This window comes from Sulfurihydrogenibium subterraneum DSM 15120 (genome assembly GCF_000619805.1).
GTDB lineage: Bacteria > Aquificota > Aquificia > Aquificales > Hydrogenothermaceae > Sulfurihydrogenibium > Sulfurihydrogenibium subterraneum.
In genome coordinates, this window is sequence record NZ_JHUV01000013.1 from 1 (window position 1) to 57,671 (window position 57,671).

Below are 57,671 nucleotides of genomic sequence, written 5' to 3' on the forward strand. Positions count from 1 at the left end.
GAATAAAAATTCATAACTCAAAACTACATCTGTTTGTACTCGTTGTCTCCCTGAGCTACCAGTCATTGATTTTATAGCTACATCTCTAAAATCTGGTGAAATAGCAAAGTAATATAAAAAATGACTATCTGTTATTCCCTTTTTTCCTCTTAAAACTATAAATTCTGTAGAACCAAATCCTATTTCATTATCTTCTAAAATATCAACATATGCTGTCTTACCGTTCTCCAAACTTGGTGTAATTCTTGCGACTAACGTATCACCGTTCCTAAATTTTGCACCTCCATTATATAATCCTATTTGATAAGTATAAATTTTTTTTGTAAAAGGTTGTAATGCTTCCATTGGTACTTCTTTAGCAAGAGTTCCCTTCTTTAATATTTCAGAAGGATTAACAATAGCTACCTCTCCCAACTTAACCCTTTTCCATCCTTCAGGCAGTTTTTCACTCATAATAGAATTCCGTTCCATCTATCCATATCCATTATCGTGTAAATCTATCCATTTAGATAGTTTTTTGAGTTTTATTGCCGATACTTCCACTAAACCACTTCTTTTATTTTCTTTATCATCTTTATTGCTCTTAGCTCTTTAATAACTTCTTCATGTTAGTAATTATAGGCAAATATGATTAAAAAATCAAGCTACTGTATTCAGCCCTAAAAAAGTTTTATAATATATACACATAAAACTTGGAGGTTTTATTATGGACGCAAGGCAGTATGCAGAAAGTATAGCAAAAAAAGCAAAAAAAACTACAAGACAGCTATCAAGTCTAACAACAGATATAAAAAACAAAGCACTTTTAAAAACCGCTGAGCTTTTAGATAAAAACAGACAATTGATTTTACAAGAAAATCAAAAAGATTTAGAAAATGCAGAAAAAAAAGGATACACAAAAGCCCTTTTAGACAGATTGGCTCTAAATGATAAAAGAATAGACCAGATGATACAAGTTTTAAAAGATGTGGCAGCTCTCCCTGACCCAGTAGGAGAGATAATAAACATGTGGACTCGTCCAAATGGTTTAAAAGTTGGACAGATGAGAGTTCCACTTGGCGTTATACTAATAATTTACGAAGCAAGACCAAACGTGACGATAGAAGCTGCATCTTTGTGTATGAAATCTTCAAATGCAGTAATACTAAAAGGTGGAAGTGAAACGATAAACTCAAACAGGGTGTTGGTAGAGATTATAAAGCAAGCATGCAGAGAAACCTGTTTTCCAGAAGATGCTGTGATGTTTGTTGATACAACAGATAGAAATATAGTAAATGAGCTGTTAAAATTAGAAGGCCTTATAGACGTAGCTATACCAAGAGGTGGAGAGAGCCTTATTAGAGCAGTTGCAGAAAATTCAAGAATTCCAGTTATAAAACATTACAAAGGTGTATGTAATCTTTATATAGACGATGAAGCTGATATGGAAAAAGCATTAAACATAGCATACAACGCAAAAGTACAAAGACCTTCTGTATGTAATGCAATAGAAAACTTAGTTGTAAATAAAAAGATAGCCGATAAATTCCTACCTGAGATAGCTTACTACTACGGAAAAGCTGGAGTAGAGATGAGATGTGATGAGTACAGCTACAACCTGCTTATAAACCATCCAAAAGCAAAAGATACAGAGATACTCCCAGCAAAAGAGGAAGACTATTACGAAGAATTTTTAGACCTTATAATAGCTGTTAAAGTTGTAGAAGATTTAGACGAAGCTATAGATTTTATTGAAAAGTATGGTTCTCACCACTCTGACGCAATCGTTACAGAAAATTACACAAAAGGAATGAAGTTTATCCAGCAGGTAGACAGTGCAGCTGTTTATATAAACGCATCTACAAGATTTACAGACGGAAACGAGTTTGGACTTGGAGCTGAGATGGGAATATCAACGGACAAAATCCACGCCAGAGGTCCAATGGCTCTAAAAGAATTAACAATACCTAAATTTATAATTTTTGGAGATGGACAACTCAGAGAAAACGTAGGCATACCAAAAGATGAAGGAGAGATAAAGATAGATATTCAGGCTTGTAATCTTTAAAAATTGGACAATGTTATAATGTTTTAACACCAATCTACGGAGGTATTTTATGTTTGAACTTTTAACAGAAAAGTTTTCTTCTGTTATTGATAAGTTAAGAAAGGCTAAAAAGATAGATGAAAAAACTTTAGATGAAGCACTTAAAGATATAAGGACAGCCCTATTAGAAGCAGACGTAAACGTTGACGTTGTAAAAAAGTTTATAGCAGATATAAAACAGAAAGTCTTAGGACAGGAGCTTATAAAAGGTCTATCAGCTGGAGAAACCGTAATAAAACTAATTTACGATGAAACGATAAATATATTAGGTGGAGAAGAACCACCTACATTAGCTAAGCCAGATAAACCACCTGTAATAATAATGCTTGTAGGTCTTCAAGGTACAGGTAAAACAACAACAGCAGGTAAACTTGCAAAATACCTAAAATCAAAAGGATATAAAGTAGGAGTAGCATCTACAGACGTAAGAAGACCAGCTGCTGCAAAACAACTCTGCACTTTAGCACAGTCTATAGATATTCCTTGTTTTGTAGATGAACAAGAAAAAGATGCCTTAAGACTTACAGATAAAGTCATAGAAGATGCAAAAAAACAAGGATTTTCTTACATAATCTTAGATACAGCTGGAAGGCTTCACATAGACCAAGAGTTGATGGAAGAGTTAAAACAGATTAAAGAAAAAGTCAAACCTGCAGAAGTCCTATACGTTGCAGATGCAATGCAAGGACAAGAGGCAATTACAACCGCAGAAGAGTTTCATAGAGCTGTTGGTTTAACTGGGGTGATACTTACAAAACTTGACGGTGATGCAAAGGGTGGTATTGCTCTCTCTGTAAGACAAGTCCTTGGAGTACCTATAAAATTTGTGGGAATAGGAGAAAAGATAGAAGATTTAGACCTATTCTATCCAGATAGAATAGCTCAAAGAATACTTGGACTTGGAGACATTCAAACCCTTATAGAAAAAATGCAAGCAGCCATAGATGAAGACAAAGCGAAACAGATGGCAGAAAAAGTTATGAATGCAGAGTTTACCTTAGAAGACTTGAAAGAACAAATAAAAATGATTAGAAATTTAGGACCGATGGAGCAAATATTAAAGATGATTCCAGGAATAGGTAGTCAGTTAAAGAATATAAAAGTAGATGAAAAACAGTTTATAAGAATAGAAGCTATCATAAACTCAATGACACCAGAAGAAAGAAGAAAACCACACATAATAAACGGTAGTAGAAAAAGAAGAATAGCAAAAGGTAGTGGAACAACCATTTTAGACGTAAACAAAGTTTTAAAACAGTATGAAGAGATGAAAAAAATGATGAAAAAGATGAAAAAAATGTCAAAAGGTGGAGGTTTTCCGTTTAGACTGCCTTTTTAAAATTACAGTGATTTGATAAGAAGCAGTTTTCACACTTTGGCTTTTTTTGACAAAACTCTTTACAGTGTTTTACTATAAGTGCGTGAAACTCCTTATAAACTTCCAAGTCTATAGGTAGTTTGGAGGTTATGAACTTTTGTAAATGAGAATAAGATATATTCTCAGGTGTAAGGCCTATCCTATAAAAAAGCCTTTTTGTATAGCTATCTACTACAAAATAAGCTTTATCTAAAGCATAAAGCAATATACTGTCAGCTGTTTCCTGACCTATACCTTTTATTGAAAGCAAGTCTTCTCTACTTATTTTTTCTTTAATTAGAAAAAGTTTAGCCATATCCTTTAAAGTCCTTGTCTTTTGATTGTAAAATCCTGATGGTTTTATAAGATTTTTGAGTTTTTCTATATCTATCTTGGCTATACATTCAAATGTTAGACAGTTTTCTCTTATAATATTTTGTAAAGATTTTTCTACATTGTTCCAAGAAGTGTTTTGAGTCAAAACTGCACCTATAGATATTTCGGCTACTTTATCTTGATTACTGTAAATAGGCCACCAGTTTTGAAAGCCATAAAAATCCAGTAAAAGCTTGTATAGATTAAAAACTTCCATAATATTGCCTTGTATTTGATTTTTATATATTTTATAATGATTATAACAAAAAAGCGGAGGTTTTTTATGGCAGGACACAGTAGATGGCACAACATTAAAAACAAAAAGGCTAAAGCAGATGCTATAAAAGGTAAAATGTTTACAAAAGTTATCAAAGAGATAACTATTGCCGCAAGACTTGGTGGTGGAGACCCTGAAGCAAATCCAAGACTTAGAATGGCTATAGAAAAAGCAAGAGAAGTAAACATGCCTTCTGAAAACATAGAAAGAGCAATAAAGAGAGGAACTGGAGAGTTAGAAGGAGTTAATTACGAAGAGGTAAGGTACGAAGGTTATGGTCCAGAAGGTGTTGCAATTATAGTAGAAGCAACTACAGACAATAGAAATAGAACAACTGCAGAAATAAGACACATTTTTTCTAAATACGGTGGAAACTTAGGTTCATCTGGTTGTGTCTCATTTTTATTTGAAGATAAAGGAGTTATAAACGTTGAAAAATCAAAATACTCAGAGGAAGAAATTTTAGAAAAAGCATTAGAAGCAGGAGCTGAAGACGTTATAACGGAAGATGAAGAATACTACGAAATAAGAACTTCTGTCCAAGATTTTTACAAAGTTAAAGAAAATCTTGAAAAAATGGGAGTAGAGATAGTAAAAGCTGAACTTACAAAAATACCTACAACTACCGTAAAAATAACAAATGAGGAGAGTGCTACAAAACTTATGAAACTATTAGATGCACTTGAAGACAACGATGACGTGCAAAAAGTGTATGCAAACTTTGACATTCCAGAAGAATTACTCCAAAAGATAGAAGGCTAACGTTGAAAGTTATATCAATAGACCCATCAACATCTAAAACAGGCTATGCCATAGCAGAAATTTATGACGATAAAATAGACTTAATAGAGTATGGGAACATAGTTTTAAAAGGAAAACAGCATGGCTTAAAACTGCTGTTTGACACACTCCAAGATAAAATAGAAAATCATGAAGTAGAAGCTGTAATATTAGAGACGCCTTTTTACAGCATAAACGCCCAAACACTTATAAAATTAGGAGAAGTAAGAGGAGTAATCCTACTTTTAGCACAAATTTACAACCTAAAAGTTTTTGAGTACACACCAGCAGAAGTAAAAATATCAGCGACAGGATACGGAAGGTCATCAAAAGAAGAAGTGATTCAAATGATAAACAGAATATTTAACTTAGATATTCAAGACAGTGATATAGCAGACTCTCTGGCAATTCTTTACTGCCATACACTACAGAAGGTAGAAATATGAAAAAAGTATTAATTATTTTTATTAGCATAGTATCTTTTTCATACGGTCAAACCTGTGATGGAATGTTTGCTATATACGACAGCTGTTATGACTCGAATAACTGTGATGAAAGCTACAACGCAGTTTATAACCTTTCACTTTCAGCAGGACTTTCAACTCAAGTATCTGAAAAAATGGCAAAAATATGCAGGTATTCCTGTGAAAACAAAAAAGCAACTGTAAAAAAATTATCTAAAGAAGACTTTCAAAATACATTCTGTCCACACGTTAAAAAAGAGGAAAAGAAACAATGAAAATATTAGTAGCCACAACAAATGAAGGAAAATTAAGAGAAATCAAGTCAATACTTTCAGACTTAGATGTAGAACTTTTATCTCTTAAGGATGTGGATAACATTATAGAAGTAGAAGAAGATAAAGAAACATTTTTAGAAAATGCTATAAAAAAAGCTACTACCTACGCAAGCTTTTATAAAATTCCTGTTATAGCAGAAGATGCAGGATTAGAAGTTGATGCTTTAGAAGGTTATCCAAGCGTTTACTCTGCAAGATTTTACAGTATAGAATACGGTGGAAAGTTAGAAGATGAAAGTCTATCAAAAGATGAGAGAAACAACTTAAAACTTTTAAAACTACTTGAAAACAAAGAAAATAGAAAAGGAAGGTATAAAACTGTAGTTGTGTATTATGATTCTGATAAAGGAATAGGTATATGGACAGAAGGAGTTTGTGAAGGAGAGATAGCTCAAAAACCCCAAGGGTCTGGAGGGTTTGGCTACGACCCTATCTTTATTCCTCAAGGCTACAATCAAACTATGGCACAGCTCCCACCAGAAGAAAAAAACAAGATAAGCCATAGAGGAAAAGCTTTAAGTAAGTTAAAAGAGTTATTAATAAAAACTGGAGTAGTAGAGATTGGATCTAAAAGTTAAGTACAGAGGTCAGGAAAAGATTTTAAATTTTGATAAAGACAAGGTTAAAGCTAAAGACGTACTAAAAGCCCTTGGTTTGTCAAAAGATTTTGCCTTTGTAGTCAAAAACGGTGAGATTGTAGATGAAAATGAGACTATAACTCAAAACGATGAAGTTAGAGTTATAAACGCAATATCTGGAGGAAAAATTAGTTGAGAAAATGTTTTAAATGTAGTCAAAAAGCCCAAGTTTACCTTCCACAACACAGACTCTCTCTATGTAAAGACCACTACTTAGAATGGTTTGACAACAGAGTAGAAAAAACTATCAAAGAATTTAAAATGTTTAAGAAAGAAGACAAAATATTAGTTGCAGTATCAGGAGGTAAAGACAGCCTTTCTCTATGGAAGGCTTTAACAAATTTAGGTTATCAAGCAGACGGATTTTACATAAACCTTGGAATAGGAGAGTACTCTGAAACATCAGAAAAACTTACAACCAAATTTTCAGAAAAAATAGGAAGACCACTTTATAAAATATCGTTAAAACAAGAAATAATGCCTATTCCTGAGATAAAAAAGCATGATTCAAGACCAGCATGTTCAGTATGTGGAATGGTAAAAAGATACTACATGAATAAATTTGCAAAAGATAACGGTTATAAAATAATTGCAACAGGTCATAACCTTGACGATGAAGCAGCCGTCTTATTTTCAAACACTTTAAACTGGAGCATAAAGTACTTAAAAAGACAGTATCCAGTATTACCAGAAGAAGACGGATTTATAAGAAAGGTAAAACCACTGTGTAAAATATCAGAAAAAGAAAGTGCAATGTACGCAGTTTTATCAGGTATAGAGTACATAGAAGAAGAATGCCCGTTTTCAGAAGGAGCTACCTCTATAGACTACAAAGTGTTTTTATCCCAGCTTGAGGAAAAAAGTCCTGGTACAAAACTTCGCTTTTACAGTGAATTTTTAAGAAAGATGTATCCAATACTTCAAAAATCAGAGGAAAAACCAGTGCTTAAACCTTGTAAGATATGCGGAGAGCCATCAATTAACGAGATATGTTCAGTTTGCAACCTTAAACTAAAATTAAAAAAACAGGAGGAAAGAGTTTGAAACTACTTGCCCCTTCCATACTGTCAGCTGACTTTTCAAAGTTAGGACAGCAGATAAAAGAAGTTGAAGAAGCAGGAGCTGACATAATTCATTTAGACATAATGGACGGAAGGTATGTACCAAACATAACTTTTGGAATTCCAGTTGTAGAGTCTATCAGACCTATAACAAACCTTCCATTTGACGCCCACCTTATGATAGTAGAGCCAGAAAAGTACGCTCTTGACTTTATAAAAGCAGGAGTTAATATGATTTCTTTCCATATGGATGCTACTATCCACGCTCACAGACTTGTTGACCTTATAAAGTCTAATGGTGCAAAAGCAGGAGTAGTTTTAAACCCTGCCACACCTGTCAATACCCTTGAAGAGATTATATATTACATAGATTACGTTCTTATAATGTCTGTAAACCCAGGATTTGGAGGGCAAAAATTTATCCCCCAAACAGCAGAAAAAGTAAAAAAACTGATAATGCTTATGGAACAAACTGGAAGAACGGATATACTTATAGAAATAGATGGTGGTGTAAGTAAGGAGAATATAAACTACCTTTCAATGATAGGAGTTAACATATTTGTAGCAGGCAGTGCAGTATTTAAAGGCAACATCAAAGAAAACGTAAAACTCTTAAAGCAAAATATTGGTATATGTATTTAAAAAATGCTAAAGGAGAGAAAAAATTATGGAATACAGAATAAGAACTTGGCCAGATAAAATACTGAAAGAACCTACAAAAGAGGTAGACTTTTTTGATGATAGACTTAAAGAGTACATTAATAAAATGTGGGAGTTTATGTACAAAGAAGAAGGTGTAGGACTTGCAGCAAATCAGATAGGTATTCCATACCAGATACTTGTTATAGATACATCTATCAGAGAAAAGAAAAGCGAAGAAGAGACAGAAAATCCTGTTAAAATGGTTTTAATTAATCCAAAAATAGTAGAAAAAGAAGGGCAGGTAATGTCAACAGAAGGTTGTTTAAGTTTTCCTGGCGTTCAGATAACTATACCAAGGTACAAAAGAGTTAAAGTAGTAGGTAAAAACGAAAAAGGAGAAGACGTTGTAATTGAGAGTAGTGAGTTTTTATCAATAGTACTACAGCACGAGATAGACCACCTAAACGGTATTCCTTTTATAAGCTACCTTTCACCGTTAAAAAGAAAGTTAGTCTTAGACAAATATCTTAAATCTTTAAAAGAATCTGAATATCAAACTGGATAAGGAGGTAATCTTTATGTTTCCAGATTTAATAACTATAGGTGGTTTTACAATACACACTTACGGCGTTTTAACTGCAATTGGACTTTTAGTTGGTTTTTATGTAGGTCTTTACTTTGCAAAAAAAGAAGGCATTTCAGAGAAAAACTATGAAAACCTTTTTATTCTTACAGTAATAGGCGGAATTTTAGGTGCAAGAATTGCTTATATTATAGAGCATAAAGAAGATTTTAACTCTTTTTTAGATTTTTTTGCTATTTGGAATGGAGGGATTGATTGGTTTGGAGGATTTATAGGAGGTTTAATAACAGCTATCACATACATAAAAGTCAAGAAGCTCCCACTTCTTAAGGTTGCAGATGTTGCAGGTGTGTCTATTCCTATAGGACATTTTTTTGGAAGGCTTGGATGTACTTCGGCAGGATGTTGCCACGGAAAACCTGTTCCACCAGATTCTCCTTTTAGAGATATTGCTATTATATTTCCCAACAACCCACATTGTTTAGCTCCTCAAGGCGTTCCCCTTTATCCTACACAGCCAGCAGAAGCAATCGGAAACTTACTTATATTTTTAGTTTTATTTTTTACTTACAGGAAAAAATCTTTTGACGGACAGATTATAGGAATGTATCTAATACTTTACGGAATAGAAAGATTTTTACTTGAGTTTTGGAGAGGTGTTACACCACCACTTCCTTACATAGGACTAACTTGGAACCAGATTATCACTCTAATGATGGTAGCATCAGGAATAGTACTGCTATTTTATCTAAGGTCAAAGCGTGAACCTGTTTGATTTTTTCAAAAAAAAGGTTTTTAACATAGAGCCAGGATTAGATAGAATAACGGAAGCTCTACAAGAGCTGTCTAACCCACATAAAAACTTTAAATCAGTGTTAGTAGCAGGGACAAACGGAAAAGGCTCAACTTGTGCTTATTTAGAAAGTCTTTTTAGACATCATGGTTTAAAAGTAGGACTTTTTACATCTCCACACCTTATACAAGAGAATGAAAGATGGCAGATAAACCGTCAAAACATTCCAAAAGATAAGTTAGATCTTTACATAAAAGATTTATTACCTATTATTCAAAAACATAGCTTAACCTACTTTGAAGCCTCTACTTTACTTGCTTTTAAATATTTTTCTGATGAGAAAGTAGATGTGGCGGTTGTGGAAGTAGGACTTGGTGGAAGGTGGGACTCTACAAATGTTTTAGACCCTTGTGTCTCTGTGATAACAAACGTATCTTTTGACCATATGCATCTATTAGGAGATACGTTAGATAAGATAGCCTTTGAAAAAATAGGAATTACAAGACCAGACAAACCAGCTGTGATAGGAAGAAATCAAAAAGAGATTATAGATTGGCTTGAAAAAAGGCAAGTCAAGGAGTTTTACGTTCAAACAGTTGATTTTAAGCCTATCTTAAAAGAAAATTTTTTGTGGGACTTTGAGTTTAAAGATTTTTATCTAAAAGATATAAAACTGTCTATGATAGGAAAAAGGCAGATAGAAAACGCTTCAACAGCTTTAGCATCTTTTTTAGTTTTTTGCGAGAAAAACAGTATTACACCTGTCAAAGAAAATATCAAACAAGCTTTAAAAAACACATTCTGGCAAGGAAGAATGCAGATACTTTCTGAAAATCCTTTAATCATAGCAGATGGAGGACACAACGAAGAAGGGCTTTTAAAAAGTTTTCAGGAGTTAAAGGAGCTGTTTAAAGATAAAAAAATCATAACAGTTTACTCATTTATGAAAGACAAAGAGACTGAAAAAATGTTTAAAATAATAAAAGAAAATTCGTATAAAACTGTAGCAACTAAGATAAACGTATCAAGAGGAATGGAAAAAGAAGATTTTTACCATATTGGAGAAAAAAACTTTATAGAAAATCCGATGGAAGCTGTAGAGTTTGCAAAAAAATACTCAGATGAAAACAGCCTTATCTTTATAACAGGCTCACTGTATTTAGTAGGAGAAGTGTTAGATGGATGGAATTCTTCTGATAGATAAACCTAAGTTTATAACCTCAAACGATTTAGTAATAAAAGTAAAAAAACATTTAAATGAAAAAGTTGGACATACTGGAATATTAGATTATGCAGCTTCTGGACTTATGGTCTTAACCGTAGGTAAAGCAACAAAATTCACCCAATTTTTTCAAGGACTTGATAAACAGTACATAGCAGAAGGAAAGTTAGGAGAGATAACAGATACTTACGACTCTCAAGGTAAAGTAATCCAGTCAAAACCTGTAAATATTACTCACCAGCAGTTGATAGAAGTAATAAACTCTTTTATAGGAGAATACGACCAACTTCCACCACCTTACAGTGCAAAAAAAATTCAAGGAAAAAGAGCATATCAACTAGCAAAAAAAGGAATAAATCCAGAATTAAAGCCTGTAAGAGTAAAAATATACAACATACAGATATTAGAGATAAACCTTCCTTATTTTAAAATAAAAGTAGATTGCTCATCAGGTACTTACATCAGGTCTTTAATAAAAGATATAGGAGATAAGCTAAATACTGGAGCTTATATGAGTGATTTGATAAGAACAAAGATAGGAGAGTTTAAATTAGAAGATGCTTTAAAACTACAAGAGATTTTAGATAAAAAAGACTTTAAGTTAATACCGTTAAAAGAAGCTCTTTACTTTTTTGAAGAAATACAGTTAACACCACAGTTAGAAAGAGCCTTTAAGCACGGTCAAAAGATAAAACTTGACGCAGATTTAAAAGGAATGTTTAAAGTGGTAAATCAGGAAGGACAGCTCCTTGGACTTGGGAAAATAGAAGAAGGAATATTAAAACCAGAGATTGTTTTGAGTTAGCATTTTCTAACTAACTGTATAACTGATATAATAATGCAAAATTTCTATTTAAGAGGTTTTACTTTTAATGTGGATACTTGGACAGCACGACGAAGGATATAGAAAAACAAGAAAATCGGTTTTAGAGCTTGTAGGAAATACACCATTAGTTAAGCTAAGCCGTTGTCTTCCTGACGATATAAAGAAAAAAAATATCGAAATATATGCAAAACTTGAAAGTTATAACCCTGGAGGGTCTGTTAAAGATCGCCCAGCAACAAGAATGATTTTAGAAGCAATAAATAGTGGAAAATTAACAAAAGATAAAGTAATAATAGATGCAACCTCTGGAAACACAGGAATAGCACTTGCAATGGTAGGAACCGCTTTAGGATACCAAGTAGAACTTGCAATGCCTGCAAACGTAAGTGAAGAAAGAAAAAGAATAATCAAAGCCTTTGGAGCAAAGATACATTTTACAAACCCCCTTGAAAGTACAGATGGAGCAATTATTTATGTTAGAAAACTTGTAGAAAAGTATCCTGATAAATACTACTACATAGACCAGTACAACAACGATGCAAACTGGAAGGCACACTTTGACTCAACAGCTGTTGAAATATGGAATCAAACCGGAGGAAAGATAACCCATTTTGTAGCTGGAATAGGAACAGGTGGAACTGTAATGGGAACAGGTAGAAGATTAAAGATATTTAACCCTGATATTCGAGTGATAGGAGTTCAGCCAGACAGCCCATTCCACGGTATTGAAGGATTAAAGTATATAGAAACCTCTATAAAACCAGGTATATTTGACGAAAACAGATTAGACAGAACAATGTTTATAGGAACAGACATCGCATACCAGAGGGCAAGGGAGTTATCAAGGTTAGAAGGAATTTTTGTAGGACAGTCTTCTGGAGCTGCCTTTGAAGCTGCTATACAAATAGCAAGAGAGATAGAGGAAGGAGTTATAGTATTTATCTGTCCTGATGGTGGAGAAAAATACTTAACAACGGCGCTTTACGACTATGAGTAAAAAAATATCCTGTGTAGTCTTAGCTGGTGGTCAAAGTAAGCGAATGGGAACTGATAAAGCCTTTTTGGCGTATAAAGATAAAACCTTTTTACAGACTATAGTAGAAAAACTATCAAAAAAGTGTGATGAAATAATTTTAAGTGTAAATAAAGACCCTCGAATCTACATAGACCACTTAAAGCCACATAAAGTCAAAGTAGTAAAAGACTTACATCCTTACGAAGGACCATTAAATGCTATACTTTCTGTATCAGAGCATATAAAAAATCCTTATGTATTTATAGCAACTTGTGATACGCCTTTACTTAACGAAAATTTGATAGATATTTATATGTCTATAATAGATGAGTTTGATGCTGTTATTCCACAAGTACACGGTAAATTTCAGCCACTTAACACTCTTTACACTAAAAAAAGCTTATTAAAAGTCAAAAACCTATACCCAGAGATAAAATCTCTTAATCAGTGGATAAAAAACTTAAAAAGGGTTTTAGTTGTTAACGAAGAAGTTATCCAAAACTTTGACCCAGACTTACTTACGTACAAAAGTGTAAACACACCTGAAGACTACGAGAGATTGATTAAGTATGGCCTTTAAAGTTTTCTTCTCTTATATTTATGTTATAATCTATTGAGTTTGGAGGTAAAAAAGATGGAATTTTTAAAAAGAGAAGAGGCTCCTTTAACTGCAACTGATTGGGAAAGGCTTGATAAGATTGTTATAGAAACAGTAAAGAGAAATCTTGTAGGAAGAAGATTTATTGAGTTATCTGGACCCTACGATGCAGGCGTTCAGTTTGTTCCTCAGGATATCATTGAATCTGGAAACAGTGGTGCTTGCGGTTTATTTGGCGAAAGTGATTGTGGAGTTGTAAAAGTAAAAGAAAGAAAATTTTTGCCCTTGCCTATAATATACAAGGATTTTAAAATCCATTGGAGAGATATAGAAACGGCAAAAAAGTTAGGAGTTCCTTTAGACTTTAGCGTTGCAGCCGTTGCAGCTTCTGACGTAGCGTTAACAGAAGATAAACTTATATTCCATGGAGATAAAGAAACAGGTTTTGAAGGTCTTTTGAATGTTAAAGGAAGGAATGTATGTAAAATAAAGGATTGGAGTAAGGAAGGAGAGGCTTTTTCTAATATATTAGAGGCAGTTGTAAAACTAAATGAGTTAGGATTTTACTCTAATTTTGCTTTAGTTTTAAATCCAAAAGACTATGCAAACCTACACAGACTTTACGGAAACAGTGGAGTTTTAGAAATAGAGCACATAAAAAAACTTTTTGATGTAGGAGTATTTACAGCTCCTGTTGTTCCTCAAAACAAAGCGGTTTTAGTTGCAACTGGAATAGAAAATATGGATATTTTTGTATCTCAAGATGTTATAACAGCCTATGTTAATTATGACAGTATGGACCATTACTTTAGAATTTTTGAGATAGTTGCCCTTCGTATAAAAAGACCAGAAAGTATATGTACAATTGAGTAAAAATACTTATTTTATAGGAGGATATATGAAAAAGTTTGTAGCGGTTTTATCGGTTGTTTTTTTTATGGCTTTATCTGTAGCTGTAAAAGCAGCTGACCTTGTTTTCATTGACGTTCAACCTGTGGTAAACAACTCTAAAGCTGGTAAAGATGCTCAGGCTCTTTTAGAAGAAGCAGGGAAAAAAGCTCAAGCAGAAGTTGAAGCAAAACAAAAAACTTTAAAGCAAGACCAGAAATCCCAAGAAGAGTTCCAAGCCTTTGCCATTCAAAAACAGCAGGAAGTTTTAAAAAGAAGAGATGAACTTCTTGGACAGTTTATGAAGTTAGTTCAAGAAAATTTAGAAAGCTTTGCAAAAGAAAAGAATTACTCTCTCATAATAGACAAGCAAGCAGTTTTATACGGAAAACCTGAACTTGACAAAACACAAGAGTTTTTAAACTACTTTGATTCCAAGTACGAAAAAGGTCCAAAAATAAAGTAAACTTAATAAAACATTCATAAAATATTAACACCTCCTCGGTAGAATTAATACAAATACTGTAGGAGGTGTTTAGTATGAAAATCTTAGAAGACCTAAAAATCCAATTTAAAGAAGTAGAGTTTGTATGTAAGTGTGGTAAATTACAAAAAACAGTTATTTTAGTAGGAAATGATTATGGATTTGAAACTGCTGTTTGTGAAAACTGTAAGAGAAGAAACTTTATAGAGTTTGACAACGGACTTGTAAAAGTTAAGTCTCTTTAAAAAGAAGAGAAAACAAAACCATACTTAAAACATTTACTAAAAATCCAACTATGACAGCTTCATACTCCAAACCAATTAGAAAGTTTACGAAAAACCAAGTTAGAAATCCTATAATAATTGAAGCTACTGCTCCTGCCTTGTTTGATTTGCTCCAGTATATTCCCAGTATAAACGGAGAGAACAATGAAACCAATGTGATAATTGAAGAGGTTGCAACAAGCTGATAGATACTCTCTCCAGAAAAAGCTAATAAAAGAGAAATTATACTTATAATTAAAACAGAAGATCTACTTAGAGTTAGTAATGCACTTTCAGAAAATGTTTTGAAAATTTTTGGAAGAATATTATTACTTAAAAGAGCAGATGGAGCCAAAATAGCAGCAGAAGCTGTACTTAAAATAGCTGACATCAATCCTGCAAAGAATATTGTTTTGATGTAATCGTTTGTATATAGAGAAATATAATCAATCAAAGTATTTTTACTTTCAAACCCTAAGCTAAATTTTATTATTAACACTGTAAAAAGAGGAATTAAAGCGACAGTTAAGTACATTAAACCCGCTAAAATAGAGGATTTAAAAGCAACGTCTTCACTCTTAGAAGACATATACCTTTGAAACAATTCCTGTCCTGGAATAGACCCAAGACTAATAGTAATCAAGCCTGCTATATACATTATAATATCTTTGTAGTTAAGCTCTGGAATTAGACTGTAATACGATGGTGGAATTTTTTTAAAAGCGCTAAACCCACCTGCCAAAATTATCACATCAAAAAAAACAAATAAAATACTAAAGATTATCACAATTGTTTGGATAAAATCAGTCAAAGCTATAGCCCACATACCTCCAAGGTATGTCAAAATCAAGACAATGAAAAATCCTATTAAAATGCTTACTTCAAAAGAAAAGTTTGTAATTGCTTTAAAAATAAGTCCAAAGGCAACAAATTGAGCAGCTATCCATCCAAAGTAGGATATTATAAGCATTAAAGTAGCTAAAATCTCAACTTTTTCTCCATACTTTACCCTAAAAAAATCTCCAAACGTAGTAAGTCCCATCCTGTATATAGGTTTTACAATAAGAAAACCTGCTAATATTAAACATAAAGCAGCTCCAAAAGGTTCTTCAATAACTTTAACAAATCCGCCCTTTAAAACTTCATCTGTCGCACCTAAGATAGTTTCAGAACCAAACCAAGTTGCAAAAAGGGCAAATGTAGAGAGAGAAAGAGGCAAAGACTGCCCTGCAAGAAGGTAGTCTCTACCTGTTTTAATTAATTTTTTTGAAAATAAACCAATTCCTATAAGTAAAAGTAAGTATCCAAAAATAAACCAAATCAACCCAGTTTATTTTTCCAAAATTCTATTTGACTTAAAACTTGGTCTTTTGCTGTCCCACCGAAAGACTTTCTCCTATCTGCTACGGTGTAAGGTGATAAAAGATTTAAAACATCTTCTTCAAAGCTACTGCTAAAATTTTTAAGTTCCTGTAAAGTTATACTTTCAAGGTCTCTTCCTTGATTTACAAGGTAAGCTACTATACTACCGACTATGTGGTGAGCCTGCCTGAAAGGTATTCCTTTTTCTACAAGGTAGTTTGCCAAATCTGTAGCTAACGCAAATCCTCCCGCAGCTGACTCTACTTTTTCTTTATTTATTTTAAGACCTTCTACAATTTTTGTTATACCGATTATAGAACCTTTTAAGGTTTTAACTGTATCAAAAACTGGCTCTTTATCTTCTTGCAGGTCTCTGTTGTATGCCAAAGGAAGACCTTTTACAATAGTTAAAAGAGCTACCAAATTACCGTAAACCCTTCCTGTTTTACCACGGATAAGCTCTAAAACGTCAGGATTTTTTTTCTGTGGCATTATTGAAGACCCCGTTGTTAATTTATCTGGAAGCTCTACAAAAGAAAATTCAGAAGAAGAGTATATTATCATATCTTCACAGAATCTTGACATATTTGCCATACATATAGAAGCGTTAGATAAAAACTCAATTGCAAAGTCTCTACTACTTGTGGCATCTATTGAGTTTCTCATTATTTGAGAAAAACCAAGTTCTTTTGCAACAAAATCTCTATCTATGGGAAAATCTACTCCTGCTACAGCTCCACTACCAAGAGGAAGCATGTCAATTCTTTTTAAGTTATCCTCAAATCTTTCCTTGTCCCTTTGGAACATTTCTAAGTATGCTAAAAAATAGTGAGCTACTCTTATAGGTTGTGCTCTTTGAAGGTGTGTATAAGCAGGCATCACTACATCTATATAAGCTTGTGCTTTTTCTAGTAGAGCATTTTGAAGTTGTGTTAAAAGGTTAATGATATCACTTACTTGATCTTTTAAATAAAGTCTAAATGCTGTTACAACTTGGTCATTTCTTGATCTTCCAGTATGAAGTTTTCCTCCTACATCTCCAATTTTTTCAATAAGTGATTTTTCTATGTTCATATGAACGTCTTCAAGCTCTTTTTTCCAAGTAAATCTACCTTCTTTAATCTCATTTTCTATCTGAGTTAAACCTTCTACTATTTTTTCAGCATCCTCTTTTGGTATTATTCCCTGTTTTCCAAGCATTTTTGCGTGGGCTATACTACCCTTTATGTCGTAAAGTGCAAGCTCCTTATCAAAAGAGACACTTTCTGTAAATTCTTCAACAAAAACATCAGTACTTTCCGAAAATCTTCCACCCCAGAGTTTTTTATCAACCATTATTCAAACCTCATAACTTTATGTTAAAATTTTAAGCATTTATTATACGATAATAAATATACAGTATGGTAAGAAAATTGAAAAAAGATTATATAGTTTTATTTATAGGTAATGTTTTTATACTTTGTTTTACTACTTTCCTCCTTTATTTAGATAAAAAAAACAGAGAATCTATTTATATACAAAGTAAAATAAATCAGCTTGCCTCAGAATTAGAAATAGAGGCAGATAAGTTTGATAACATAGCTAATATCTTTTTTTCTACAAAAGTAGAAAACGATTCAATATTGGAAATTTTAAAACAATCAGATTTTTCAAAAAGGTATATTTTGTATACCAAGTTTTACAAAGACTATAAAATTTTGCGTAAATATGGTTTTGAAAGGTTCATGTTTGTTTTACCAGATGGAACTGTTTACCTTAGATTTCATAACTTTAATAAATATGGTGATAAATTATCAGACGTTATAGAATTTTTTAAAGCCAACGATTCATTATCGATTATGGATAAAAGATTTCTAGATAGTTTGGTTTTCTATTTTCCTATATACTACCATAAACAACTTATAGGTTCTATTTATTTAAACGTTCCATTTTATAAAGTTTCTCAAGATTTATCAAAAACTTTTGGTAAAGAGTATATTTTCATAGTAAGCAAAGAATTTATAAATTTAAAAGAAAGTAAAAGTTTTATAGAGAGTGATTTAAGTAAAGACTATTTTATAGAAGGTCAAATTTTAAAAAATATAAAAAATTATGAGTTAATAAATCAATTTAATCAAAAGGCAAAAAATGATATTACCGAAAAACTGTCATCAAAAGAATCTTTTGTTATATTCAAAGAAATAGATGAGAAAATTATATCTGCAACTTTTTATTCTATTAAAAACCTATTACAAAATAAACATGTTGGTTTTATTGTCTCTTATGAAGAAGATAATACCTTTTCTATTTCTGAAAAAACTTTTTTAACAGCGTTGGGATTTTTATTTACTTTATTGATCATTATAAATATATTTATTTTTTATGTACTTAAGCTTAAAAAAGTGGCAGAGGAAAAAGCTATTACCGACAAATTAACAGGCTTATTTAATAGAAATATAATTGATAACCTTGTTGAGATTGAATATGAAAGATCAAAGAGAACTGGTAAACCTATTTCTGTTATTTTATTTGATATTGACCATTTTAAAAAGATTAACGATACTTATGGACATGACAAAGGTGATTATGTTTTAAAGACTGTAGCTCAAATAGCAAGGAAAACCTTAAGAAAATCGGATTACATTATTAGATGGGGAGGAGAAGAATTTTTAATAATTCTTCCAGAAACAGATTTAAAAGGTGCCATCACTGTTGCTGAAAAAATTAGACAAAATGTTGAAAATTTCTATTTTAAAGATATTAGTAAAGTAACTGTAAGTTTAGGTGTAACTCAGATAAAAAAGAATGAAAATTTAGAAAACGCAATAAAAAGAGCAGATCAAGCTCTTTATTTGGCTAAAAATAAAGGCAGAAACAGAGTAGAGTTTATTTACTAAATAAAATACAATCTTACTAAATTTAAAGCAAATTGGGATATATATAATCTAACGTCGTTTCTACTGCCTTTGTAAATTTCTTTGTAAACTTTTGTTTCTTTTCCGTCAGTAAAGCCTATATAGTGAAGGCCTAATGGTTTATCTGGTGTATCTCCTGTAGGTCCTGCTATTCCTGTATCGCTTACAGCAAGACTGCTACCGAAAATTTCTCTAACATTTTCAGCCATCTGTTTTGCAACTGTCCCACTTACAGCGCCGTACTTTTCTATATCTTCTTTGTTAACTTTTAAAATATTTATCTTTGCCTCGTTTGAATAAGAAACCAATCCTCCTAAAACATACTGAGAGCTTCCTTGAACGTTTACAAGTCTTGATACTATAAGACCACCGGTTGAGGATTCTGCAGTTGCAATAGTATATCCTTTTTCTTTAAGAAGTTCACCTACAACTTCTTCCATCTCTATGCTGTCTTCTGCGTATATTATATTTCCAAGCCTTTCTTTTACTTTCTGTTTTATCTGTAAAAACTCTTTTTCATCATTTTCCCATAAGAATATATCTACACCTTTTGGAGAAAAATTATAAGATATGTTTTTTATATCTTCTAACAGATAGTTTAAATCAAGCTCCTTTATTCCAAAAACTCTATAGAGCTGAGTAAATCTCTTTTTATCTTTTAATCCAAGTTTTTCTAAGGCATCGTAAAACATAGGTTCCATTTCAGAGGGAACGCCGGGAAGTGCAACTATAGCCTTTTTTACATCGTCTAAAACTTTTATAAATCCGCAAGCTCTACCGACAGGATTTTCAAGTATAGCCGAGCCGTAAGGGATTTTAGCCATACTTTTTCTCTCTGGGGTTATTTCTACACGGGCTTTTTTATACTCTGTTTTTAATTTAGATAACCACTCTTCGTGATATATAAGTGCAACACCTATGGCGTTTGCTACAGCTTGCCTTGTAATATCATCAGAGGTTGGTCCAAGTCCCCCTGATATAAATACTAGGTCTGACCTATCCAATGCATACTTTATGTAATTAGTAAGACTGTATAGGTCATCAGGAGAGATAATAATACCTACTACGTCAACCCCTTTTTCAAAAAGATTTTTAGCTATAAAAAGACCGTTTTTATCCTGTTTTCTTCCTTGAACAAACTCAGAGCCTGTTATTATTACTATTGCTTTCATCTTTTCACTCTGTATATTTTGTTATTTTTATAACTACATTTTGAGCCCCTGTTTTTACAACGATAGGTTCACTTTCACAGCTTCTTGAACTTTCCATAGGATTTCCTGATTGGGAAGTTTTGACGTATAAAATAACCTCATCTTTAAACTCTTTAAACATGTCTTCAACTAAAACGTCAGCTGGAGTTAGTTTAAAATTATAAGGGAAGCTTGGATTTTTAACTTTTTTAACAGCTAAAGGCTGAGGTGATATTCCTTTTCTTACGATGATAAACATATCTCCTTTACATTTATCTTTTAATTTTTCATCAATTAGTATTTTTCCTGAAATTTTATTTGGGTCTATAAAGTGTGCTTCTGGTGGTAGAGATTGACAGCTAAAAAGTGAAAAAGCTAAAAATATCAAAATGGCATATCTCATAAAAAACCTCTAGTGTTGTTTTATTAAACCAATTATATCATAATTGTATTATGCTAAAATAAAACGATAAAATAGCTTTTAGAGGTGCAGATGAACATAAACGTTGTTGATATTATTTTTATGATACCAGCTTTACTTATGGCTGTAATATTCCACGAAGTAGCTCACGGATTTGTTGCTTATAAACTTGGAGATGATACAGCAAAAAGAGAAGGCAGATTAACTTTAAACCCTATACCTCACATAGACCCTTTGGGTTCTTTACTTATTCCCGGAATACTTATACTTCTTAACTCTCCTATACTTTTTGGATATGCAAAACCTGTACCTATAAACCCTCTTAACTTTAAGATAGATATGAGAAAAGGAATTATAATTACGTCTTTTGCAGGACCGGGTACTAACTTTTTATTAGCCTTTTTATTTGCTGGACTGTATCATTTTATGAAAAATGAAACGTTTTTAACTTACTTTGCTTCTATCTTTGGAACAGCTTCTTTAGAATCTGTAATTATTCCTCTGGCTATATTTTTTAAGTATGCTGTATCCATAAATCTCATTTTAGGTATATTTAACCTTTTACCTATACCGCCTTTAGACGGTGGTAATATTCTCCTTAACTTTTTACCAAGAGAATTACAGGAAAAAATAGAACCTTACGAGCAGTTTGGCTTTTTCTTGATTATTCTTCTTTTAATGACTGGAATAATTGGCTTAATAATACTACCTATATACAGATTTTTCATAACAATTTTAATGTAAAAATCATAGAATTTATTTAATTTTAGCTATAATATAAATTGAGATTTAATTTAAGTTGGAGAGTTAATGAAGACTTTAAGAGATATAAAACCCGGTCAAAGTGGGAGAGTTATAGATATAACAGGTTGTGAGGATATAAAACAAAAGTTGTATGACCTTGGTATTATTCCAGGTGTAAAGGTTGAAGTTATTCAAGATGCTCCCTTTGGTGGTCCTATTAAACTTAAAGTCCATGATTACTGTCTTGCATTAAGAAAAAAAGAAGCTTCTTGTATTTTAGTAGAGGAAGAAAAATGAAAGAGATTGCAGTTGCTTTAGTCGGGAACCCTAACGTAGGAAAGTCGGCTCTTCTTAATGCAATATCAGGGTCAGATATAAAGGTCGGCAACTGGCCAGGTGTAACTGTTGAGAAATTGGAAGCTACATTAACCTACAAGGATTATAAAATCAGATTTATAGACCTTCCTGGCATTTATAGTTTAAGAAATCAATCAGCTGAAGAAAAAATAACGATAGACTTTCTACTAAAAGAAAGACCAGATGTTATATTAAACGTTGTTGATGCTACAAATTTAAGGAGAAACCTATATCTTACTTTTCAGCTGTTAGAACTTGAAATTCCTATGGTTATTTCTTTAAACATATGGGATGAAGCAGTTGAAAAAGGAATAATCATAGATTATGAAAAGATGAGTAAATTGCTGTGCTGTCCTGTAGTTCCAACTTCTGCAAAAAATAAAACAGGTATAAACCAACTTTTAGAAAAGATACTTGAAATCTATGAAAGTAAAAAATTTGTACAGTGTGAACATTTTGAATCTCAAATAGAAGAGTATTTAAAAAAAGTTATAGTTCTTGTTAAAGAGTACAATCCAGTTCTTTTAGACATCTATCCTAAAAGATACTTGGCAATATCTTTACTTGAAGGGTCTTTAAAAGACTCTATCTCTCCTGCTCTAGAAGAAAGTCTTGAAAAAATTAGAAATGAGATTAAGTCTTTGTACAAAAAAGACGTAAAAACGTTTATCGTAGAAGAAAGGTATGGAAACGTTCTAAGTGTTTATCATCAAACAGTTAAAAAACAGCAGGAAGACGTAGTAGATAGTTCTATAACATTGGATAAAATCTTTCTTCATAGATACCTTGGGCTACCGATATTCCTTCTTTTAGTTTGGATAGTTTTTGAGATTACTTTTAAAGTATCTTCTCCTTATGTTGAATGGCTTGATAAAGTGTTAAGTGTTGTATCTGGATGGACTTTGTCTCTTTTAAGCAGTATAAACACAAACGACCTTTTAAAATCTTTTATAGCAGAAGGTGTATTAGGTGGCGTTGGATTTGTTTTAACATTTATTCCTGTTTTGTTTACTCTTTATGTTATGATAGCGATACTTGAAGGTAGTGGCTACATTGCAAGAGCTGCTTTTTTAATGGATAGATTTTTCAGCAGTATAGGGCTAAGTGGAAAGTCTTTTATCCCTCTTTTACTTGGTTTTGGTTGTAATGTCCCAGCTGTTTATGCTACAAAAACGATAGAAAACACAAGGGAAAAAATACTTACTACTTTAATGATTCCGTTTATGTCCTGCGGTGCAAGGCTTACAGTTTTTGCTTTTTTTGTATCTGTATTTTTTAAAAACCATGGTGGACTTGTAATATTCTCTCTTTATTTGATAGGTATAATAACAGCTGTTATAGTTGCCCTACTTCTAAATAAATTTCACTTTAAAACTCAGTCTGAATTTTTCATTATGGAGCTTCCTCCTTACAGGCTTCCAACATTTCGATATATTTTAAAAAATGCTTGGATTAGAGTAAAAAGTTTTATAGTAGAAGCTGGAACGTTTATATTTGCTATGTCTGTTTTAATATGGTTTTTAACAAACATTCCTTACGGTGCAAAAAAAGATGAGACGATACTGGCAAAGGTGTCTCAAAAAGTTGCAGTTATATTTGAGCCTCTTGGATTTGGAACGTGGGAAGCTACAGCTTCTTTGTTTTCTGGATTTGTTGCCAAGGAAGTTGTGCTGTCAACGATGGGAAACATATACGTAGGAGAAAAAATTGAGGAAGAAACTAAAGAGCTATCTTTTCAAGAAGGAGTAAAAGAAATAGTTGTTGAGTTTGTAGATGCGAACATAAATCTTTTGAAAAACTTCATGGCTGTTTTTGGTTTTGTAAAGGTAGAGAGTGAAGAGGAATTTAATAAAAGTCTTGCTGATAGTATAAGAAGTGCGTTTACTCCTGCTTCAGCTTACTCGTTTTTAGTATTTCTACTTTTATACACTCCTTGTCTTGCAACTGTATTTGCAATAAAGCAGGAGCTTAACAGTTATAAATGGATGTTTATATCTATCGCTATAAATTTTAGCTCTGCGTGGATAATGTCTTTTATAGTTTATAGAATTTTAACTTTTTATAACTTCTAACAGTTGCTCTTGAACTGCTTTTAAAAGGGTCGTATCTGTTATTTTTTCTTTATTCTTTGTCCTTACATAAAAAGAGTCTCTTGCCCTAAGTCCCTGTGTAGAAGCTTTAACCATATGGACGTATATATCAAAAGAAGCAAAAACTCTTATAATGTCAAAAAGTAGTCCTATTCTGTCTTCTGCTGATACGTCAAAAATAGTGTATCCTTCTGACATTTCATTGTCTATTTTGACAAAGATAGGTGGTGGGACAGTACTTGCTTTAAATCCTTTTGGTCTTTTTACTGTTATCTTTTCAAAGTAAGAAGGTTCTTTCATAACATTTTCTAAAATCTCAACAAATCTATTAAATCTACTTTCATCTACAGCTTCAAGACTTGATGTAGAGATTTGCAGGTCTACAAGGTAAACTCCATCGTTTCTCTCAAAACTGTAAGCTGTAAGTATGTTTATTCCAAGGTAAGACAAAATACCTGTAATTATTAGCAGTGGATTATCAATATCTCTAACTGCTATTACAATATTAGAATAGCCAGCTCCTGTATTTTTTTCAAAATCTACGCTAAATTTATCGTCTGAAGATAAAAGTTTGTCTTCTAACTTAACATGTTTAACTATGTCATCGATTGGGGTTGAGATTATGTAGTAATCTGACAATCTGTTTATGTGCTTTTGTGCTTTCTCTTTTCCTAACTCTAATATTAGTATTTCTAAAATTTTATCTTTTTTTTCTTCTACTTTCTTTTCTATAGACTCTAAACTTCCTTCTGTTAAAAACTGAATGGATTTAGTATATAACTCTATTAGTAATGCAAATTTCCAATCGTTCCAAGCTCCTGGTCCTACTGCGTTTGCATCACAGTAAGTTAAAACTGTAAGCATATTTAAAAGTTCTTTGTTTTTTATAAGTTTTACAAACTCTGTTATTACTTTTGGCTCGTGAAGATTTCTTCTTTGGGAGATGTGTGCCATATCAAGATGATGCCTTACTAAAAAAGATACAGTCTCTATATCAGAAGGAGGATATCCAAACCTTTCTAATATATCTCTACTTAAAACCGATCCAAGTTCACTGTGGTCTGTTTTATGCCCTTTTCCTATATCGTGTAAGAATACAGCCCATATAAGAAGGTCTTTTCTTTCTATCTCTTTGTATATCTCATAAATCTGTTTCTTTTGAGGGCTGTCTATTCTTTGAAGATTTTCTAACTCTTCTAATGCTTTTATTGCGTGGGCATCTGTTGTGTACTTGTGGTAATGGTCGTACTGAAAGTGGCATCTTTGATATCCAAACTCTGGAATAATGTCATCTAAGACATAAAAGTCTTGCATCTTTTTAAGAGTTCTTGGAAGATTTGAGATATTGGAAAAAATTTCTCTTATTAATGCTTCTTCTTCCTCTGTTAAAACTTTATTTTTTAAAACTCTTTCATTTTTTCTTAAAAGATACTCAAGGGTTGAAGAGAAGTTTAATCCATAATTTTTGTAGTATTTAAAGGCTTTTAAAATGTTTACTGGGTCTCTTTCAAACTTTTTTGGGTCTAATACGTCTATCTCTTTTGACGTTCTTATAAAGACGTTGTCTATTGGTATGTACTCTTCGTAAGGATTTTCTTGTTCAATAAGGTTTTTTAGTATTCTGTTGGTTATGTTATTTATAGATTTAGCATTTAGGTAATAAAGTCTCATCATTCTTTCAACACTTTCTCTGAGTTCTTCGAAATCTGCGTTAGGGCTTGCATATCCTAATTTTTTAGCTACTTCTTCTTGTAGTGGGAATGTAAGGACATCGCATTTTTTATTACATAAAAGGTGCATCTGGTTTCTTATTTTAAGAAGGTAATCATAGGCGTTCATAAGCTCTATGTACTCTTCTTCAAGTATTATCTGTTTTTCTACAAAGTATTTATAATCGTTAACATCGTCTAAAACTTTTGCTATCCAGTATACTTCGTGAAAGTCTCTTAAGCCACCTTCACCTTCTTTAACGTGGGGTTCCATCATGTATATACTACTTCCTGTGTTTTGATATCTGATTTTTCTTGATTTTAAAGTTGCTTCTATATAAGCTCTTCTTCTTGATTTAATTAGTTTTTTAAATCTGTCTGTTAATGTTTTAAAAATTTCTTCGTTTCCGCATAAAAATCTTCCTTGAAGTAAAGCGGTTGCAACTGTTAAGTCTTCTTTTGATAGGTCTAAAAATGTTTTTATGTTTCTAGGAGAAAATCCAATGTCAACTTTTAAATCAAGTAAACAGTAGTAAAAGTTTTCTATGCCTGCTTTTAGCTTTGATATATCTTCGTGAGTATATACGATAGATATGTCTATATCTGATTTAAAACACAGCTCCCTTCTTCCGTATCCACCCAAAACAATTATAGCTATATTTTCTAAATCTGGAAAAGATATTTTTGCAAACTCTTTAATAGTTTCATCTGTAAGGTCAGAGAGCTGTCTGACTATCTCTAAACCACTTTCCCCTGCATAATGTTTTAGGATAAGTTCTTTCTTTTTTTCGTTGTAGTTACTAAGTATCCTTTTCTTTGTGTCTAAATCTAAAACTTCTACCATTTTTAAAAACCTCTTAAACTAATTTTATCACAGTGGTATAATTTTTTTATGAGATTTTATACGTTTGATAACATTTTAATAGCTTTTACAGAAAAACAAGATTTAAATCAGAGAGAGGAAAAAAACCGTTTACCTTTAAAGAATCATCTTAATGTAGATACTATACACATACCAAACCAGAAACACTCAAATAAAGTTGTAAAGATAGAAGAAGACTTAACTCAGGAATGTGATGGTATTTACACAGACAAAAAAAATACAGCTATAGGTGTTCTTACTGCAGACTGTATTCCGATAGTGCTGTTTAACAGTAAAGAGTTAGCAGTTATACACGCAGGGTGGAGAGGACTTTTTGATGGTATTATAGAAAATGGTTTTAGTCTTTTTAAAGATAAAAACGTTAAGGCATTTATTGGTGCCTGTATTAGAGGTTGTTGTTATGAAGTTGATAAACAGTTTGTAAACGATTTGAATATATCCGATAAATTTTATAAAATATACAACGATAAACCTTACTTAGATTTAGTTGCTGTAGCTATAAGTATACTGAAAAAACTCTCTGTAAAAGATATTTACGATATTGGAGAGTGTACAAAGTGTAGTGGGAAGTTTTTCTCCTACAGAAACGGAGATTTTGAAAGTAGAATACTTACAGCTGCTGTTATTAAGGAGTGAAAATGGGCTTAAAAGATTTTATCGACAAAATAAAAGGAAGAAGAAAGTTAAAAATAGAAGAAGGGTCTTGGATTAAGTGTGAAAAGTGTAAAACACTTCTTTACATAGAAGACCTTCTTAAAAATCTAAAAATATGTCCCCACTGTGGTTATACATTTAGAATGTCTGCAAAAGAAAGAGTAGACTCTCTCTTAGATAAAGTTTATTCCTACGACATTTTCTCTAAGATAAAGCCTGTTGATATACTTAACTTTAAAGATACAAAAAGGTACAAAGACAGGATTAAAGAATATCAAGAAAAAACAGGATTAAACGATGCAATAATAATTGCAAACGGTCTTATTTACGATAGAGAGGTAGTGATAGCCTCTATGGATTTTAACTTTATGGGTGGAAGTATGGGAAGTGTTGTAGGGGCAAAGTTTGTAAGAGGTGTTGAGTTTGCAATAGAAAAAAAGATTCCTTTTATATTAGTTGCAGCTTCTGGTGGAGCAAGAATGCAAGAAAGCATACTCTCCCTTATGCAGATGGCAAAAACAGCTATAGCTATTGACAGACTAAACAAAGCTGGAATACTTTACGTATCAGTCTTAACAGACCCAACTATGGGCGGTGTTTCTGCAAGTTTTGCATTTTTAGGAGACATTATAATAGCAGAGCCAGAAAGTTTAATAGGATTTGCAGGTCCGAGAGTTATAGAGCAAACAATAAGACAGCAACTACCAGAAGGCTTCCAAAGAGCAGAGTTTTTACTTGAAAAAGGACAGATTGATATGGTTGTAGATAGAAAAAACTTGAAAAAAACAATATACACACTGATAAAACACACCCATGGATAAACCAGTAATAGCAATAGTAGGAGCTCACAACAGCGGAAAGACTACTTTTATAGAGAAAGTGGTAAACATTCTGTCAGAAGAAGGCTTCAACGTCTGCTATATAAAACACGACCCAAAAGGGAAGGCAAAAACAGACACAGAAGGAAAAGACAGTTATAAAGTATATCAAGCTGGAGCAAAGCAAGTTATAGTAGCATCTCCTGATAAAGTATCATCTTTTGTAAGACTGCAAGATTATACACTTTTTGACTTTATAAAAAACTTCACGACCCAAAGCGTAGATATTATAATAGTAGAAGGATTTAAAACTGTAAAAGGTATCGACAAGTTTGAAGTGATACGAAAAGAAGAAAATAGACAGTTGATGATAAATAAGGAAGATGGATTGATTGGTGTTATAACAGACTACTACCAGTACGAGACAGTGTTTGATATTAATAACCCACAAGAATTTGTAATTTTTTTAAAAAATAACTACTTAAAGAGGTAGGAAAATGCAACTACATATAATATTTGCAGGAAGAGTTCATGGTGTAGGATTTAGAAAATTTGTAAAAAAAGTAGCAGACCAAATGAACGTAAAAGGTTTTGTAAGAAATCTTCCTGATGGAACAGTTGAAGTTTTAGCTGAAGCTGACGAAGAGACTTTAAAAAACTTTTTCCAAGCCATAGAAAATGGACCACCTTTAGCAAGTGTTAATGGTATCAGATACGAATTTTTAGAAAAAGAAGGAGGATTTGATGAGTTTAAAATCGAGTATTAAAATAGGTTTAGTATCAGCCTTAGTTCCTATTATAGCTATGGCTGAAGTTTATAAAGTTAAAAAAGGCGATACTTTAGAAAAAATAGCAAAAAAATATAACATAAGTGTTGAGGAAATTAAAAAAGCTAATAATCTTAAAGACGAAAAAAAATTAAAAGAAGGTATGAAGTTAAACATACCTGTAAAAACTTCTAAAGAAGAGAAGAAGAAAAAACACGAGGTAGCAGAAGAAACTTACACAGTTAAAAAAGGTGATACCCTTGAAACAATAGCCAAAAAGTACGGGTTAACGGTAAAAGAGATTATGGATTACAACAGTATGAAAGACGAAAAAATATTCGCAGGTGATGAGCTTAAAATACCTGTAAAAAGGTCAGCTAAGAAAAAAGAAGAAGAGGCAACGCCTCAAATAGACTACTCTAAATGTGAAGTATACACCTTAAAAAAAGGTGGAACGTTAAAACATGTATCAAAAAAAACAGGTGTAGATTTATCTATACTTGAAAAATTAAATGATATACCATCAAACCAATGGTTAAAAGCAGGAAGTAAAGTATGTATAGCACCTAAAAAAGAAAAAGTAGAAGAAAAAGTATCTAAAACAGAAGATTTAGAAAACTGTACAATCATTTACAATCCTACAAAGAAAACGTCATTGGATGAGATAGCAAGAAAGTTCCATACATCTTCAAGAAAACTTAGGAATATTAATAATTTACCATCAAGTGTAAAATATGTAGAAACAGGACAAAAAATCTGCGTCGCACGAGAAGACATCCTTTCTTCAAAAAACATAGTAGTAGAGGATAAGCATGAAACTATAAAAGAAGAGACAAGAGTCAAAGAAGAAACTCAAACAAAAGAAGTACCCCTACCTAAAAAAGTTGAACCTAAAGTTGCTAACGGTAATAATTTAGGTGTTAAATTAGATTGGCCTGTAAAAGGAAAAGTTGTTGCACCTTTCCAAAATGATGATCAAGTAAGACATCTAGGAATAGATATTCAAACAGATTGTGCAGCTCCTGTAAAAGCGTCTGAAGATGGTAAAGTGATATATGCAGGAGATGGAATAAAAGCATTTGGTAATTTAGTTGTAATAAGACATAACAATGGACTAACGACAGTTTACGGATACTTAGACAGTATTAACGTAAAAGAAGGAAGAGTTGTAAGTAAAGGAGAGATGATTGGAACTGCAGGAAAGTTGAAAAATTCAGACAACTGCGGTATCTACTTTGAAGTTAGAAAAAATGTAACACCTTTAGACCCAATGACAGTTTTAGAATAACTTATAAAGGAGTGATAGAATGCCTGAAGAATTTCCACGAATTAAAAGACTTCCACAGTACGTATTTGCTGTAGTAAACGATTTAAAAGCAAGACTAAGGAAAGAAGGAGAAGATATTATAGACCTTGGTATGGGAAATCCGGATTTACCACCAGCACCTCACATAATAGAAAAGCTGTGTGAATCTGCAAAAAAGAAAACAACCCACAGATACTCAATGTCTCAAGGAATACCAAGGCTTAGAAAAGCGATAACAGATTTTTATAAAAAAAGATATGACGTAGACCTTGACCCAGAAAAAGAAGTGATAATGACGATAGGTTCCAAGGAAGGCTTGGCTCACTTGATGCTTGCAATGCTTGAACCGGGAGACATTGCAATGGTTCCAAGTCCAAGATACCCTATTCACTACTACGCACCAGTAATAGCAGGAGCAAGTGTTTTAACCGTACCACTACCTTTAGAAGGTTCTGATAGTGAAAAACAAGAACAGTTTTTAAAAAATATTTATGAAACTTATGAAGACTCTTACCCTGAGGCAAAAGTCCTTATCCTCAACTTTCCTAACAATCCTACAACTATGACTGTAGATTTGGAGTTTTTTAAAGAGATAGTGGCTTTTGCTAAAAAGAAAAATCTCTGGATAATCCACGACCTTGCTTACGGAGACCTGTGTTATGATGGCTATAAAGCACCAAGTATTCTACAAGTAGAAGGAGCCAAAGATGTTGCAGTTGAAACGTACTCTATGACGAAAGGTTTTTCAATGGCAGGATGGAGGGTTGCTTTTGTCTTAGGAAATGAAACACTTGTGTATAACCTTAAAAGACTTAAAAGCTACCTTGATTACGGAACGTTTACACCTATTCAAGTAGCAAGTATAATAGCCTTAGAAGGGGATTACTCTGTTGTAGAAAAGGCAAGGGATACTTACTCTAAGAGGTTGGATATTTTAGTAGATGGGCTAAATAAAGCTGGGTGGCCTGTAGAAAAACCTAAAGCAACTATGTTCTTATGGGCAAAAATTCCAGAAAAATTTAGACATTTAGGCTCAATAGAGTTTAGCAAACTTCTTCTAACAGAAGGAAAGGTAGCGGTAGCTCCGGGAATAGGCTTTGGAGAGCACGGAGAAGGTTATGTTAGATTTGCAGTAGTTGAAAACGAAAAAAGAATAAGGCAGGCAGTCTCAAACATTAAAAAACTTATGAAAAAATACTGATGATACTTTACATCTTAAAAAGACTTTTTCAGATGATCCCTCTTATAGTAGGGATCACTTTTCTTTCTTTTGTTATTATCCAGATGGCACCGGGAGACTATTTAGACCAGCTGAGAATGAACCCTCAAATATCTGAATCTACAATTGAAAAACTAAAACAAACTTACGGGTTAGACCAACCTATCCTTATCCAGTACTTTAAATGGCTTTCAAATGCTATTCTTTTTGACCTTGGTTTTTCTTTTAGTTATAACATGCCAGTTTTAGAGCTTATAAAAGAGAGAGTACCTAATACTTTATTTTTATCAATAACTTCTGGTTTACTTGCATGGCTACTGGCAGTTCCTCTGGGTATATTTGCAGCTTTAAAGCCTAACTCTGTTGTAGATAAATTTATACAGATATTCTCATTTACGTTTATGTCTTTACCTTCTTTCTTTTTGGCTTTTTTGTTACTTTTTTTTGCTGTAAAAACAGGTTTACTTCCAACTGGAGGAGCTACAGGTCCTGGATATGAAAATATGCCTTTTTGGGAGAAAATTTTAGATAGAGTGTGGCATGTTAGCCTTCCTGCTTTTGTCCTTGCTATTACATCTTTAGCTGGATTGATAAGACTTGTTAGAAGTGCTATGATTGAAGCTCTTGTATCAGAATACGTTCTTTTTGCAAGGGCAAAAGGTTTATCTGAAAAGCAGGTTGTATTAAAACACGCATTAAGGAACGCCTTAAACCCATTTATAACTATCCTTGGCTTTGAGATAGCATCTTTACTCTCAGGAGCTGCTTTAGTGGAGATTATTGTAAACTGGCCGGGAATGGGTATGCTTATGCTTGATGCTGTTTTATCTCAGGATTTGTATCTTGTAATGGGTGGACTTTACATAGGCTCAATAATGCTCATTGTAGGGAATCTTATAGCTGACTTGCTTCTTGCAAAGTTAGACCCAAGAATAAGACAAAGAGAAGTGGAAGGAATACTAAAGTGAAAGAAGTTTTTAAATACATCAAAAAAAATAAGTTTGCCTACATATCTTTGTACATACTTGGTATATTCTACTTTTCAGCCTTGTTTGCAGACTTTGTAGCACCTTATCCTTACGATATTCAACACAGGGACACTCCTTACCATCCACCAACTCAAATTCACTTTTTTGATGAAAAAGGAAATTTTCACTTAAGACCTTTTGTTTACAAATACGACCTTGTTGACCCTGTTTTTAAAAGTTATAAAGTAAACTACGATGTTAAATATCCAGTAGAGTTTTTTGTAAGGGGGCATGAGCATTACTTACTTGGATTTATAAAAACAGACCTACATCTTTTTGGCGTAAAAGAAGGTAAGATTTTTCTTTTAGGAGCTGATAACTTAGGGAGAGATATATTTTCAAGGATGCTTTATGCATCTCGCATATCTTTATCTATTGGTATAATAGGCGTTTTACTTTCTTTTACTATTGGAGCTATTGTAGGTGGAGTAGCTGGATACTTTGGTGGGAAAGTTGATAACATTCTTATGAGGTTGTCTGAAATAGTAATGTCTTTTCCCGGATTTTATCTTATGCTTGCTTTAAGAGCTGTTTTTCCAATAACTTTATCTTCTGTAGAAGTGTTTTTGCTAATAGTGGTAATACTTTCTTTTGTTGGTTGGGCTGGACTGGCAAGGGTTATAAGAGGAATGGTTTTATCTATAAGGGAGCAAGAGTACGTATTAGCTGCAAAATCTTACGGGGCATCGTCTTTCAGAATTATAACAAAACATATAATACCAAACACTTTTTCTTATCTACTTATTGCTGCAACCCTTTCTATACCTGGATACATACTGGGAGAAAGTGCGTTAAGCCTTTTAGGGCTTGGAATACAAGAGCCATATGCAAGCTGGGGTAATATGCTCTCTTCTGCAAGGAGCATCACTGCCATCTCCTCTTATCCTTGGATACTTGCTCCCGGAGTTGCAATATTTTTAACTATTCTTGCCTTCAACTTGCTGGGAGATGCCTTAAGAGACGCTTTAGACCCTAAACTTAAAAGATTGATAAAGTAAGTTAGATTCTTAAAGTGTGTCCGTTTTTTTTAAGCCAGCCATCATAATTTTCATAATCTGGCATAATTATTTTTACTTTGCTCCAAAAATCTTTACTGTGATTTTTTTCTACTATATGTACAAGTTCGTGGACTACAACGTAATCAATTACTGGTAAAGGTGCCATTATAAGTCTCCAAGAGAAGTTAAGATTATTATTATGAGAACACGAACCCCATCTTTTTTGAGCGTTTGTTATATTTATACAGTTATACTTAAATCCTCTTTTTTGAGCATAAAATTCTACCCTTTCCTTTATCTTTTTGTATGCTTTATCTTTGTACCACTGAATAAAAATATTTCTAGCTACTGGTAGATAATCTTTTAACAAATAAAAGCCATTATTGAAAATGAGAGGTTTGTTTTGATTTTCTGCTATCGTGAGCTTGTAATAGTTTCCAAGATATAAAAATTCTTCACCACTTATAAATTCTTTTTTACCTGATTTTGAGTTTCTTTTATTTATCTCTTCTAACTTTTTCTCTATCCATCCTTTGTGTTTCACAACCAACTTTAACACAGTATCATCATCCGCATGATAAGGTGCTTTTATTATTATGGTTGCATCATCTGTTATTTGAAGGGCTACCGTTTTTCTGTTGCTTCTTATAATCTTTTCTATTTTTATGTTATCCATTGCCACCACCATAAATATGGTAAGAAAGTTCAGATAGATAGTTAAACATAACTAAAAGTGAAATTCAAATATAACAAAAATTTAGCCTCTTGATTTTCGGTTTTTTTTCGGTTATAATAAAAATAGTGAGTATAAATAAAAAGGAAAATATATGCATGCGTAAAAAACAGCAAGAAATACTTAATTTTATTGAAAGCTTTTATAAAAGAAACAGAAGATTTCCAACATTAAAAGAAATAGCATCACATTTTAATATATCTGCTGTATCTACAGTACACGAGCATTTGGAAAAATTAGTTGAAGAGGGGTATTTAAAAAAAGTAAAAAGAGGAATTTATGAATTATCTTATAATGTATGGTCTTTTCCTATAATAGGATATATAGCTGCGGGTAATCCAATAGAAGCTGTTAATGATTTATTTGAAATTATAGATATATCTAATCTATTAGATTCTCATAACTGTTATGCTCTTAAAGTTAAAGGAAACTCAATGATTGATGAGCATATTTTAAACGGAGACATAATCATTGTAGAAAATAGACAAACTGCAATAAACGGAGAAATAGCGGTTGTTTTAATAGATAATCAGGAAACGACCTTAAAAAAGGTATATTTTGAAGATAAAATGGTAAAGCTTGTCTCTGCTAATCCAAATTTTGAACCAATGTATTTTGAATCTGAGAGGGTAAGAATACAGGGAGTTGTAAGAGGAATAATAAGGGATTATAAATCACAATTAAAAAGGAAGGGTTAAATTGATAGGAAAATCTGAAAATAATTGGAAAAAAATAACAGCTGATAAAGCAACATATCACGAATTAATTTTTAATTTAGCGTCTAACGGGTTAAAAGTTTGTTTTATAGAATGTAGTCATAAGTTTGACCCTTATCTAATAACACAAATAGCAAGAAAACATAAAAAAGATCATCTAAAAATACTTGAAAGAATCTTTGTAATTAGGGTATTTAACATACACCATTTAAAAACTGCAATAGAGAAAGCAAAAATTTTTGATTATATCTTTATTTCAGGGATAGAAAGGCTAATAGATAATAGCTGCGTATCTCTAAAAGAAAAAGAGTATTTTAAGGAATACCTTTTAGAACAGATAAAGAGTATAGATAAAAAAATATTTTTTATTACAAACAAAATATTAACTATTAAAAAAAGCGGAGGTATTAAAAATGGGTAGATTAATGCCATCTCCTACTGGAATTGTTTTAAAAGAAAAAGAAAGCTGGTCAGAATTTAGAAAAGCTTTGAGAAAAGATGATAGAGAAATTTTTGATGAACTATTTTCATACGCAAAATTTCATGCTACTGCAATTGGAGAATCAAATAAATTTTATCCCATGGAAGCTATATTACTTTCAATGCTTATAGAAATGAAGAAAGAAATAAACAATCTAAAAAGCCAGCTAAAAAATGGAACATAAAAATGTTTATCTTTTAGATATATATTCTAATCCTGAAGGAATTACATTATGGTTTTTATCAGAAAAAGGAGAAAAATTTAAAATAAAGAAAAGTTTTAGTCCTTACTTTTTCCTCTTAAAAACAAAAGAGAGCAAAAAGATAGTAAAACATCTTTATGATGCGTTTAAAAACAATATAAAAATAACTATAGAAATAAAAGAAGATTTAATTAATGGAGAATTAGAAGTTTTTAAAATAGTATCTAAAAATCCATTAATTCATAACAAATTAATTTTATTTTTAAAATCAACACCATTAATTGAAGAAGGTATATTTTACAATCTTCAACTCACTCCAGAACAGCTGTTTATGTTTGAAAAAGATATATTTCCATTTTTTAAATTTAAAGTAATTGGAAATAAATGGATAAGAAATGACAATGTTAGTAAAATAAATTATGAAATACCTTATCTTAAGAAAATTTATCTAAAATTTGAAATAGATAGAGAAAATCCAAAATATATAAAAACACTTCCTCCAATTTCAGTTAAGATTGAAGGAGAAAATGAAATAATAGTGGATAATGATGTTGAATACATAAACAATCTTATTGAAAAATTTGATCCAGATATCGTCATAACAGAATACGGAGATAGTATTATCCTACCAAAACTGCTTGAAAATAATGTAAGGAGTTTAAACATTGATAAAATATCATATAGATCAAAAGGTGTAAGTTTTGAATCTTATGGAAAAGTTTATTACAGGGATCCTTCTGTGTATTTAAGGGGAAGAATTCACATAGATAAGAAAAACTCTTTCTTTTACAATGAAGTAGGTTTTGAAGGGATAATAGAACTATCAAGAATATCGTCTCTTCCGGTTCAAAAGTTAGCAAGATCAGCAATCGGAACACCGATTACATCCATGGAAATGAAAAAGGCATTTCAACAAGGATATTTAATTCCATATAGAAAAAGCATTTCAGAAGATACTAAAACCGCAAAAGAACTTATGAAAATAGACAAAGGTGGTTTAACATACAGACCAATAAAAGGAATTCATGAAAACGTGGCTGAACTTGATTTTTTCTCAATGTATCCATCAATAATACTCAATTACAACTTATCTTATGAAACAATAAATTGTAAACACTCAGAATGTAAAACAAGACTTCCTTATGTAAATTACAGAGTATGTACTAAAAAATTAGGAATAGTCCCACAAGTACTAAGATTTTTACTACTTAGAAGAAAAAAATTGAAACAACTAAAAGAAGAAAAAAGACAAATTGCATTAAAATGGCTTCTTGTAGTAAGCTTTGGATACCTCGGATACAAAAATGCAATATTCGGAAGGATTGAATCCCACGAAGCAACAACAGCAATAGGAAGGATGATGCTATTATCTGCTAAAGAAGTGGCTGAAAGAGAAGGTTATAAATTTCTTCATGGTTTAACAGATTCTATATGGGTCTATAAAGAAAATGTAAATCAGCTGGATTATAAGAATTTAGAAGAAAAGATAAACAAAGTTATAAACAAAAAGTTTAAAGGAATAGCTAAGGAAAATATAGGATTTAAAATCAACCTTGAAGGAATATACGACTGGATAGTGTTTTTATCCTCAAAATTAGATGATATATCTGTTCCAAATAGATACTATGGAAAATTTAAAAATGGAGAGTTAAAAATTAGAGGAATAGAGATAAGAAGACATGATACACCGGATTTTATAAAAGATTATCAAGAAGAAGTTTTAAATATTTTAAGAACTGCTAAAAACAAAAAAGAACTCCTAGATAAGAGGCAGTTAATAGATCAGATAACAGAGAAATATAGAAATATGTTAGAAAATGGTGATATAAAAATTGAAAAATTAGTTGTAGTAAAAAGAAATTCTAAGGAAGTATTTGAGTATCAAAAAAGAACGGACATATCGGAAACGGTAGGTACATTGGTAAAAGAAGGAATAAAAGTAAATCCAGGGGAAAAAATAAACATAATCTATGTTAAAGAATATAAAGGAATGCCATACGAAATCTACATAAAGTATCCAAAATTTATAGACACTGAAAAGTATATTAAAATGTTATTTGAAAGTAAAAAAGCTTTTAATTTTGAAAATTTAGAATAGTTTAATATCTAACAGAGTGTCATTAACTTTATTTGAAAAAGCTAAGGATGTATAATATTTATAAAAAATTCTTTATTTAGGAGTTTTTAATGCATCAAGGAATAGTAATTTTAGATTTTGGCTCTCAGTATACTCAACTTATAGCAAGAAGAATAAGGGAGCTACATATTTACAGTGAGATACTTCCTTATAATACACCTGTTGAAGAGATATTAAAACATAACCCAAAAGGGATAATATTTTCTGGAGGACCTGCGTCTGTATACGAAGAAAATGCACCAAAACCTGATGAAAGAGTCTACGATTTAGGACTGCCTATACTTGGTATATGCTACGGTTTACAACTTATAACCCATCACTTTGGTGGTGAAGTTGTAAAAGCAGACAAACACGAGTATGGAAGAGCTGAAATCCAAGTTTTAAATCACGAAGATTTATTTTATGAAATTCCTGAGTTTACTCACGTTTGGATGAGCCACGCAGATAAGGTTGTAAAACTCCCAGAAGGTTTTGAAATCCTTGCAAGGTCTTTTAATGCACCTTATGCAGCGGTAAGAAATAAAGAAAAGAAAATATGGGGAGTTCAATTCCACCCAGAAGTAAGTCATACTCTATTAGGAAAAGAAATCCTTAAAAACTTTGCAGTTAGAATATGTGGTTGTAAACAAGACTGGACTATGGGCAACTTCCTTATGGAAGAGATTGTAAAGATAAGACAGACGGTAGGTAATAAAAAAGCTATTTGTGCATTGTCTGGAGGGGTTGATTCATCGGTTGCAGCTGTTTTAGTTCATAACGCCATTGGAGATAACCTTACATGTATTTTTGTAGATAACGGCTTACTTAGAAAAGGAGAAAGAGAACAGGTAGAAAAAACATTTAGAGACAACTTCCATATTCCTTTAATAGTAGTAGATGCAAGAGAAAGATTTTTAAACGCTTTAAAAGGTATAACTGACCCAGAGCAAAAAAGAAAAATAATAGGAAACCTTTTCATAGAAGTTTTTGAAGAAGAAGCTAAAAAGTTGAAAGACGTAGAGTTTTTAGTCCAAGGAACTTTATATCCTGACGTTATTGAAAGTGTGTCGGTAAAAGGACCTTCAGCAGTTATAAAAACCCACCACAACGTTGGAGGTCTTCCTGAAAGAATGAATTTAAAATTAATTGAACCTTTAAGGGAGCTGTTTAAAGATGAAGTGAGAGAGCTTGGAAAAGAGCTTGGTCTTCCTGACGAGATAATATACAGACAACCATTCCCCGGTCCTGGACTTGCTATAAGGGTAATAGGAGAAGTAAATCAAGAAAGTCTTGATATACTCAGAGAAGCTGACGCGATTGTTTTAGAGGAGATTAAAAAAGTAGGGTTGTATAAAGAACTATGGCAATCATTTGCAGTTTTACTTCCAATCCATACAGTAGGAGTGATGGGAGATTACAGAACTTACGAAAAAGTTATTGCAGTTAGAGCTGTAGAGAGTAGTGACGGTATGACAGCTGACTGGGCAAGACTTCCTTACGACCTGTTAGACACAATTATGAGAAGAATAATAAATGAAGTCAAAGGCGTAAACAGAGTAGTTTATGATATATCTTCAAAACCTCCTGCAACGATAGAGTGGGAGTAATTTGAAAATAGGATTAGTTTTATCAGGAGGAGCTGTAAGAGGGCTTGCCCACGTGGGCGTCCTTAAAGCCCTTGAAGAAAGAGGAATAAAGCCAGACTTTGTCTCTGGGGTAAGTGCAGGTTCTATCATAGGTGTATTTTACTGTAGTGGCTATACTCCCAAGGAAATGGAAGAGATAGCTCTCAAAACCAACTTTACAACTATGATAAAACCATCTCTATCAAAAAAAGCTTTTTTTAGTTTAGATAGTATTGAAGATTTTCTTAGAAAATATATACCATATAAAAAATTAGAAGAGTTAAAAACTCCTTTGTACGTTTCTGCAACAAATTTAAACACTGCCAACATAGATTTTTTTAGTGAAGGAGATGTAGTAAAAATAATAAAAGCCTCTTGCTCTATTCCAGTAATGTTTAAACCTGTAAAAATAAGAAATCATTTTTATGTTGACGGCGGTGTTATGAATAACCTACCTGTAGAGCCTTTAATTGATAAAACCCACTATATTATAGGCAGTGAAGTAAACCCATTTTTACCAGAAGAAAAGGATTTTAGTAATGTTATTTCGATAGGAATAAGAAGCTTTTACCTTGCAATTCGGTCTAACATAGAATCACGGAAAAAATACTGTAATCTTTTTATACAACCTCCAGACCTTGTAAAAATCCCTCTTTTTGCAACTTGGAAGGCAAAAGAAGCTATAGAAATTGGCTACAACTACACTAAAAATTTAATTAAAGATTTAAATCTTTAAACGACCGTTCTTTTATCAGTCTGCCATTTTCAAAAAATAGGATTTTATCACACTTTTCTAACGTTTTTAACCTGTGGGCTATAATAAGAACTGTTTTATCATAAAAATGGCTGTAAATACTCTCCATTACATACTTTTCTGTCTCTGTGTCTAAAGCTGAAGTCCCTTCATCTATTATGACTATCTCTGGATTTTTTAAGAAAATCCTTGCTATTGCTATTCTCTGTCTTTCTCCGCCAGATAAACTACTTCCTCTTTCTCCTACAACCATTTTTATACCGTCTTTATGTTTAAAAACGAAGTCAGCTTTTGCAAGCTTTAAAGCTTGAGTAATCTCTTCTTGAGTTGCATCAGGTTTTACTATTCTAAGGTTGTTTTCTACGGTATCGTTAAACACAAAAACATCTTGAGATACAACCGCTATTTTATCCCTTAAAGACCTAATACTGTAATCTCTAAGCTCCTTATCATCTAAGAATATTTTTCCTTCATAGTTTCTATAAATTCCATAAAGGAGCTTCACAAAACTACTTTTTCCACTACCTGTAGGACCTACAATACCTACTTTTAAACCTTTTTTTATTTCTACATTTACATCTTTTAAAATATAGTGGCTATCTATTTTTAGACTTACATTTTCGTACTTTATTTTATCTTTTAAAGTTTCAAAATTTTCTCCATCTTCTTTCTCCAGAGGTAGATTTAAGACAAACAAAATCCTCTCTACAATAGGGGTTATGACTTTTACTTGAAGTAAACCTCTTTGAAGTATCTGAATAGAGTTAACAAGTATAAGTAGAGCAGATAAAAAAGAAAATAACTCTCCTGTTGTTAACTCTCCATTTATTATCCTTATTCCACCGTAAAGTATTATCCCAGAAGCTGCAAAGTAAGATGCAACTTCAATAGAAGAAAGAAAAAAAACGTCGTATAGTGCATTTTTTCTTTGATTTTTAAAAAATGTTTGATTAATCTTTTCAAAGATGTTGATTATAAACTCTTTTTTAAACAGTTTTACTGTTTCAAGTCCTGATATAACTTGGTTTAAAAACTGAGTATACTCTGATACTGATTCTTGCAGCTTTTGAGAGTACTTTTTTCTTTTATTTCCAAAGTAGTTAAAAGATAAGGCAAAAAGTGGTGTTGCCACTAAAAATATAGCAAACAGCTTCCAGTCCATATAAACAAGAACAAAAACCATTGCAACTACGGTAAAAATCTGAGTAAAAAGGTCTATTCCTAAAAAAATCATTGAGTTTCTAAATGCTTCTACATCGTTTGTAGCTCTACTTAGAATATCTCCGTACTTTTTCCCTAAAAAAGCAGAAAAGTCTGCATTTATAATCTTATTAAATATCTCTTCTCTAATGTTTTTTACTACTTTTGCAAGTGCAAGGGGAAAAAGATACTCTTTTAGAATAAAGCCGATTTGTTTTAAAATAGCCAGTCCTAAGATTAAAAGGATTATAAGTTTTAACTTTTCTAAATTTTTTTCTATAAAAACTTTATCTATGACATCTTTTACGATAAATGTAAGTCCTGATAAGCTTCCAGCTTCTATTAGACTTCCTAAAAGTGAGAAAAAAAGTAAAATCAAGTAAGGTCTAAATCTTTGATAAATAAATCTTAAAGTTAAAATTTTCAGCTCCTGAGAGTTGGATAATAGTATAGATAATATATCACAATATTTGATTTGATGAGAAGAAGGATTTAAAACCCCCCTGCTTACGCAGGGAGTTAGAACATTACTTGAGTAAATTAGCTACTGCTTGTAAAACTTCGTCGTAGTTAGGCTCTTCTGTTATTTCTGGAACTATTTGCTTGTAAGCTACTGTTCCGTCTTTATCTACTACAAATACAGCTCTTGCAAGGATTCCTTTTAATGCTCCCTCAGCTATTAAAACACCGTACTTTTCCATATCTCTGTATCTAAAGTCAGATGCAACAGTTATGTTCCCGATGTTGAAAGACTCACAGAATCTTTTTTCTGCAAATGGTAAGTCCATAGATACAACTGTTACGTCAACGTCGTATCCAGCACATTTTTCATTGAAAGTTTTTGTTTCTTTTTCACAAACAGGAGTGTCTAAAGATGGAACTGTGATAATGACTTGAACCTTTCCTTTTGCACCACCTATTCTTTTTTCTGATAAGTCAGATGCTACTACTACAGCTTCTGGAGCTTTGTCTCCTACGTTAAGTTGTGGTCCTGCTAATGCCACAGGATTTCCTTTTAAATTTACTGTTGTTGCCATTACAACACCTCCCAAAAAATTTGATTATAATTTTAACGAAACCTTTATTTAAGTAATATGATTGTAATCAAAGGTGATTTATGATAATTGACAGAGTTTTTTCAAAGTGTTATCTTATTATAGTAGGGGGACGTAGCTCAGTTGGGAGAGCGCTTGCATGGCATGCAAGAGGTCGGGGGTTCAAGTCCCCTCGTCTCCATTATATTAAAGCACACCACCAAGAGTTAATCTTTTTATCCTAACTGTAGGTTGAGCATCACTTACAGGAGCTCTCTGTCCATCTTTTCCACAAGTTCCAATCGCCCATCCTAAGTCATATCCTACCGCATCAATATCCATAAGAGCTTGAGGTCCATTACCTATTAAAGTTGCTCCTTTTATAGGGTAAGTAATTTCTCCGTTTTCTACTCTGTATCCTTCAATTATTTCAAATACAAAGTCTCCGTTAACTGTGTTTACTTGTCCACCGCCCATCTTTACTACGTATATGCCATCTTTTGTGTCTTTTATAATATCTGATGGGTTGTCTTTTCCTGCATCTATGTAAGTGTTTGTCATTCTGACAATTGGTATGTTTTTATAACCGTCCCTTCTTCCGTTTCCTGTTGACTGTTTACCTTCTTTCATGGCTGTTAATCTGTCATACATATAACCAACTAAAATTCCGTTTTCTATAAGGACTTTTCTTTGAGCTGGGACACCTTCATCATCAAAATTAAAAGAACCGTTTTTACCTTTTAACGTTCCATCATCTATAACTGTAACAAGGTCAGAAGCTACTTTTTGTCCTATCTTTCCTTTGTAAACTGACAAACCTTGATTTACAAGGTCTGCTTCTAAACCATGCCCTACTGCTTCGTGAATCATAGTCCCGCCAGCGTGAGAAGACATTACAACTGTAAAACTTCCAGCTGGTGCAGGTTTTGCCTTTAATCCTAAGACAGCTCTTTCAGCTGCTTTTGTAGCTACATAATCTATAACATCAATAAAGTCTTCGTTAAAAAGTTCGTAGCCTACACTTCCTCCAGTTGCTTCATAACCACGGTATAAAGAAGATCCATCACTTGCTATCGCTTCAACAAAAAATACTACTCTTACTTGGTGGTCTTCTACAATTTCTCCAAGAGAGTTTATGATTAAAATATCTCTTTTTACATCTCTTAAAGTTACTGATACCTGTTTTATTCTTTCATCGTAAGACCTTGCTATTTCGTTTGCTCTTTCTAAAAAATCTTTTTTCTTTTTTATATCAAACTCGTCAGGGTCTATTAAAACTTCTGTTTTACCTATGTAGTGGCTTTTTCCTACTGCTATCTTTCCTTCTCCTTCGTATTTAGCCAATGTTTTTGCCAAATTCAACAGATTTTCATAGGTTAAATCACTTGTATAACCATAATTTGTCTTAAAGTTTTTTATAAGTCTTAAACCTACTCCAGTATCTCTTCCACTATTTACTTTTTCTATTTTGTTATCTTCTAAGTTAAGCGTTAAACTTTTTAAATCCTCAAAGAATATCTCTCCGTATTCTCCTTTATCTGCCAATAACGCTGTAAGTATGTAAGGTGCTTTTTCTCTAATAAGCTCTTTCATAGTTCCTCCTTATAAACCTAATAAGAATGCTACTTCTTCAGGTTTTCTTCCTTCTAATAAATATTGTAATGCATTTAATCCTTTTTCATCTAAAGATATGTAAAGAGCTTTTCTTTTATCTTCAAAAGGGACTACAAGTACAGGAACTCTCCATGTTTGAATAAATCTTTTCCAATCACTTTGAAAATTTGTAAGTAAAAGTTTTGCTTCAGTGGTTTTTCCAAGTAAGTAGTTTACAAGTGCAAGCATATACTTTCCTTCAGGAATTTTTGACGCTGATTTTGCGAGTTCTTTTCTGGCATCTTTTAAATTACCATCTATGTAGTAGTTAAAACCTTGAACAAAAGCTTTTTCTTCTTCTGGCATATCTAAATAAAATTCAAATGGTACTTCCATATAAGTTTCTACGTTATCGAACTCTATAAACTCATTAACTTGTGTCTCAAATTTAGCTGGATGTCCTTTAAAAATCAAAATTCCTTTTTCCATACTTCACCTCTTAAAGTTTTTCAAAATTTTACCATTTTAGCATTTGATAAAATATGGTATAAATCTTATTTTAACAATGATTTTTGATTTTTTAGAGAAGAGAGATAAAAAAGGCCGGGGTGGGAATCGAACCCACGTATAAGGGATTTGCAGTCCCCTGCCTTACCACTTGGCTACCCGGCCATTTAAGATTAATATATTATAGCACAGTTTATTTTTATTTCAAAATCTGGGTATTCAACATTTAACTCTGTTTTATCTTTTTTATCTTCACTTCTAAAACTCTTCTTTTTTCTATTTTTAAAACTTCAAACTGGTAATCTCCGATATATATAACTTCGTTCTTTTTTGGCATTCTTCCTAAGATGTAAGTTATCATTCCGTTTACCGTTTCGTAATTTCCTGCTGGTAAATCTATATCTATAAGGGTCTTTAGCTCTTTTACTTCCATTAAACCATCAACTACTATTTCATCTACCGATTGTCTTTTTAATTTAGGTTTCTCCTTTTTTACAAAATCATCTTTTATCTCTCCAACTATCTCTTCTAATACATCTCTTAGCGTTATTATACCTATGGTAGCTCCTCTTTCATCAACAACAACCGCTATGTGGTCTCTATAGTGCTTAAAACCTTTTAAAACGTTAGGAAGGCTTGTAAATTCTGGAATGTATCTTATACCTTTTATGTACTTTGTTATTGGGTCGTTTGGTTTTGCAAATAAAAGGTCGTAAGACCTTACAAATCCTATTATCTGATCTATTCTTTTTCTATAAACTGGAATTCTCGTGTATCCTGATTCTTTAAAAACTGGAACAACTTCCATAACTTTTTTATCGTCAGCTACTGCTACAACATCAGACAAAGGTATAACAATCTCTGATATTCTCCTTTCACTAAATATTAAAATATTTCCTATGATTTTCTTTTTAAGTTCATCTATATATTCTATTTGAAGTAAAAGGTCAAGGAGCTCCTCTTTTGTGTAATACTTTTCCTGTTTAGACTTTAATCTGAATAAAAAGAATACAACCTTGTTAACTCCTTCTGCAAACCATAAAAATGGCTTAAAAACTTTTCTAAAAAAATCTAAAAATTCAACTATTAAATAAATTAATTCATCTGCATAGTGCTGAAAGACGCTTTTTGGTATTATTTCTCCAAATAAAAGTGTAATAATCACTATAGCTTCTGCAAAGATTTCTTCTTTACTTTTTAAGATAGGAAAAATTACAGACATATCGTGTAGCATAGCAACAAAGGTGGAAGTAGCAAGGGTTATACTTAAAATTGTTCCTACTAGTCCAACGTAAATGTACTGGTTATAGTATTTTTCAAGTAAGTTATAGACTTTTTCTGCCTTTTTGTTCCCTTCTGATGCTCTGTACTTTAATTTTGTTTTATTTACGGAAAATAACGCTATCTCACTACCAGAAAATAGAGCTTCAAAAAACACAAAAAGAATTATAAGAACTATATAACTAAACATTTTCTGTTTTAACCTCTTCTTCCCATTGAGTATTTTGAAGTTTTTCTATCTGCACTTTTTCTACTCTGTTAAATGACATTTGAAGTACAGTAAACCTATAGTTTTTGTAATCAAAGTACTCTCCTTCCTGTGGAAATCTTTTAAACTGGTCTAAAACAAAGCCTGCAACTGTATCGTAGTCGTAATCTTCAGGAAGCTCTATACCCAGCTCTTCTTTTAAAAAGTCTACATCTGTTTTTCCAAGAACAATCCAGGTATTTTCGTTTATCTGTCTTATGGCTGGTTCTACAGGTTCAAACTCTTCTGGAATATCTCCAACTATAGACTCTATTATGTCTTTGTAAGTAAGCAATCCTACAGTTGTTCCGTGTTCGTTTACCACTATTGCAAGGTGCTGTTTAGATTCGTTAAATTTTTTCATCGCTTCTAAAAGGGTTGTAAATTCTGGTAAAAATAAAGCTGGTTTTATAAAGCTATCTATCTTTTCTTCTTTACCTTCTAATATTAGAAAGATAATATCTTTTAGATGAAGTATTCCTACTATGTTATCTAAGTCTCCATCATAAACTGGTATTCTGCTGTAATCTTTATCTTCAAGAAGTTTAGTTAAGTCTCTTATAGATATACCTTTTTCAACAGCAAATATATCTCTTCTTGGTACCATTATCTCTATCACTGTTTTTTCTTCAAGTTCAAAAGTGTTGTCTATAAGCTCTTTTTCTTCTTCTGTTATGATTTTTAAATCACTTGCATTGTGAATTAAAAATTTAAAATCTTCTTGTGTAATTTTATGTTCTTCTGTTAATATTTGAATACCAAATTTATTTAATGTCCACTCTGTTATCTTTAACAAAATAAATCTAAATGGTGTTATTGCTGTATAAAATAAGTAAAATGGTTTTGCTATGGTTAAAGCATACTTTTCAGGATAGTTTGTCCCTATAATCTTAGGTGTTATATCTCCAAGACTTAAAAGTAGTAAAGCACTTATAAATGACCCAAACAGTAAATACTCTTTTCCAAAGTAGTTGATTGTTATTGATGCTACCACAGAAGTAGCTGCAACGTTTGCCAGTTCATTTCCTATTAAAAACGTTATAACTAACTCTTTTGGGTGGTTTCTTAAAAATTCTACTATCTTGGCTGATTTATTTCCCTTTTCTGCCAATTTTTTTATCTTTATTCTGTCAAGAGAGAAAAATGATGATTCAACAGCTGCAAAAAGTCCTGCTGTAAGGACAAAGAAAAATGTAAGTAAGAAGTAAAACAGAAAATCAGACAAAATGGCAGTAAACCTCCCGATTATCTACCGTTTTATATGTTGGTTTTTGTTTACATACATCTGTAGCAATAGGACATCTTCCTATAAACTCACAACCTTCCTGATAGCCTGTGTCTTCTTTTATGTGAATAAAAGGTTTTCTATATTTAGGGTGAGCAGGAGGAAGACTTTCAAGTAGTAGTTTTGTATATGGATGTAGAGGATTTTTTATTACATCTTCTTTACTTCCTTTTTCCATTACTTTTCCTTTGTATAAAACGACTATATAATCTGCAATGTGTCCAACAACGTTTAAATCGTGGGATATGAAGATAAAACTTATACCTTTTTCTTCTTTTAAGCGTTTTATAAGTTCTATAATCTGAAGCTGAACGCTTACATCTAGGGCGGAAGTAGGTTCATCTGCAACCACTAAAAAAGGGTCTAAGATGATAGCTCTTGCTATAGCTACTCTCTGTCTTTGACCTCCTGATAGCTCGTGAGGGTATCTATTTAAAAACGTCTCATCAAGACCAACATCTTTTATTGCCTTTACTACTAAATCTTTTCTTTCTGATTTTGGGTATTTATGAACTATTAGAGTTTCTTCTAAAATGTCTATTATTTTAAATCTTGGGTTTAAAGAAGTTCTTGGGTCTTGGAATATAATTGAGATTTTTTTCCTATCTTCTTTTGAAAGGTTATTTGTAATATTTTTACCAAGGAGGTAAACTTTACCACCGTCTGCTTTTATAAGATTTAAGATAATTTTCCCTATCGTAGATTTACCACTTCCTGATTCTCCAACCAACCCTACTATCTGATTTTTTTCCACAGAAAAACTTACATCAGATAGAGCTTGAAAATACTCTTTTTTAAATAAACCACTTTTAATTACATATCTTTTAGTTAAATTTTCAGCCTTCAGCAGCTGCTTACTACTATCCATAACAATTTTTATTTTTCACTGTGTTTTTTTAACAACCTCATCAATATGTTAAAATAATTATACCATAAAGGTTTTAAAAAATTTATGACGGAGGCTTGATGTTAGCAAGTAGATACTTTATGCCAACTCTAAAAGAAAATCCATCAGAAGCACAAGTACCATCTCATATATATCTAATAAGAGGCGGATTTATAAGAAGTTTAGCAGCTGGAATATACGAATACTTACCACTTGGTTTTAGAGTTTTAAAAAAGATAGAAAATGTAATAAGAAAAAGAATGGACGAAGCGGGAGCTTTAGAAGTTCTTTTACCTATATTAACTCCTGCTGAACTTTGGAAAGAGACTGGTAGATGGGACGTTTACGGAAAAGAGCTTTTTAGATTAAAAGATAGAAAAGATGCAGATTTTGCACTTGGTCCAACCCACGAAGAGACAATAACAGATTTGGTAAGAAAAAACGTAAGGTCTTACAAAGACTTGCCTCTTAACTTTTACCAGATTCAAACTAAGTTTAGAGATGAAGCAAGACCAAGGTACGGACTTATAAGGGGAAGAGAGTTTATAATGAAAGATGGATACTCCTTTGATATATCAGAAGAAGATGCAGTAAAAACCTACGAAGTTATGAAACAGACTTATCATAGAATATTCCAAGACTTAAAGTTAGACTATCTTATGGTTGAGGCTGACGTAGGAGCTATAGGAGGAAAATTTTCTCACGAATTTGTTGTAAAAGTTCCTTCTGGAGAGGCACATATAGTATACTGTGAAAATTGTGGATACGCCGCAAACGTAGAAGCTGCAAAATTCCACCACCATAAATTACCTGTTGAAGATTTAAAACCTTTAGAAAAAGTCCACACACCTAACGTATCATCTGTAGAAGATGTAGCAAAATTTTTAAATTTACCAGTGGAGAAAGTAGTAAAAACTTTAATATACAAAGCTGATGATAGATTTGTTGCAGTATTAATAAGGGGAGACAGGGAAGTTAACGAAACAAAACTTGCCAACGTATTAAAAGCCTTAGATGTAAGACCTGCCTCTTCAGAAGAGTTAAAAGACCTTGGAATAGTAGAAGGTTTTGTAGGACCTATAGGTTTAAACCTTCCTTTGTATGCAGATTACTCTATAAATGAGCTGTACAACTTTGTTATAGGGGCAAACGAAAAAGATTATCACTACATAAACGCAAATATAGGAAGAGACTTTAAGGTAGAAAACTTTTACGATTTAGCAACTGCAAAAGAAAAAGACCCTTGTCCTGTTTGTAAAAATCTTTTAAAAGAAACAACTGGACTTGAAGTAGGACATATATTTTTACTTGGAACTAAGTACTCTCAAGCTATGAAAGCCTACTTTACAGACAAGGATGGAAAAGAAAAACCAATAGTTATGGGTTGCTACGGAATAGGTGTGAGCCGTTTAATCGCTGCAATAGTAGAGCAGTATCATGACGATAAAGGTATAATATGGCCTGATGTAGTCGCACCTTTTAACCTTCATATACTTGTTTTAAATGTTAAAGATGAAAAAAGTTTAAAAGCAGGATTTGAGATATACGAAAAAGCTAAAAAGTTAGGTTTAGACGTTTTACTTGACGAAAGGGATATATCACCAGGTGCAAAGTTTAAAGATGCAGACCTTATAGGAATACCCCACAGAATAGTTATAGGAAAGGCTTTAAACGAAGGAAAGATTGAGTATCAAAAAAGAGAAAAGTTGGACGAAAAACAATTGATAGATTTAGATTCAATTGAGGATTTATTTAAAATATGGTCGAATTAGAAAATTTTTTAGAAAAAATAATAGATTATGAAAATTTAGAGGATTTTATTAAAGATATAACAGAAAAAACAAGAAGAATTTTAGGCGCAGAGAGATGTACTTTATTTCTATATTATCCTGAAGATGAAAGTTTAAGAAGTATTGTTTTCCATGCAGATATGGAAAAAATGATTGATATCTCATTAAATGAGAAAAGTATAGCTGGATACGTTTTCAAAAATAATGTTATGGTTAATATTAAGGATGTCAACAATAAAGAAGAACTTAAATTAATAGATAAGGATATTTCTTATCATGATTGTTGGGCAAATATAAATACTACACCAACCAAAAGCATGCTTGTAATACCAGTAATATTTAAAAATGAAGTTATTGGTGTTCTATCCATTGTTAACAAATTTCCACAATTTACAAAGGAAGACGAGAAAACGGGTTCAGAGCTTGGAAAGTTGATTGGATATATTTTAAAAAACTTTTTGAAAAAGTTAGAGTTGATAAATTTAAATAATATAAATGAAACTATCATTTCTTCAATCAACGAAGGTGTAATTCTTACAGATTCTAAAGATAGAATTGTGAAAGTAAACTACAAGTTTCTTGAGATGATTGGTTTTAGATACAGTTATGAACAACTAATAGATAAAAGAATATATGATGTTTTACCTTTATTAGAATCTCACAAAGAAAAAATAGAGCTTGCTAAAAATAAAAGAATTTCACAAGATGTTACAGTTGGAATAATTAGAATTAAAGTAATACCAATTTTTATAAATCATATTATGAACAATCTTTTAAAAAACTTAGTATACATAGTAGAGTACTAATATGGGATATATAATAAGAAAGAAAAAATCTACTGTAAACTTTACAGACTTGATTACAGAAAGACTTGGCATATCTATAGATGAGTTAAAACAGCTTCAAGAATTAGCATCTGAAAAAAAGAAAAGTGTACTTGAAATTCTTATTGAAAGAGGATATTCCGAAGAAGAAATTGCAAAAATAAAAGCTGAGTATTTCGGTTATACATACGATAAACTTACAAACTATATACCTGAAGAATATTTAGTAAATCTCTTTGATAAAAATTATTTAAAAAACAGATTAATTTTGCCAATAAGTCTAAAAAACGATGTTTTAGTTATAGCTATGGCTGAACCATCGGATGTTCTAAGTTTAAATGAGATAATAGAAAAATTAAATAAGGAAGGTTATAAAATTGGGGAATTATCTGTTATTGTTACAACGAAAAATCAAATTTTAGAAAAAATAGATTCTATCTATGAAGAAAAAGAAAAGATTTCAAAGATATTGCACACTTTAAATAGTGTAACAGAAAGTACAGTATTTAAAGATTTTAAGGCAGAGTTAGAAAAGGTTACAGAAACGAGCTCTCCTATAATTGCCCTTGCAAACCAAATAATAGAAGATGCTGTAAAAAGAGGTGCAAGTGATATTCACATTCAACCAACAGAATTAAACTTAAGAATAAGGTTCAGAGTGGATGGAGATTTGACAGACTATCTTGTTCTACCTAAATATTTGAGTGATGCCATTGTATCAAGGTATAAGATTATGGCAGATATGAAAATAGACGAAAAAAGAGTTCCTCAAGATTCTAGGATAAATTATAATTTTTACAATCCTGCATACAATATAGATTTAAGAGTATCAACTATACCAACTGTTTATGGTGAAGATCTTGTAATGAGAATATTGGATAAAAGTAATGTTATTTTAGATTTAGATAAACTCGGATTTTCAGAAGAATACTTAAATTTATACAGAGAAACAATAAGAAAACCTTATGGAATAATACTTCATGTAGGACCAACTGGTTCTGGAAAAACAACAACTCTTTATTCTGCATTGAAAGAGATAGATACTCCGGATGTAAAAATACTAACAGTTGAAGACCCTGTTGAATATCAGTTAGGAGGTTCTATAGTTCAAACAAACATAAATCCCTCTGCAGGTTATACATTTGCAAGAGCAATAAGATCTTTTTTAAGACACGATCCGGATATTATTCTTGTTGGAGAAATTAGGGATGTTGAAACAGCAAAGACAGCTATAGAAGCATCTTTAACAGGTCACCTTGTTTTCTCAACACTTCATACAAACGATGCTGTAAGTACCATAACAAGACTTGAAGAAATGGGAATAGAGACATATCTTTTAGCAGATTCTTTACTTTTAATCTGTGCCCAAAGATTAGTAAAAAGAATATGTAAAAATTGTAAGGAGGAATATAAACCTTCAAAAAAAGAAAGAATAATAATTGAAAATTCAGGTCTAGAGATAAATGAAAACACAAAAATATTTAGAGGAATCGGATGCCAAGTTTGCAATTTTACAGGCTATAAAGGAAGAACTGGAATACATGAACTTTTAAAAGTTGATGAAAATGTAAAATCTATGATTATAGAAGAAGCATCTACAGAAACAATTAAAAAATACGCTCTAGAACACGGAATGAAAACATTAAGGCAAGATGGTATATTAAAAGTTCTACAAGGAATAACTACAGTTGAAGAAGTTATAAAAAATACTTTAGAATAGTAAGAGGTGTTATGGTACTAAAGGATTTTAGACTTAAACCAACTGACTTTACAATTGGAATTTTAGGTGGCGGTCAGCTTGCAAAGATGACAGCCGTTGAGGCAAGAAAACTGGGTTTAAATGTAATCTGTTTAGACCCGCACGAAAATGCCCCTGCTTCTATGGTAAGTCAGCAGATAGTAGGAAGTGTAAACGATAAAGAGAAACTTCACAAGTTAAATGCTTTATCTGACGTAATAACTTACGAAATTGAGCATATTAACACAGATATCTTAAAAGATGCTCTACCACAGGATAAAGTTTTTCCTTCTATACAGGTATTAGAAACTCTGCAGGATAAATACAAACAAAGAAGCTTTTTCCAAAAATTTAACATTCCTATGCCAAAGTTTAAAGAAATTAAATCAATTCAAGAGTTAAAAGAATGTATCCCCTGCGTCCAGAAGGCAAAAGTGGGAGGATACGACGGAAGAGGTGTTGTAGTTTTAAAAAAAGAAGAAGATTTAGAAAAAGCTATAAATCAGCCTTCTTATGTTGAAGAGATTGTTGATATAGAAAAAGAGCTTGCGGTTATAGTTGTAAGGAATACAGATGGTGATGTAAAAGTATATCCTGTTGTTGAGATGGTTTTTAATCCTGATGGAAACCTTTTAGACTACCTTATATCTCCAGCTGATATAGATGAGTTTACTTTTAAAGAAGCGCAGAACATAGCTATAGCCGCAGTTGAGTCGTTAAACGGCGTAGGCGTTTTCGGAGTCGAGCTATTTTTAGATAAGAAAGGAAAGGTTTTATTAAACGAGGTAGCTCCCAGAACCCACAACTCTGGACATTACACTATAGAAAGCTGTGAAACAAGCCAGTTTGAACAACTTGTAAGAGTTTTAACAAACCTTCCTTTAGGCTCTACCTATCAGTATTTACCAGCTTCCACTATTAACATTTTAGGAGAGTTTGGATACAAAGGAAAACCTATCTATGAAAACCTTGATAAAGTTTTATCTATAGATGGTGTTTACGTTCACATATACGGCAAAAAAGAAACGTTTCCCCTGAGAAAAATGGGACACATAACAATTTTGGACTCTAACAGAGACAGATTATTAGAAAAAACAATAAAAGTCAAAAACTTAATAAAAGTAAAAGGTGAGGTTGAAATATGATAGGTATTATTATGGGGAGTGATTCAGACTTGCCTGTGATGAGTAAAGCTGCAGAAGTTTTAGACAAATTTGGCATAGATTACGAGATAACTATAGTATCAGCACATAGAACGCCTGATAGAATGTACACTTACGCAAAACAGGCAGAAGAAAGAGGAATTAAAGTTATAATAGCAGGTGCAGGAGGAGCTGCCCACCTTCCCGGTATGGTGGCATCTTTAACCCATCTTCCTGTGATAGGAGTTCCAATAAAAACATCTTCTTTAAACGGCTTAGATTCTCTTTTATCAATCGTTCAGATGCCTGCTGGAATACCCGTTGCAACAGTAGCAATAAACAACGCAGAAAACGCAGCTCTCTTGGCTATTTCTATACTGGCAACCTCTAATCCTGACGTAGCAAAGAAGTTAAAAGATTACAAAAACTCCCTTAAAGAGATGGTAGAAAGTAAAGCCAGAAAATTAGAAGAATTAGGTTATAAAGAGTACTTAGAAGCGATGAATGATTAAAATAGAACATTTAAAAAACTTTAGTCTAAAAGATTTTTGCACTATAAAAGTAGGTGGAACAGGAAAGGTAGTTTTTTTTCCAAAAAATACTGAAGAAATCTCATTTTTAATAAAAGAGTACGGTATAAAAAATATCTTCCCCCTTGGAATAGGTAGCAATCTAATTTTTTCTGACGGGTTTATAGACAGAGTTTTTATCCATTCTAAAAACTTAAAACATTATGAAATAACTCAAAAAAACGATACATTTTACTTAACCTTAGAAGCAGGAGTAAGTTTTAAAACTATTAACAACATAGTAAAAAAATACAACCTTGAAGGATTTGAAAATCTCTCTGGAATTCCTGCAACAGTTGGAGGAGCTGTTGCAATGAACGCAGGAGCTTACGGGTCAGAGATTTTTGATATATTAGAAGAAGTATGGTGGATAGATAAGAACGGTAATTTAATACACTCAAAAAAACAGGATATAAAACACTCTTACAGATACTCTCAATTTCAAGAAGAAGGATTTGTTTACAAAGCAAAGATAAAATTGAAAAAAAGCGATAAAGATATTTTTCAAGTAATAAAACAACACCTTTTAGACAGAAACAAAAAACAACCCCTTGACTTACCAACTGCAGGGTCTACTTACAAAAATCCACCACAAACCTATGCAGGAAAACTTATAGAGCAGGTAGGACTAAAAGGCTACAGAATAAACGATATAGGTTTTTCATCAAAACACGCAAACTTTTTAGTTAATTACAAAGACGCAAGATTTGAAGACTTAATAAATCTTCTTCAACTTGCCGAAAAGAAAGTATACGAAACATTTGGAATAAAACTTGAAAGAGAGGTAAAGATAGTTGAGTAAAAAAATCGCACTTCTTTACGGAGGCTACTCAAGAGAAAGGGAAATATCTATAAAAAGTGGAAAAGCAGTTGAAGGATCTCTCCAAAGGTTAGGATACGATTACCAAGTTTTTGACCCAATTGAAAAAGATAAGTTTATAGAAAAAATAATAGATTACAAACCAGATTTAGCATTTATAGCCCTTCACGGAAAAGGAGGAGAAGACGGAACTATCCAGTCTTTATTAGAATTTTTAGACATTCCTTACACAGGTTCAGATTCAAAAACAAGCATGGTCTGTATGGATAAAGTCCTTACAAAGATGTATTTAGAAAAGTTTGGTATTAACACACCTAAATGGAACTTCTTTTTAAAAATAGAAGATGCACTGTCTTTTAAACCAGACTTTCCAGCTGTTGTAAAAGCTCCAAATGAAGGCTCTTCTATAGGCGTATACATAGTTAATAATCAAGATGAGTATAAAAAAGCTATAGAAGAAGCATTTAAGTTAGATGAAAAAGTGTTAGTAGAACAGTTTATAAGAGGAAGAGAGTTGACTGTTGGAATACTTGACGATGAAGTGTTTGATATAGTAGAAGTAGTTGTAGAAGAAGGGTTTTATGATTACCAGAACAAGTATATAACAGGAAAAACAAAGTATATCTGTCCTGCAGAGCTCCCCTCTCAAATCTACAAAACTGTCCAAAATATAGGATATCAAACATACAAAACTTTAAACTGTAAAGGACAGGCAAGAGTTGATATAATATTAGATTATAGTTTAACACCATACGTTTTAGAAGTTAATACTATTCCTGGAATGACTGAGTTTAGCTTACTGCCAAAGGCAGCTGCTGTAAAAGGAATCTCATTTGACCAGTTGGTAGAAAGAATAATAAAAAGTGGTTTGAAAAAATGATAAAAAAAGTTATTGTCGTTGCTTTATGGATTAGCATATGTGCAGTAGTAGGGTATATGTCACCTACTTTGCCTCTTGTTAAAGATGTTATATCTATAAAAACTATTAACGTAAAAGGTACAGATAAGTTTAAAGAAGAAGATATAAAACAGATTTTTAAAAGTCAAAACTGGTTTTTCATATCAGAAAATAATATTAACGAAAAATTAAAACAATATCCTTTTGTAAAAAATGTAAGTGTTTATAAACCACAAATAGGGCAGATAGATTTAGTTGTAGAAGAAAGAAAACCTTTTGCCATTTTATCTATAAATGGTAAAAGCTACATAGTTGATGATGAAGGTAAAATATTAGACTATGAAAACTTTAACAAAGATAATTTACTTAAAATAAATGTTGTAGAACAAAAATTTTTGTCTTATAAAGAGGTTTTTTCTAAAATAGAAAAATTAGTAAATAATCTTGGAATTAAGCCTAAAGAAATAACTATTTCTAAGGCAGAGTTGGCAGTATTAACAGATCAAAATAACATGCTAGTATTCTCCATAGAAAATTTAGAAGAAGAATTAAAAAAAGCAAAAATATTTTTTGCAAAGAATAGCATAGGAAACTATACTTATTTAAATTTTAGTTTTGACGAAATGATTATAGCAAAAAAATAAATGGAGTTTGAGATGGCAAAGAGTAAAATTTTTGTTGCTTTAGATGTAGGAAGTAGTAAGATATCTACAATATTTGGAGATTTAGATGAAATAGGTAATCTATACGTTATTGGCTCAGGAGAATCATTATCAAAAGGTATAGAAAAAGGAACAGTAATTAGCCCGTCAGATGCTATAAAATCCATAAAAGAGAGTATAACAACAGGTGAAAATGCATCCGGATTTAAAGTAAGTGCTGTTTTAGTTAATATTGGTGGACAACATATAGAAGCAAAAAAAGAGAAGGAAAGTATAGCTTTTTCAATGCCAAACAAAGAGATAGAGAAAAATGATGTAAATTCTTTAATAGAAAAAATTAACTCAAAATATCAGAGCGATTCTACAACAATTCTTCATATTATCCCTACAAAGTACATTTTAGACGATGAAGATATCGTATACGACCCTATAGGATTAATAGGAAGTAAATTAACAGGAGAGTTTACAGTTATTACGATAAAAACTAGCACATACAATAATATAAAAAAAATTATTGAATCTACAGGATTAAGAATTATAGATACAATAGTTAATTCATTAGCTTCCGCAACTTCTGTGTTATATCCTGAAGAAAAAGAATTAGGAGTTGCTCTTATAGATATAGGTGGGAGTTTAAGTGATATAGCTATATATAAAAACGGTTCTTTAGAAATGCTTAAATCTATACCATTAGGTGGTTCCTTAATTACAAAGGATATAGCCTTTAGATTCAAAATATCTAAAGAGTTAGCAGAGAGTGTAAAAATCCATTATGGAATGGCAAGTACAGAATTTTTAGAGATAAATGATTACATAGAAGTGCCTTTTAGGGAGAATGAAGAAAGCATAAAAATTGAGAGAAAAGATTTAGTTGAAACAATAGAATGGCGATTGACAGAAATATTTGAGCTACTCAGGAAAGAACTTGAAAAATCTGGATTGTACGATAAATTAACTAGTGGCATCGTATTAACAGGAGGTGTTGCAAATACACCATACATTCAAGATTTAGCTGAAAGAGTGTTTGAAAAAGATGTTAGAATAGGAAAACCTAAAGAGTTCAAGTGCTTTAGTGAAAAACTTTACAGCCCACAATATTCAACAGCAATAGGAATGTTACAATTTATGTCAAACACCTTAGAAAAAACCGAAATACAATATAATAATAATGATAAAAATTTATTAAACATTGAAGGTGTAATTAATAAAATATTTAATAAATTTAAAGAAATGTTTTAAGGGAGGAAATTATGGAAATTAATTACGATGCAAAAAATCCAACAAAGATAAAAGTTTTCGGTGTAGGAGGAGGAGGAAGTAATGCAGTCGCAAGAATGTACCAAGAAGGATTACAGGACGTAGAATTATATATAGTTAACACAGATTTACAACATTTAAACTTTTTACCTGTTCCCAACAAGATTCACATAGGAGAGAGTAT

General features: G+C 32.0%; 61 protein-coding genes and 2 tRNA genes (1 of these 63 running past the window's edge). 47 read left to right on the plus strand and 16 right to left on the minus strand.

The window, feature by feature from the left end:
- Positions 1-471 (minus strand): restriction endonuclease subunit S (locus tag Q385_RS0107500; protein ID WP_211245394.1); only part of this gene is annotated, 471 nt, incomplete at its 3' end.
- A gap of 235 nt (positions 472-706) precedes the next feature.
- Here Q385_RS0107500 and Q385_RS0107505 point away from each other — a divergent pair.
- The gene (locus Q385_RS0107505) at positions 707-2,047 is read left to right on the plus strand and encodes a glutamate-5-semialdehyde dehydrogenase (protein ID WP_028951072.1); all 1,341 of its coding nucleotides are present in this window, start codon (positions 707-709) and stop codon (positions 2,045-2,047) included.
- A 49-nt stretch (positions 2,048-2,096) separates the two neighbouring features.
- The gene (ffh, locus tag Q385_RS0107510; protein WP_028951073.1) at positions 2,097-3,425 is read left to right on the plus strand and encodes a signal recognition particle protein; all 1,329 of its coding nucleotides are present in this window, start codon (positions 2,097-2,099) and stop codon (positions 3,423-3,425) included.
- Here ffh and Q385_RS0107515 read toward each other — a convergent pair.
- Positions 3,409-4,035, minus strand: a complete 627-nt coding sequence (locus Q385_RS0107515; RefSeq protein ID WP_028951074.1) for an endonuclease III domain-containing protein — start codon at positions 4,033-4,035, stop codon at positions 3,409-3,411. The genes ffh and Q385_RS0107515 overlap by 17 nt on opposite strands.
- A 66-nt stretch (positions 4,036-4,101) precedes the next feature.
- On the opposite strand from Q385_RS0107515, the gene Q385_RS0107520 reads away from it, so the two are divergent.
- The 16 genes from Q385_RS0107520 to Q385_RS0107595 all read left to right on the plus strand — a co-directional run bounded on the left by Q385_RS0107520 (position 4,102) and on the right by Q385_RS0107595 (position 14,669).
- The gene (locus Q385_RS0107520; protein WP_028951075.1) at positions 4,102-4,857 is read left to right on the plus strand and encodes a YebC/PmpR family DNA-binding transcriptional regulator; all 756 of its coding nucleotides are present in this window, start codon (positions 4,102-4,104) and stop codon (positions 4,855-4,857) included.
- A 2-nt stretch (positions 4,858-4,859) separates the two neighbouring features.
- Positions 4,860-5,321, plus strand: coding sequence for a crossover junction endodeoxyribonuclease RuvC (locus tag Q385_RS0107525; RefSeq protein ID WP_028951076.1), 462 nt, complete (start codon positions 4,860-4,862; stop codon positions 5,319-5,321).
- The gene (locus Q385_RS0107530) at positions 5,318-5,614 is read left to right on the plus strand and encodes a hypothetical protein (protein WP_028951077.1); all 297 of its coding nucleotides are present in this window, start codon (positions 5,318-5,320) and stop codon (positions 5,612-5,614) included. The genes Q385_RS0107525 and Q385_RS0107530 overlap by 4 nt, the downstream gene beginning before the upstream one ends.
- Positions 5,611-6,252, plus strand: a complete 642-nt coding sequence (rdgB, locus tag Q385_RS0107535) for an RdgB/HAM1 family non-canonical purine NTP pyrophosphatase (RefSeq protein ID WP_028951078.1) — start codon at positions 5,611-5,613, stop codon at positions 6,250-6,252. Before Q385_RS0107530 ends, rdgB begins: the two co-directional genes overlap by 4 nt.
- Positions 6,236-6,448 carry a MoaD/ThiS family protein gene (locus Q385_RS0107540; protein ID WP_028951079.1) on the plus strand — a complete coding sequence of 71 codons (213 nt, stop codon included), beginning with the start codon at positions 6,236-6,238 and terminating at the stop codon, positions 6,446-6,448. Before rdgB ends, Q385_RS0107540 begins: the two co-directional genes overlap by 17 nt.
- Complete coding sequence (locus Q385_RS0107545; RefSeq protein WP_028951080.1) at positions 6,445-7,356, plus strand: TIGR00269 family protein; 912 nt, start codon at positions 6,445-6,447, stop codon at positions 7,354-7,356. Before Q385_RS0107540 ends, Q385_RS0107545 begins: the two co-directional genes overlap by 4 nt.
- Positions 7,353-8,015 carry a ribulose-phosphate 3-epimerase gene (gene rpe, locus Q385_RS0107550; protein WP_028951081.1) on the plus strand — a complete coding sequence of 221 codons (663 nt, stop codon included), beginning with the start codon at positions 7,353-7,355 and terminating at the stop codon, positions 8,013-8,015. The genes Q385_RS0107545 and rpe overlap by 4 nt, the downstream gene beginning before the upstream one ends.
- Before the next feature lie 25 nt (positions 8,016-8,040).
- Positions 8,041-8,580, plus strand: coding sequence for a peptide deformylase (def, locus tag Q385_RS0107555; RefSeq protein ID WP_028951082.1), 540 nt, complete (start codon positions 8,041-8,043; stop codon positions 8,578-8,580).
- 13 nt (positions 8,581-8,593) lie between these two features.
- Positions 8,594-9,373 carry a prolipoprotein diacylglyceryl transferase gene (gene lgt, locus Q385_RS0107560; protein ID WP_028951083.1) on the plus strand — a complete coding sequence of 260 codons (780 nt, stop codon included), beginning with the start codon at positions 8,594-8,596 and terminating at the stop codon, positions 9,371-9,373.
- Positions 9,360-10,595, plus strand: coding sequence for a bifunctional folylpolyglutamate synthase/dihydrofolate synthase (locus Q385_RS0107565; protein ID WP_028951084.1), 1,236 nt, complete (start codon positions 9,360-9,362; stop codon positions 10,593-10,595). Before lgt ends, Q385_RS0107565 begins: the two co-directional genes overlap by 14 nt.
- On the plus strand, positions 10,570-11,418 hold the full coding sequence (truB, locus tag Q385_RS0107570) for a tRNA pseudouridine(55) synthase TruB (RefSeq protein WP_028951085.1): 849 nt from the start codon (positions 10,570-10,572) through the stop codon (positions 11,416-11,418). Before Q385_RS0107565 ends, truB begins: the two co-directional genes overlap by 26 nt.
- Before the next feature lie 67 nt (positions 11,419-11,485).
- Positions 11,486-12,436 carry a cysteine synthase B gene (gene cysM / locus Q385_RS0107575; protein WP_028951086.1) on the plus strand — a complete coding sequence of 317 codons (951 nt, stop codon included), beginning with the start codon at positions 11,486-11,488 and terminating at the stop codon, positions 12,434-12,436.
- Entirely contained in the window at positions 12,429-13,034 is a 606-nt protein-coding gene (gene mobA, locus Q385_RS0107580) for a molybdenum cofactor guanylyltransferase (RefSeq protein ID WP_028951087.1), read from the plus strand. Before cysM ends, mobA begins: the two co-directional genes overlap by 8 nt.
- Positions 13,035-13,088: 54 nt before the next feature.
- Positions 13,089-13,925, plus strand: a complete 837-nt coding sequence (locus tag Q385_RS0107585) for a family 1 encapsulin nanocompartment shell protein (RefSeq protein WP_028951088.1) — start codon at positions 13,089-13,091, stop codon at positions 13,923-13,925.
- 25 nt (positions 13,926-13,950) lie between these two features.
- Positions 13,951-14,406 (plus strand): OmpH/Skp family outer membrane protein, encoded by a 456-nt coding sequence (locus Q385_RS0107590; protein WP_028951089.1) that lies wholly within the window; start codon positions 13,951-13,953, stop codon positions 14,404-14,406.
- 74 nt (positions 14,407-14,480) lie between these two features.
- Positions 14,481-14,669, plus strand: coding sequence for a hypothetical protein (locus Q385_RS0107595; protein WP_028951090.1), 189 nt, complete (start codon positions 14,481-14,483; stop codon positions 14,667-14,669).
- Here Q385_RS0107595 and Q385_RS0107600 read toward each other — a convergent pair.
- Positions 14,656-16,011 carry a high affinity choline transporter 1 gene (locus Q385_RS0107600; protein ID WP_028951091.1) on the minus strand — a complete coding sequence of 452 codons (1,356 nt, stop codon included), beginning with the start codon at positions 16,009-16,011 and terminating at the stop codon, positions 14,656-14,658. The two genes, Q385_RS0107595 and Q385_RS0107600, sit on opposite strands and share 14 nt — an antisense overlap.
- The gene (gene argH, locus Q385_RS0107605) at positions 16,008-17,384 is read right to left on the minus strand and encodes an argininosuccinate lyase (protein WP_028951092.1); all 1,377 of its coding nucleotides are present in this window, start codon (positions 17,382-17,384) and stop codon (positions 16,008-16,010) included. Before argH ends, Q385_RS0107600 begins: the two co-directional genes overlap by 4 nt.
- 77 nt (positions 17,385-17,461) lie before the next feature.
- On the opposite strand from argH, the gene Q385_RS09160 reads away from it, so the two are divergent.
- On the plus strand, positions 17,462-18,925 hold the full coding sequence (locus tag Q385_RS09160; protein ID WP_051524423.1) for a GGDEF domain-containing protein: 1,464 nt from the start codon (positions 17,462-17,464) through the stop codon (positions 18,923-18,925).
- Here Q385_RS09160 and Q385_RS0107615 read toward each other — a convergent pair.
- Both Q385_RS0107615 and Q385_RS0107620 read right to left on the minus strand, forming a co-directional pair.
- Complete coding sequence (locus Q385_RS0107615; protein WP_028951093.1) at positions 18,922-20,115, minus strand: nicotinamide-nucleotide amidohydrolase family protein; 1,194 nt, start codon at positions 20,113-20,115, stop codon at positions 18,922-18,924. The two genes, Q385_RS09160 and Q385_RS0107615, sit on opposite strands and share 4 nt — an antisense overlap.
- Positions 20,116-20,119: 4 nt before the next feature.
- Positions 20,120-20,536 carry a c-type cytochrome biogenesis protein CcmI/CycH gene (locus Q385_RS0107620; RefSeq protein ID WP_028951094.1) on the minus strand — a complete coding sequence of 139 codons (417 nt, stop codon included), beginning with the start codon at positions 20,534-20,536 and terminating at the stop codon, positions 20,120-20,122.
- Positions 20,537-20,626: 90 nt separating this feature from the next.
- Between Q385_RS0107620 and Q385_RS0107625 the strand changes: the two genes are divergently transcribed.
- The 3 genes from Q385_RS0107625 to feoB all read left to right on the plus strand — a co-directional run bounded on the left by Q385_RS0107625 (position 20,627) and on the right by feoB (position 23,727).
- Entirely contained in the window at positions 20,627-21,298 is a 672-nt protein-coding gene (locus Q385_RS0107625; RefSeq protein WP_051524424.1) for a site-2 protease family protein, read from the plus strand.
- Between the two features lie 66 nt (positions 21,299-21,364).
- Entirely contained in the window at positions 21,365-21,595 is a 231-nt protein-coding gene (locus Q385_RS0107630; protein WP_028951096.1) for a FeoA family protein, read from the plus strand.
- The gene (feoB, locus tag Q385_RS0107635; protein WP_037919852.1) at positions 21,592-23,727 is read left to right on the plus strand and encodes a ferrous iron transport protein B; all 2,136 of its coding nucleotides are present in this window, start codon (positions 21,592-21,594) and stop codon (positions 23,725-23,727) included. The genes Q385_RS0107630 and feoB overlap by 4 nt, the downstream gene beginning before the upstream one ends.
- Here the strand turns inward: feoB and glnD are convergent.
- The gene (glnD, locus tag Q385_RS0107640) at positions 23,707-26,298 is read right to left on the minus strand and encodes a [protein-PII] uridylyltransferase (protein ID WP_028951098.1); all 2,592 of its coding nucleotides are present in this window, start codon (positions 26,296-26,298) and stop codon (positions 23,707-23,709) included. The genes feoB and glnD overlap by 21 nt on opposite strands.
- Before the next feature lie 48 nt (positions 26,299-26,346).
- Between glnD and Q385_RS09030 the strand changes: the two genes are divergently transcribed.
- The 8 genes from Q385_RS09030 to Q385_RS09035 are packed head-to-tail and all read left to right on the plus strand — an operon-like array spanning position 26,347 to position 33,127.
- A complete protein-coding gene (locus tag Q385_RS09030) occupies positions 26,347-26,973 on the plus strand; it encodes a purine nucleoside phosphorylase YfiH/LACC1 family protein (protein WP_051524425.1) in 627 nt (208 codons plus the stop codon).
- A gap of 2 nt (positions 26,974-26,975) precedes the next feature.
- Positions 26,976-27,812: an acetyl-CoA carboxylase, carboxyltransferase subunit beta gene (gene accD / locus Q385_RS0107650; RefSeq protein WP_028951099.1), complete on the plus strand. Its 837-nt coding sequence runs from the start codon at positions 26,976-26,978 to the stop codon at positions 27,810-27,812.
- The gene (mobB, locus tag Q385_RS0107655; protein WP_028951100.1) at positions 27,805-28,302 is read left to right on the plus strand and encodes a molybdopterin-guanine dinucleotide biosynthesis protein B; all 498 of its coding nucleotides are present in this window, start codon (positions 27,805-27,807) and stop codon (positions 28,300-28,302) included. Before accD ends, mobB begins: the two co-directional genes overlap by 8 nt.
- A gap of 4 nt (positions 28,303-28,306) precedes the next feature.
- Positions 28,307-28,576: an acylphosphatase gene (locus tag Q385_RS0107660; RefSeq protein ID WP_028951101.1), complete on the plus strand. Its 270-nt coding sequence runs from the start codon at positions 28,307-28,309 to the stop codon at positions 28,574-28,576.
- Positions 28,554-29,864 carry a LysM peptidoglycan-binding domain-containing protein gene (locus Q385_RS0107665; RefSeq protein WP_028951102.1) on the plus strand — a complete coding sequence of 437 codons (1,311 nt, stop codon included), beginning with the start codon at positions 28,554-28,556 and terminating at the stop codon, positions 29,862-29,864. The genes Q385_RS0107660 and Q385_RS0107665 overlap by 23 nt, the downstream gene beginning before the upstream one ends.
- Positions 29,865-29,883: 19 nt before the next feature.
- Positions 29,884-31,083: an aminotransferase class I/II-fold pyridoxal phosphate-dependent enzyme gene (locus Q385_RS0107670; RefSeq protein WP_028951103.1), complete on the plus strand. Its 1,200-nt coding sequence runs from the start codon at positions 29,884-29,886 to the stop codon at positions 31,081-31,083.
- Positions 31,083-32,069 (plus strand): ABC transporter permease, encoded by a 987-nt coding sequence (locus Q385_RS0107675; RefSeq protein ID WP_028951104.1) that lies wholly within the window; start codon positions 31,083-31,085, stop codon positions 32,067-32,069. Before Q385_RS0107670 ends, Q385_RS0107675 begins: the two co-directional genes overlap by 1 nt.
- Positions 32,066-33,127: an ABC transporter permease gene (locus tag Q385_RS09035; protein ID WP_084609422.1), complete on the plus strand. Its 1,062-nt coding sequence runs from the start codon at positions 32,066-32,068 to the stop codon at positions 33,125-33,127. The genes Q385_RS0107675 and Q385_RS09035 overlap by 4 nt, the downstream gene beginning before the upstream one ends.
- Before the next feature lies 1 nt (position 33,128).
- On the opposite strand, the gene Q385_RS0107685 is transcribed toward Q385_RS09035, so the two are convergent.
- On the minus strand, positions 33,129-33,803 hold the full coding sequence (locus Q385_RS0107685; protein WP_028951105.1) for a M48 family metallopeptidase: 675 nt from the start codon (positions 33,801-33,803) through the stop codon (positions 33,129-33,131).
- Positions 33,804-33,928: 125 nt separating this feature from the next.
- Here Q385_RS0107685 and lexA point away from each other — a divergent pair, with 125 nt between their 5' ends.
- The 6 genes from lexA to Q385_RS0107715 all read left to right on the plus strand — a co-directional run bounded on the left by lexA (position 33,929) and on the right by Q385_RS0107715 (position 39,736).
- Positions 33,929-34,558 carry a transcriptional repressor LexA gene (gene lexA, locus Q385_RS0107690; RefSeq protein WP_245596378.1) on the plus strand — a complete coding sequence of 210 codons (630 nt, stop codon included), beginning with the start codon at positions 33,929-33,931 and terminating at the stop codon, positions 34,556-34,558.
- A gap of 1 nt (position 34,559) precedes the next feature.
- Complete coding sequence (locus Q385_RS0107695; protein WP_028951107.1) at positions 34,560-34,997, plus strand: P-loop NTPase family protein; 438 nt, start codon at positions 34,560-34,562, stop codon at positions 34,995-34,997.
- The gene (locus Q385_RS0107700; protein ID WP_028951108.1) at positions 34,990-35,241 is read left to right on the plus strand and encodes a DUF8156 family protein; all 252 of its coding nucleotides are present in this window, start codon (positions 34,990-34,992) and stop codon (positions 35,239-35,241) included. The genes Q385_RS0107695 and Q385_RS0107700 overlap by 8 nt, the downstream gene beginning before the upstream one ends.
- Positions 35,231-37,357 carry a DNA polymerase domain-containing protein gene (locus Q385_RS0107705; protein WP_028951109.1) on the plus strand — a complete coding sequence of 709 codons (2,127 nt, stop codon included), beginning with the start codon at positions 35,231-35,233 and terminating at the stop codon, positions 37,355-37,357. The genes Q385_RS0107700 and Q385_RS0107705 overlap by 11 nt, the downstream gene beginning before the upstream one ends.
- A gap of 89 nt (positions 37,358-37,446) precedes the next feature.
- Complete coding sequence (guaA, locus tag Q385_RS0107710) at positions 37,447-38,982, plus strand: glutamine-hydrolyzing GMP synthase (RefSeq protein WP_028951110.1); 1,536 nt, start codon at positions 37,447-37,449, stop codon at positions 38,980-38,982.
- A 1-nt stretch (position 38,983) separates the two neighbouring features.
- Positions 38,984-39,736 carry a patatin-like phospholipase family protein gene (locus tag Q385_RS0107715; protein ID WP_028951111.1) on the plus strand — a complete coding sequence of 251 codons (753 nt, stop codon included), beginning with the start codon at positions 38,984-38,986 and terminating at the stop codon, positions 39,734-39,736.
- Here the strand turns inward: Q385_RS0107715 and Q385_RS09040 are convergent.
- Complete coding sequence (locus tag Q385_RS09040; RefSeq protein WP_245596379.1) at positions 39,717-41,333, minus strand: ABC transporter ATP-binding protein; 1,617 nt, start codon at positions 41,331-41,333, stop codon at positions 39,717-39,719. The two genes, Q385_RS0107715 and Q385_RS09040, sit on opposite strands and share 20 nt — an antisense overlap.
- A 148-nt stretch (positions 41,334-41,481) precedes the next feature.
- Positions 41,482-41,991 (minus strand): thiol peroxidase, encoded by a 510-nt coding sequence (tpx, locus tag Q385_RS0107725; protein WP_028951113.1) that lies wholly within the window; start codon positions 41,989-41,991, stop codon positions 41,482-41,484.
- Between the two features lie 126 nt (positions 41,992-42,117).
- Here tpx and Q385_RS0107730 point away from each other — a divergent pair.
- Positions 42,118-42,190, plus strand: a tRNA-Ala gene (locus tag Q385_RS0107730).
- A 5-nt stretch (positions 42,191-42,195) separates the two neighbouring features.
- On the opposite strand, the gene Q385_RS0107735 is transcribed toward Q385_RS0107730, so the two are convergent.
- From Q385_RS0107735 to Q385_RS0107760, 6 genes are all read right to left on the minus strand, one after another.
- Positions 42,196-43,581, minus strand: a complete 1,386-nt coding sequence (locus Q385_RS0107735; protein WP_028951114.1) for a TldD/PmbA family protein — start codon at positions 43,579-43,581, stop codon at positions 42,196-42,198.
- 9 nt (positions 43,582-43,590) lie between these two features.
- Positions 43,591-44,070: a hypothetical protein gene (locus Q385_RS0107740; RefSeq protein ID WP_028951115.1), complete on the minus strand. Its 480-nt coding sequence runs from the start codon at positions 44,068-44,070 to the stop codon at positions 43,591-43,593.
- A 111-nt stretch (positions 44,071-44,181) separates the two neighbouring features.
- A tRNA-Cys gene (locus Q385_RS0107745) sits at positions 44,182-44,253 on the minus strand.
- 61 nt (positions 44,254-44,314) lie between these two features.
- Positions 44,315-45,559, minus strand: coding sequence for a hemolysin family protein (locus tag Q385_RS0107750; RefSeq protein ID WP_028951116.1), 1,245 nt, complete (start codon positions 45,557-45,559; stop codon positions 44,315-44,317).
- Positions 45,552-46,841 carry a hemolysin family protein gene (locus Q385_RS0107755; RefSeq protein WP_028951117.1) on the minus strand — a complete coding sequence of 430 codons (1,290 nt, stop codon included), beginning with the start codon at positions 46,839-46,841 and terminating at the stop codon, positions 45,552-45,554. Before Q385_RS0107755 ends, Q385_RS0107750 begins: the two co-directional genes overlap by 8 nt.
- Entirely contained in the window at positions 46,834-47,769 is a 936-nt protein-coding gene (locus tag Q385_RS0107760; protein ID WP_028951118.1) for an ABC transporter ATP-binding protein, read from the minus strand. The genes Q385_RS0107755 and Q385_RS0107760 overlap by 8 nt, the downstream gene beginning before the upstream one ends.
- 98 nt (positions 47,770-47,867) lie before the next feature.
- Here Q385_RS0107760 and Q385_RS0107765 point away from each other — a divergent pair, with 98 nt between their 5' ends.
- The 10 genes in view from Q385_RS0107765 to ftsZ are tightly spaced (at most 12 nt apart) and all read left to right on the plus strand, a layout consistent with a single transcriptional unit that may run on beyond the window.
- Entirely contained in the window at positions 47,868-49,559 is a 1,692-nt protein-coding gene (locus tag Q385_RS0107765; protein WP_028951119.1) for a proline--tRNA ligase, read from the plus strand.
- The gene (locus tag Q385_RS0107770; RefSeq protein WP_028951120.1) at positions 49,547-50,383 is read left to right on the plus strand and encodes a GAF domain-containing protein; all 837 of its coding nucleotides are present in this window, start codon (positions 49,547-49,549) and stop codon (positions 50,381-50,383) included. Before Q385_RS0107765 ends, Q385_RS0107770 begins: the two co-directional genes overlap by 13 nt.
- A gap of 1 nt (position 50,384) precedes the next feature.
- The gene (locus tag Q385_RS0107775; RefSeq protein ID WP_051524426.1) at positions 50,385-52,121 is read left to right on the plus strand and encodes a GspE/PulE family protein; all 1,737 of its coding nucleotides are present in this window, start codon (positions 50,385-50,387) and stop codon (positions 52,119-52,121) included.
- 11 nt (positions 52,122-52,132) lie between these two features.
- Entirely contained in the window at positions 52,133-53,284 is a 1,152-nt protein-coding gene (locus tag Q385_RS0107780; RefSeq protein ID WP_051524429.1) for a 5-(carboxyamino)imidazole ribonucleotide synthase, read from the plus strand.
- Entirely contained in the window at positions 53,281-53,793 is a 513-nt protein-coding gene (gene purE / locus Q385_RS0107785) for a 5-(carboxyamino)imidazole ribonucleotide mutase (protein ID WP_028951123.1), read from the plus strand. The genes Q385_RS0107780 and purE overlap by 4 nt, the downstream gene beginning before the upstream one ends.
- On the plus strand, positions 53,786-54,652 hold the full coding sequence (gene murB, locus Q385_RS0107790; RefSeq protein ID WP_028951124.1) for a UDP-N-acetylmuramate dehydrogenase: 867 nt from the start codon (positions 53,786-53,788) through the stop codon (positions 54,650-54,652). The genes purE and murB overlap by 8 nt, the downstream gene beginning before the upstream one ends.
- Positions 54,645-55,550, plus strand: a complete 906-nt coding sequence (locus Q385_RS0107795) for a D-alanine--D-alanine ligase (RefSeq protein ID WP_028951125.1) — start codon at positions 54,645-54,647, stop codon at positions 55,548-55,550. The genes murB and Q385_RS0107795 overlap by 8 nt, the downstream gene beginning before the upstream one ends.
- Positions 55,547-56,212 (plus strand): cell division protein FtsQ/DivIB, encoded by a 666-nt coding sequence (locus tag Q385_RS0107800; protein WP_037919860.1) that lies wholly within the window; start codon positions 55,547-55,549, stop codon positions 56,210-56,212. The genes Q385_RS0107795 and Q385_RS0107800 overlap by 4 nt, the downstream gene beginning before the upstream one ends.
- A gap of 12 nt (positions 56,213-56,224) precedes the next feature.
- Complete coding sequence (gene ftsA, locus Q385_RS0107805) at positions 56,225-57,469, plus strand: cell division protein FtsA (RefSeq protein WP_028951127.1); 1,245 nt, start codon at positions 56,225-56,227, stop codon at positions 57,467-57,469.
- Between the two features lie 11 nt (positions 57,470-57,480).
- Positions 57,481-57,671: the beginning of a cell division protein FtsZ gene (gene ftsZ / locus Q385_RS0107810; protein WP_028951128.1), read on the plus strand. The gene runs 937 nt beyond the window's last position; 191 of the gene's 1,128 nt are visible here — the first part of the coding sequence; it begins with the start codon at positions 57,481-57,483; the stop codon falls past the right edge of the window.

Bases quoted from the DNA above. Each gene is read 5' to 3' on its own strand.
- Q385_RS0107505 (WP_028951072.1), top strand. From the start codon at position 707: ATGGACGCAAGGCAGTATGCAGAAAGTATAGCAAAAAAAGCAAAAAAA.
- ffh (WP_028951073.1), top strand. From the start codon at position 2,097: ATGTTTGAACTTTTAACAGAAAAGTTTTCTTCTGTTATTGATAAGTTA.
- Q385_RS0107515 (WP_028951074.1), bottom strand. From the start codon at position 4,035: ATGGAAGTTTTTAATCTATACAAGCTTTTACTGGATTTTTATGGCTTT.
- Q385_RS0107520 (WP_028951075.1), top strand. From the start codon at position 4,102: ATGGCAGGACACAGTAGATGGCACAACATTAAAAACAAAAAGGCTAAA.
- Q385_RS0107530 (WP_028951077.1), top strand. From the start codon at position 5,318: ATGAAAAAAGTATTAATTATTTTTATTAGCATAGTATCTTTTTCATAC.
- rdgB (WP_028951078.1), top strand. From the start codon at position 5,611: ATGAAAATATTAGTAGCCACAACAAATGAAGGAAAATTAAGAGAAATC.
- def (WP_028951082.1), top strand. From the start codon at position 8,041: ATGGAATACAGAATAAGAACTTGGCCAGATAAAATACTGAAAGAACCT.
- lgt (WP_028951083.1), top strand. From the start codon at position 8,594: ATGTTTCCAGATTTAATAACTATAGGTGGTTTTACAATACACACTTAC.
- truB (WP_028951085.1), top strand. From the start codon at position 10,570: ATGGATGGAATTCTTCTGATAGATAAACCTAAGTTTATAACCTCAAAC.
- cysM (WP_028951086.1), top strand. From the start codon at position 11,486: ATGTGGATACTTGGACAGCACGACGAAGGATATAGAAAAACAAGAAAA.
- mobA (WP_028951087.1), top strand. From the start codon at position 12,429: ATGAGTAAAAAAATATCCTGTGTAGTCTTAGCTGGTGGTCAAAGTAAG.
- Q385_RS0107585 (WP_028951088.1), top strand. From the start codon at position 13,089: ATGGAATTTTTAAAAAGAGAAGAGGCTCCTTTAACTGCAACTGATTGG.
- Q385_RS0107590 (WP_028951089.1), top strand. From the start codon at position 13,951: ATGAAAAAGTTTGTAGCGGTTTTATCGGTTGTTTTTTTTATGGCTTTA.
- Q385_RS0107595 (WP_028951090.1), top strand. From the start codon at position 14,481: ATGAAAATCTTAGAAGACCTAAAAATCCAATTTAAAGAAGTAGAGTTT.
- argH (WP_028951092.1), bottom strand. From the start codon at position 17,384: ATGGTTGATAAAAAACTCTGGGGTGGAAGATTTTCGGAAAGTACTGAT.
- Q385_RS0107615 (WP_028951093.1), bottom strand. From the start codon at position 20,115: ATGAAAGCAATAGTAATAATAACAGGCTCTGAGTTTGTTCAAGGAAGA.
- Q385_RS0107620 (WP_028951094.1), bottom strand. From the start codon at position 20,536: ATGAGATATGCCATTTTGATATTTTTAGCTTTTTCACTTTTTAGCTGT.
- Q385_RS0107625 (WP_051524424.1), top strand. From the start codon at position 20,627: ATGAACATAAACGTTGTTGATATTATTTTTATGATACCAGCTTTACTT.
- Q385_RS0107630 (WP_028951096.1), top strand. From the start codon at position 21,365: ATGAAGACTTTAAGAGATATAAAACCCGGTCAAAGTGGGAGAGTTATA.
- feoB (WP_037919852.1), top strand. From the start codon at position 21,592: ATGAAAGAGATTGCAGTTGCTTTAGTCGGGAACCCTAACGTAGGAAAG.
- glnD (WP_028951098.1), bottom strand. From the start codon at position 26,298: ATGGTAGAAGTTTTAGATTTAGACACAAAGAAAAGGATACTTAGTAAC.
- Q385_RS09030 (WP_051524425.1), top strand. From the start codon at position 26,347: ATGAGATTTTATACGTTTGATAACATTTTAATAGCTTTTACAGAAAAA.
- accD (WP_028951099.1), top strand. From the start codon at position 26,976: ATGGGCTTAAAAGATTTTATCGACAAAATAAAAGGAAGAAGAAAGTTA.
- mobB (WP_028951100.1), top strand. From the start codon at position 27,805: ATGGATAAACCAGTAATAGCAATAGTAGGAGCTCACAACAGCGGAAAG.
- Q385_RS0107660 (WP_028951101.1), top strand. From the start codon at position 28,307: ATGCAACTACATATAATATTTGCAGGAAGAGTTCATGGTGTAGGATTT.
- Q385_RS0107665 (WP_028951102.1), top strand. From the start codon at position 28,554: ATGAGTTTAAAATCGAGTATTAAAATAGGTTTAGTATCAGCCTTAGTT.
- Q385_RS0107670 (WP_028951103.1), top strand. From the start codon at position 29,884: ATGCCTGAAGAATTTCCACGAATTAAAAGACTTCCACAGTACGTATTT.
- Q385_RS0107675 (WP_028951104.1), top strand. From the start codon at position 31,083: ATGATACTTTACATCTTAAAAAGACTTTTTCAGATGATCCCTCTTATA.
- Q385_RS0107685 (WP_028951105.1), bottom strand. From the start codon at position 33,803: ATGGATAACATAAAAATAGAAAAGATTATAAGAAGCAACAGAAAAACG.
- Q385_RS0107700 (WP_028951108.1), top strand. From the start codon at position 34,990: ATGGGTAGATTAATGCCATCTCCTACTGGAATTGTTTTAAAAGAAAAA.
- Q385_RS0107705 (WP_028951109.1), top strand. From the start codon at position 35,231: ATGGAACATAAAAATGTTTATCTTTTAGATATATATTCTAATCCTGAA.
- guaA (WP_028951110.1), top strand. From the start codon at position 37,447: ATGCATCAAGGAATAGTAATTTTAGATTTTGGCTCTCAGTATACTCAA.
- tpx (WP_028951113.1), bottom strand. From the start codon at position 41,991: ATGGCAACAACAGTAAATTTAAAAGGAAATCCTGTGGCATTAGCAGGA.
- Q385_RS0107735 (WP_028951114.1), bottom strand. From the start codon at position 43,581: ATGAAAGAGCTTATTAGAGAAAAAGCACCTTACATACTTACAGCGTTA.
- Q385_RS0107740 (WP_028951115.1), bottom strand. From the start codon at position 44,070: ATGGAAAAAGGAATTTTGATTTTTAAAGGACATCCAGCTAAATTTGAG.
- Q385_RS0107750 (WP_028951116.1), bottom strand. From the start codon at position 45,559: ATGTTTAGTTATATAGTTCTTATAATTCTTTTTGTGTTTTTTGAAGCT.
- Q385_RS0107760 (WP_028951118.1), bottom strand. From the start codon at position 47,769: ATGGATAGTAGTAAGCAGCTGCTGAAGGCTGAAAATTTAACTAAAAGA.
- Q385_RS0107765 (WP_028951119.1), top strand. From the start codon at position 47,868: ATGTTAGCAAGTAGATACTTTATGCCAACTCTAAAAGAAAATCCATCA.
- Q385_RS0107770 (WP_028951120.1), top strand. From the start codon at position 49,547: ATGGTCGAATTAGAAAATTTTTTAGAAAAAATAATAGATTATGAAAAT.
- Q385_RS0107775 (WP_051524426.1), top strand. From the start codon at position 50,385: ATGGGATATATAATAAGAAAGAAAAAATCTACTGTAAACTTTACAGAC.
- Q385_RS0107780 (WP_051524429.1), top strand. From the start codon at position 52,133: ATGGTACTAAAGGATTTTAGACTTAAACCAACTGACTTTACAATTGGA.
- purE (WP_028951123.1), top strand. From the start codon at position 53,281: ATGATAGGTATTATTATGGGGAGTGATTCAGACTTGCCTGTGATGAGT.
- murB (WP_028951124.1), top strand. From the start codon at position 53,786: ATGATTAAAATAGAACATTTAAAAAACTTTAGTCTAAAAGATTTTTGC.
- Q385_RS0107800 (WP_037919860.1), top strand. From the start codon at position 55,547: ATGATAAAAAAAGTTATTGTCGTTGCTTTATGGATTAGCATATGTGCA.
- ftsA (WP_028951127.1), top strand. From the start codon at position 56,225: ATGGCAAAGAGTAAAATTTTTGTTGCTTTAGATGTAGGAAGTAGTAAG.